This window comes from Hymenobacter sp. 102, from assembly GCF_049949205.1.
Taxonomy (GTDB): Bacteria; Bacteroidota; Bacteroidia; order Cytophagales; family Hymenobacteraceae; genus Hymenobacter.
Window position 1 is genome coordinate 1,206,956 of sequence record NZ_CP188172.1, and the last position, 57,671, is coordinate 1,264,626.

The 57,671-nt window shown below is 61.5% G+C and carries 47 protein-coding genes, 1 tRNA gene and 2 pseudogenes (2 of these 50 running past the window's edge); 31 read left to right on the forward strand and 19 right to left on the reverse strand.

Annotation, left to right across the window (positions count from 1 at the left end):
* From ACN19L_RS05285 to ACN19L_RS05315, 7 genes are all read left to right on the forward strand, one after another.
* On the forward strand, positions 1-1,051 hold the final stretch of the coding sequence (locus ACN19L_RS05285) for a GEVED domain-containing protein (RefSeq protein ID WP_426492486.1). Its footprint begins 1,196 nt before the window's first position; the window shows 1,051 of its 2,247 coding nt (coding positions 1,197-2,247); its start codon lies beyond the left edge, outside the window; it ends in the stop codon at positions 1,049-1,051.
* Positions 1,052-1,103: 52 nt separating this feature from the next.
* On the forward strand, positions 1,104-5,708 hold the full coding sequence (locus ACN19L_RS05290; RefSeq protein WP_426492487.1) for a gliding motility-associated C-terminal domain-containing protein: 4,605 nt from the start codon (positions 1,104-1,106) through the stop codon (positions 5,706-5,708).
* A 76-nt stretch (positions 5,709-5,784) separates the two neighbouring features.
* Positions 5,785-8,115 (forward strand): erythromycin esterase family protein, encoded by a 2,331-nt coding sequence (locus ACN19L_RS05295; RefSeq protein ID WP_426492488.1) that lies wholly within the window; start codon positions 5,785-5,787, stop codon positions 8,113-8,115.
* Between the two features lie 66 nt (positions 8,116-8,181).
* Positions 8,182-9,597: a 23S rRNA (uracil(1939)-C(5))-methyltransferase RlmD gene (gene rlmD, locus ACN19L_RS05300; RefSeq protein WP_426492489.1), complete on the forward strand. Its 1,416-nt coding sequence runs from the start codon at positions 8,182-8,184 to the stop codon at positions 9,595-9,597.
* 8 nt (positions 9,598-9,605) lie between these two features.
* Positions 9,606-9,983, forward strand: a complete 378-nt coding sequence (locus tag ACN19L_RS05305) for a hypothetical protein (RefSeq protein WP_426492490.1) — start codon at positions 9,606-9,608, stop codon at positions 9,981-9,983.
* 12 nt (positions 9,984-9,995) lie between these two features.
* The gene (locus ACN19L_RS05310; RefSeq protein ID WP_426492491.1) at positions 9,996-10,370 is read left to right on the forward strand and encodes a hypothetical protein; all 375 of its coding nucleotides are present in this window, start codon (positions 9,996-9,998) and stop codon (positions 10,368-10,370) included.
* Between the two features lie 276 nt (positions 10,371-10,646).
* Positions 10,647-11,216: a transposase gene (locus tag ACN19L_RS05315; protein WP_426492492.1), complete on the forward strand. Its 570-nt coding sequence runs from the start codon at positions 10,647-10,649 to the stop codon at positions 11,214-11,216.
* 145 nt (positions 11,217-11,361) lie between these two features.
* On the opposite strand, the gene thiL is transcribed toward ACN19L_RS05315, so the two are convergent.
* On the reverse strand, positions 11,362-12,384 hold the full coding sequence (gene thiL, locus ACN19L_RS05320; protein WP_426492493.1) for a thiamine-phosphate kinase: 1,023 nt from the start codon (positions 12,382-12,384) through the stop codon (positions 11,362-11,364).
* A 433-nt stretch (positions 12,385-12,817) separates the two neighbouring features.
* Between thiL and ACN19L_RS05325 the strand changes: the two genes are divergently transcribed.
* Both ACN19L_RS05325 and ACN19L_RS05330 read left to right on the forward strand, forming a co-directional pair.
* Positions 12,818-13,378 carry a hypothetical protein gene (locus ACN19L_RS05325; protein WP_426492494.1) on the forward strand — a complete coding sequence of 187 codons (561 nt, stop codon included), beginning with the start codon at positions 12,818-12,820 and terminating at the stop codon, positions 13,376-13,378.
* A gap of 184 nt (positions 13,379-13,562) precedes the next feature.
* Positions 13,563-18,068, forward strand: a complete 4,506-nt coding sequence (locus tag ACN19L_RS05330; RefSeq protein ID WP_426492495.1) for a DUF7619 domain-containing protein — start codon at positions 13,563-13,565, stop codon at positions 18,066-18,068.
* A 389-nt stretch (positions 18,069-18,457) separates the two neighbouring features.
* Here the strand turns inward: ACN19L_RS05330 and ACN19L_RS05335 are convergent, their stop codons facing one another.
* The 8 genes from ACN19L_RS05335 to ACN19L_RS05370 all read right to left on the reverse strand — a co-directional run bounded on the left by ACN19L_RS05335 (position 18,458) and on the right by ACN19L_RS05370 (position 27,888).
* Positions 18,458-21,679: an efflux RND transporter permease subunit gene (locus ACN19L_RS05335; protein WP_426492496.1), complete on the reverse strand. Its 3,222-nt coding sequence runs from the start codon at positions 21,677-21,679 to the stop codon at positions 18,458-18,460.
* A 2-nt stretch (positions 21,680-21,681) separates the two neighbouring features.
* Complete coding sequence (locus tag ACN19L_RS05340; protein WP_426492497.1) at positions 21,682-22,827, reverse strand: efflux RND transporter periplasmic adaptor subunit; 1,146 nt, start codon at positions 22,825-22,827, stop codon at positions 21,682-21,684.
* Positions 22,811-23,422 carry a hypothetical protein gene (locus ACN19L_RS05345; protein WP_426492498.1) on the reverse strand — a complete coding sequence of 204 codons (612 nt, stop codon included), beginning with the start codon at positions 23,420-23,422 and terminating at the stop codon, positions 22,811-22,813. The genes ACN19L_RS05340 and ACN19L_RS05345 overlap by 17 nt, the downstream gene beginning before the upstream one ends.
* Before the next feature lies 1 nt (position 23,423).
* A complete protein-coding gene (locus tag ACN19L_RS05350; protein ID WP_426492499.1) occupies positions 23,424-24,665 on the reverse strand; it encodes a TolC family protein in 1,242 nt (413 codons plus the stop codon).
* Positions 24,666-24,767: 102 nt separating this feature from the next.
* Positions 24,768-25,325 carry a heavy metal-binding domain-containing protein gene (locus ACN19L_RS05355; protein ID WP_426492500.1) on the reverse strand — a complete coding sequence of 186 codons (558 nt, stop codon included), beginning with the start codon at positions 25,323-25,325 and terminating at the stop codon, positions 24,768-24,770.
* 51 nt (positions 25,326-25,376) lie between these two features.
* Complete coding sequence (locus ACN19L_RS05360; RefSeq protein ID WP_426492501.1) at positions 25,377-26,102, reverse strand: DUF305 domain-containing protein; 726 nt, start codon at positions 26,100-26,102, stop codon at positions 25,377-25,379.
* Positions 26,103-26,138: 36 nt separating this feature from the next.
* Positions 26,139-27,086 carry a heavy metal-binding domain-containing protein gene (locus tag ACN19L_RS05365; protein WP_426492502.1) on the reverse strand — a complete coding sequence of 316 codons (948 nt, stop codon included), beginning with the start codon at positions 27,084-27,086 and terminating at the stop codon, positions 26,139-26,141.
* Positions 27,087-27,405: 319 nt separating this feature from the next.
* On the reverse strand, positions 27,406-27,888 hold the full coding sequence (locus tag ACN19L_RS05370) for a hypothetical protein (RefSeq protein WP_426492503.1): 483 nt from the start codon (positions 27,886-27,888) through the stop codon (positions 27,406-27,408).
* A 378-nt stretch (positions 27,889-28,266) separates the two neighbouring features.
* On the opposite strand from ACN19L_RS05370, the gene ACN19L_RS05375 reads away from it, so the two are divergent.
* Both ACN19L_RS05375 and ACN19L_RS05380 read left to right on the forward strand, forming a co-directional pair.
* Entirely contained in the window at positions 28,267-30,540 is a 2,274-nt protein-coding gene (locus ACN19L_RS05375; RefSeq protein WP_426492504.1) for a heavy metal translocating P-type ATPase, read from the forward strand.
* A gap of 5 nt (positions 30,541-30,545) precedes the next feature.
* Complete coding sequence (locus tag ACN19L_RS05380) at positions 30,546-30,923, forward strand: cupredoxin domain-containing protein (protein WP_426492505.1); 378 nt, start codon at positions 30,546-30,548, stop codon at positions 30,921-30,923.
* Positions 30,924-31,041: 118 nt separating this feature from the next.
* Here the strand turns inward: ACN19L_RS05380 and ACN19L_RS05385 are convergent, their stop codons facing one another.
* Positions 31,042-31,254 (reverse strand): integrase core domain-containing protein, encoded by a 213-nt coding sequence (locus ACN19L_RS05385; RefSeq protein WP_426493564.1) that lies wholly within the window; start codon positions 31,252-31,254, stop codon positions 31,042-31,044.
* A 63-nt stretch (positions 31,255-31,317) separates the two neighbouring features.
* Positions 31,318-31,605, reverse strand: a complete 288-nt coding sequence (locus ACN19L_RS05390; protein ID WP_426492506.1) for a DDE-type integrase/transposase/recombinase — start codon at positions 31,603-31,605, stop codon at positions 31,318-31,320.
* A gap of 26 nt (positions 31,606-31,631) precedes the next feature.
* On the opposite strand from ACN19L_RS05390, the gene ACN19L_RS05395 reads away from it, so the two are divergent.
* Positions 31,632-31,805: a hypothetical protein gene (locus tag ACN19L_RS05395; RefSeq protein ID WP_426492507.1), complete on the forward strand. Its 174-nt coding sequence runs from the start codon at positions 31,632-31,634 to the stop codon at positions 31,803-31,805.
* Positions 31,806-31,917: 112 nt separating this feature from the next.
* On the opposite strand, the pseudogene ACN19L_RS05400 reads toward ACN19L_RS05395, so the two are convergent.
* The 3 genes and pseudogenes from ACN19L_RS05400 to ACN19L_RS05410 all read right to left on the reverse strand — a co-directional run.
* A pseudogene (locus ACN19L_RS05400) lies at positions 31,918-32,151 on the reverse strand (transposase); the annotation flags it as partial.
* A gap of 103 nt (positions 32,152-32,254) precedes the next feature.
* Positions 32,255-32,584, reverse strand: a pseudogene (locus ACN19L_RS05405) (DEAD/DEAH box helicase family protein); the annotation flags it as partial.
* Positions 32,585-32,971: 387 nt separating this feature from the next.
* Positions 32,972-33,045: transfer RNA gene (locus ACN19L_RS05410), tRNA-Ile, on the reverse strand.
* A gap of 128 nt (positions 33,046-33,173) precedes the next feature.
* Here ACN19L_RS05410 and ACN19L_RS05415 point away from each other — a divergent pair.
* From ACN19L_RS05415 to ACN19L_RS05425, 3 genes are read left to right on the forward strand one after another with little or no spacing between them, the layout of a single operon-like run.
* Complete coding sequence (locus tag ACN19L_RS05415) at positions 33,174-33,839, forward strand: HAD family hydrolase (RefSeq protein ID WP_426492508.1); 666 nt, start codon at positions 33,174-33,176, stop codon at positions 33,837-33,839.
* On the forward strand, positions 33,796-35,052 hold the full coding sequence (locus ACN19L_RS05420) for a site-2 protease family protein (protein WP_426492509.1): 1,257 nt from the start codon (positions 33,796-33,798) through the stop codon (positions 35,050-35,052). Before ACN19L_RS05415 ends, ACN19L_RS05420 begins: the two co-directional genes overlap by 44 nt.
* Before the next feature lie 46 nt (positions 35,053-35,098).
* A complete protein-coding gene (locus ACN19L_RS05425) occupies positions 35,099-35,749 on the forward strand; it encodes a hypothetical protein (RefSeq protein WP_426492510.1) in 651 nt (216 codons plus the stop codon).
* Between the two features lie 206 nt (positions 35,750-35,955).
* Here ACN19L_RS05425 and ACN19L_RS05430 read toward each other — a convergent pair whose 3' ends face one another.
* Entirely contained in the window at positions 35,956-37,140 is a 1,185-nt protein-coding gene (locus ACN19L_RS05430) for a phosphoglycerate kinase (protein ID WP_426492511.1), read from the reverse strand.
* A gap of 320 nt (positions 37,141-37,460) precedes the next feature.
* Between ACN19L_RS05430 and ACN19L_RS05435 the strand changes: the two genes are divergently transcribed.
* From ACN19L_RS05435 to ACN19L_RS05495, 13 genes are all read left to right on the forward strand, one after another.
* Positions 37,461-40,190 (forward strand): D-alanine--D-alanine ligase family protein, encoded by a 2,730-nt coding sequence (locus ACN19L_RS05435; RefSeq protein WP_426492512.1) that lies wholly within the window; start codon positions 37,461-37,463, stop codon positions 40,188-40,190.
* A gap of 152 nt (positions 40,191-40,342) precedes the next feature.
* Positions 40,343-41,128 (forward strand): PASTA domain-containing protein, encoded by a 786-nt coding sequence (locus ACN19L_RS05440; RefSeq protein WP_426492513.1) that lies wholly within the window; start codon positions 40,343-40,345, stop codon positions 41,126-41,128.
* Positions 41,129-41,250: 122 nt separating this feature from the next.
* The gene (locus ACN19L_RS05445) at positions 41,251-43,113 is read left to right on the forward strand and encodes a T9SS type A sorting domain-containing protein (protein WP_426492514.1); all 1,863 of its coding nucleotides are present in this window, start codon (positions 41,251-41,253) and stop codon (positions 43,111-43,113) included.
* 87 nt (positions 43,114-43,200) lie between these two features.
* Positions 43,201-43,500: a rhodanese-like domain-containing protein gene (locus ACN19L_RS05450; RefSeq protein ID WP_426492515.1), complete on the forward strand. Its 300-nt coding sequence runs from the start codon at positions 43,201-43,203 to the stop codon at positions 43,498-43,500.
* A gap of 212 nt (positions 43,501-43,712) precedes the next feature.
* Positions 43,713-44,168: a MarR family winged helix-turn-helix transcriptional regulator gene (locus ACN19L_RS05455; RefSeq protein WP_426492516.1), complete on the forward strand. Its 456-nt coding sequence runs from the start codon at positions 43,713-43,715 to the stop codon at positions 44,166-44,168.
* 42 nt (positions 44,169-44,210) lie between these two features.
* Positions 44,211-44,648 carry an organic hydroperoxide resistance protein gene (locus ACN19L_RS05460; protein WP_426492517.1) on the forward strand — a complete coding sequence of 146 codons (438 nt, stop codon included), beginning with the start codon at positions 44,211-44,213 and terminating at the stop codon, positions 44,646-44,648.
* 194 nt (positions 44,649-44,842) lie between these two features.
* Complete coding sequence (locus ACN19L_RS05465) at positions 44,843-45,838, forward strand: NADP-dependent oxidoreductase (protein WP_426492518.1); 996 nt, start codon at positions 44,843-44,845, stop codon at positions 45,836-45,838.
* Between the two features lie 41 nt (positions 45,839-45,879).
* Positions 45,880-46,188, forward strand: coding sequence for a putative quinol monooxygenase (locus tag ACN19L_RS05470; protein WP_426492519.1), 309 nt, complete (start codon positions 45,880-45,882; stop codon positions 46,186-46,188).
* Between the two features lie 41 nt (positions 46,189-46,229).
* A complete protein-coding gene (locus ACN19L_RS05475) occupies positions 46,230-46,910 on the forward strand; it encodes a type 1 glutamine amidotransferase domain-containing protein (protein WP_426492520.1) in 681 nt (226 codons plus the stop codon).
* Between the two features lie 164 nt (positions 46,911-47,074).
* On the forward strand, positions 47,075-47,308 hold the full coding sequence (locus ACN19L_RS05480) for a hypothetical protein (protein ID WP_426492521.1): 234 nt from the start codon (positions 47,075-47,077) through the stop codon (positions 47,306-47,308).
* A gap of 97 nt (positions 47,309-47,405) precedes the next feature.
* Complete coding sequence (locus ACN19L_RS05485) at positions 47,406-48,944, forward strand: hypothetical protein (RefSeq protein WP_426492522.1); 1,539 nt, start codon at positions 47,406-47,408, stop codon at positions 48,942-48,944.
* A 198-nt stretch (positions 48,945-49,142) separates the two neighbouring features.
* A complete protein-coding gene (locus ACN19L_RS05490; RefSeq protein ID WP_426492523.1) occupies positions 49,143-51,071 on the forward strand; it encodes an ABC-F family ATP-binding cassette domain-containing protein in 1,929 nt (642 codons plus the stop codon).
* Positions 51,072-51,172: 101 nt separating this feature from the next.
* Entirely contained in the window at positions 51,173-51,697 is a 525-nt protein-coding gene (locus ACN19L_RS05495) for a DUF2911 domain-containing protein (protein ID WP_426492524.1), read from the forward strand.
* A 57-nt stretch (positions 51,698-51,754) separates the two neighbouring features.
* Here ACN19L_RS05495 and ACN19L_RS05500 read toward each other — a convergent pair whose 3' ends face one another.
* The 3 genes from ACN19L_RS05500 to ACN19L_RS05510 all read right to left on the reverse strand — a co-directional run bounded on the left by ACN19L_RS05500 (position 51,755) and on the right by ACN19L_RS05510 (position 53,524).
* Entirely contained in the window at positions 51,755-52,546 is a 792-nt protein-coding gene (locus tag ACN19L_RS05500; protein WP_426492525.1) for a hypothetical protein, read from the reverse strand.
* Positions 52,547-52,672: 126 nt separating this feature from the next.
* Positions 52,673-53,020, reverse strand: coding sequence for a DUF952 domain-containing protein (locus tag ACN19L_RS05505; RefSeq protein WP_426492526.1), 348 nt, complete (start codon positions 53,018-53,020; stop codon positions 52,673-52,675).
* A gap of 117 nt (positions 53,021-53,137) precedes the next feature.
* Complete coding sequence (locus ACN19L_RS05510; protein ID WP_125430793.1) at positions 53,138-53,524, reverse strand: hypothetical protein; 387 nt, start codon at positions 53,522-53,524, stop codon at positions 53,138-53,140.
* Between the two features lie 201 nt (positions 53,525-53,725).
* Between ACN19L_RS05510 and hppD the strand changes: the two genes are divergently transcribed.
* The 3 genes from hppD (at position 53,726) to ACN19L_RS05525 (ending at position 57,457) form a co-directional block, all read left to right on the forward strand.
* Complete coding sequence (hppD, locus tag ACN19L_RS05515) at positions 53,726-54,859, forward strand: 4-hydroxyphenylpyruvate dioxygenase (RefSeq protein ID WP_226269489.1); 1,134 nt, start codon at positions 53,726-53,728, stop codon at positions 54,857-54,859.
* A gap of 237 nt (positions 54,860-55,096) precedes the next feature.
* Positions 55,097-56,833 (forward strand): phospho-sugar mutase, encoded by a 1,737-nt coding sequence (locus tag ACN19L_RS05520; protein WP_426492527.1) that lies wholly within the window; start codon positions 55,097-55,099, stop codon positions 56,831-56,833.
* Positions 56,834-57,040: 207 nt separating this feature from the next.
* The gene (locus tag ACN19L_RS05525; RefSeq protein WP_426492528.1) at positions 57,041-57,457 is read left to right on the forward strand and encodes a hypothetical protein; all 417 of its coding nucleotides are present in this window, start codon (positions 57,041-57,043) and stop codon (positions 57,455-57,457) included.
* Here ACN19L_RS05525 and ACN19L_RS05530 read toward each other — a convergent pair.
* Positions 57,450-57,671, reverse strand: the final stretch of a protein-coding gene (locus ACN19L_RS05530; protein ID WP_426492529.1) for a hypothetical protein. It continues 885 nt past the right edge of the window; 222 of the gene's 1,107 nt are visible here — the last part of the coding sequence; the start codon falls outside the window, past its right edge; its stop codon occupies positions 57,450-57,452. The two genes, ACN19L_RS05525 and ACN19L_RS05530, sit on opposite strands and share 8 nt — an antisense overlap.

Genomic DNA, 57,671 nt, shown 5'->3' on the forward strand with positions numbered 1-57,671 from the left:
CACGGCCTGCGGAGGCATTCAGTACGGTCAGGCGGAAGATTACACGGTTATCCTGCGCCCGAACGTGCAGCCCCCGGTGGCCGATTTCACCTCTAATTACGTGCCCGGTACCTGCCAGAGCACCATTCAGTTTATGGATGCCAGCCAGAACAGCCCTACCAGCTGGCTCTGGAATTTTGGCGACGGCACAACCAGCACCTTGCAAAACCCCAGCCACCGCTACACCTCCACTGGCAATTTCACCGTATCGCTCACGGCCCGCAATAGCTTTGGGGCCACCACTGTATCGCGCAGCAATGCGGTGGTGGTGGCCATTCCGTGCCTGCAGTACTGCACCGCCTTCGGGGGCAACACCTCTTTCTGGATTACGGGTGTTACCCTCCAGACCCCGCAGACCAGCCAGTTCACCAACTCTTCGGCCGCCGACCCCAACGGGTACGGCAATTACATCGGGCAGGTCATGACCCTCAAGCTGGGCCAAACCTCTTCCCTGAGCATCACCTGCAACGCCAACTTTCAGCGGGTAACCACCGTGTGGCTGGATTGGAACCGGGACGGGCAGTTCAGCAACTCGGAGCTGGTGGCCAACCAAATTACTTATAACCCAGCCCTGATAGCCGTAACGGTACCCAGCCAGCCGAACCTGGCCGGCTTTACCCGGATGCGCATTATTGCCCGGCTCAACAACAACACGGCGTACTCCTGCACTGGCACCACCGTTCAGCCCAACACCGAAATTGAGGACTATACGGTGCAGATCATTCCGACTACGGCCACCCGGGAAGCGGCTACGCTCCCGGCCCTTACCGTATCGCCCAACCCAACTGCTACCGGGCTGGTGGCTTTGCGCCTGACCGATGGTAGCGCCGCCGGCCCCTACGCACTGGAGGTTACCAACGCGGTGGGTACCTGCGTGTACCGCTCAGCGGTGCGCCTGAGTTCCTCGGCCGAAACCACGCTTAACCTCAGCCAGTTGCCCCGGGGGCTATATCTACTCCGGCTGCGTGACTCACGGGGCCAGATAGCAACCCGCCGCCTGCTGCGGGAATAGCGGCTCCTTAGTCCTTACCAGGCCGGCACTTTTTTACTTCTCTTCCTATTCTATGCGCACACCTTTACTGCGTACCTGTCTGCTTCTGCTGGTATGCTGGCTGGCAGCTCTGCACCCGGCTGCCGCCACCCACCTGCTGGGCGGCGAAATGAACTATAAGTATCTGGATGCCAATGGGCCCGTTGGTGCTCCGTTCCGCTACCAGGTAACACTGACGGTATATCTGAACAAGGAAACCGGCTCGGCCGCCCCCGATGGGCGCGCTTCCGTGGACATTACGTTCTACAACAAGTCGCAGGCCGGGGCCCGTATTCAGGCGGTAACAATTCCCCGCACCAGCTTCGTGGAAATCACGCCCCCTTCGCCGGGCGGCTGTACCCAGACCGGCAGCCAGCCGCCGCGGGTTACGCTGGCCAAATACGTGACCATCGTGAACCTGCCGCTCTCGTTTGATGGGTACTACGCCGTGTACACGGACATAGCCCGCAACGTGGACGTAACCAACCTGCAGAACCCGGGAGCTACCAACCTGACGCTGTACATGGATATGGCCCCGCCCCTGCTGCCCAACTCGTCACCGGTTTTTTCGGATACGGCCGTGGCCGTCATCTGCCAGGGCGACACCAGCATACTGCTCAACAACGCCTACGACCCCGACGGGGACCGGCTGATCTACTCATTTGGCACTCCTTATCAGGGTCAGGCCCCGTTTGCCAGCTTCACCCCGCCCCCACCCTCGGTTACCTATGCGCCCACCTATAGCGTGACGCGGCCCTTTGGGCCAAACGGCTACGCGGCCCTGAACGCCAGCACCGGCCTGAGCTACTACGCAACGCCCAACCTGGGCAAGTACGCAGTGGCCGTAGATGTGAAGGAGTACCGCACCATCAACGGGCGGGAAGTGCTGGTGGGCACCACCCGGCGCGATATTCAGCTGGTTTCCAGGCCGTGTCAGGCTAATCAGGCTCCCGTGTTTACCCCGCCTTCGGTGGCGGTGAAGGAATTTACCGTAGAGGAAGGGCGCATTCTAAGCTTTGCCATTACCTCTACTGACCCGGAAGGCAAGCCGCTCACGATGCGAGTCAGCAGCGTGCTGCTGGATGGCGGCGGCCCACTGGACTTCAGCGTGAATGGCAACCAGGGAACAGTATCCGGGGGCAGCCCCGTGGGCAGCGCATCCATTTCCGGCACGGCCGCGGTTACGGGCAACTTCGCCTTCAATACCCGCTGCGGCGATGCCCGGGCCACGCCCTACGACGTGGTAGTGTCCGTGAGCGACAACACCTGTGGCAGCAAGACGATTTCAGAAGTGTACCGCATTACCGTAACCCGGGCCGCCGGGCCCAACCGGATTCTGGGGGATACCGTGGTGTGCGACCGGACGCAGCCGCTGCTCTACGTGGCAGGCGGCCCCACAGCCGGCTCTTACCGCTGGACGGTGCGGGGCGGCACCATTCAAGGAACCAGCACGGGCAGCACGGTGCGGGTGCTCTGGAATGCGGCTGGCACCGGTACGCTCACCCTGCGGGGTGTCTCCGGCCTGGGCTGCCCCACCGATTCGGTGCAGCGCACGGTGGATATCCGCACCCTTATTCCACTAGCCGTCAGCCCGAACACCAGCATCTGCCCGGGGGGCTCCGCCACGCTCACGGCCAGTGGCGGGCAGGCATATTCCTGGACCAGCAGCACCGGCCAGACGTTTGCCGGCAGTACCATCACGGTAGCCCCCGCTCAGACCACCACCTACACCGTATCGACTACGGATGGGGTGTGCACGGCCACCCGGCAGGTAACCGTGACGGTGAACCCGGCGGCCGTGGCCAATGTCGGCTCCGCCCAGACTACCTGCTCGGGCACGCCGGTTACGCTGGGCAGCCCGGCCCAGGCGGGCTATTCCTACCAGTGGAGCCCCGCTACCGGCCTGAGCAGTGCCACGGTAGCCCAGCCGGTTTTCACCCTGGCTAATACAACTTCCGCCGCGCAACTTTACACCTACACGCTCACGGCTACTACGGCTCAGGGGTGTTCGGCTACCAGCACGGTTACCATCACGCTGAACCCGGCCGCCGTAGCCAATGCCGGCATTGATCAGGCCGTATGTTCGGGCACGCCAGTTGCGCTGGGCAGCCCGGTCCAGGCGGGCTATTCCTACCAGTGGAGCCCCGCTACCGGCCTGAGCAGTGCCACAGTAGCCCAACCAACCCTGACGCTTGGCAATACAACCAGCACCGTACAGGTGTACACGTATGTGGTAACGGCCACTACGGCCCAGGGCTGCCTGGCCCGCGACACGGTGCGCATCACCATCAATCCGGCCGCCGTGGCCAATGCCGGCAGCAACCGCACCGTGTGCTCCGCCGAGGCTACCCTACTGGGCAGCCCGGCCCAGGCGGGCTATTCCTACCAGTGGAGCCCCGCCACCGGCCTGAGCGGCGCAACCCTGGCCCAGCCAACCTTTAGCCTGCCCAACAGCGGAGTCAGCCCCCAGACCTACACGTATACGCTCACGGCCACTACGGCCCAAGGCTGCGTAGCGACCAGCACGGTTACCATCACCGTAAATCCCGCAGCGGTTGCCAACGCCGGGCCTGACCAGGCCTTGTGCGACAAAAAACAGGTGACTATTGGCACGGCGGCGCTGGCCGGCTACACCTACCAGTGGAGCCCGGCTGCCAACCTGAGCAGTGCTACCACGGCCCGGCCCATATTCACGGCCCGCAATACCACCCAGTCGCCGCTGGTGCTTACCTACGTGGTAACGGCTACTACCGGCCTGGGCTGTTCCGCCCGCGACACGGTGCGCGTTACGGTGAACCCACGGCCGCTGCCCGACAGCATTCAGGGCTCGGCCTCGGTGTGCCCCACGGTGCAGGGTGTGCAGTACAGTATCCGCAATCCGCGCAACACGGCGTATCAGTGGCTGGTAGCGGGCGGCACCATTGCCAGCGGCCAGGGCACGGCCAGCATCATCGTTAACTGGGGTAGTGCTACCGGTTCGGCCTCCGTTAAGGCTTTTCAGCTCAATTCGTTCGGCTGCTCCTCGGATACCGTAACGCTGCCGGTGCGCGTAAACCAGCAATTGGCTACCCCGCGGCCTACGGGTCCGTTGCAGGTGTGCCTGGCCGATGGACCTTTCACCTACCAGACGCAGTACACCACCGGCTCCGTGTATGGCTGGCAGATTGTGGGCGGTACGCAGGTCAGCACCACCCTAGCCTCAGTGCAGGTGCGGTTTACCCGCGTAGGTCTGGCTAAACTGGTGGTAACGGAATCAAGCAACCCGGCCGGAGGCATCTGCCGGGGCCTGAGTGATACGCTATACGTGAACGTGCTGCCCTCACCGGCCAGTAACCTGGCCATCAGCGGCCCCGCCCGGGTGTGCGCGGGCTCCGGCAACGTGGTGTTCTCACTGCCCGGCGGAGTGGGTTCTACCTACGCCTTCACCCTGAACGCGGCTCCTGTAACCGGCTCCGGCAATACGCTCACGCTGCCCGTACCCGCCGCCAGCGCCACACCCTACACCGTTACCATCCAGGAAACCAACGCCAGCGGGTGCGTGGGCCAGCCTTACACCAAAACCTTCCTGGTAGTGCCGCCGCTGGCCATAACCGGCCCGGCCAGCTACTGCCCCGAAGCCCGTACGGGCCTTACCTACTCCGCCACCACCCTGCCCGGCGGCCAGTACCAGTGGACGATTACCGGCGGCACCCTCACCAGCGGGCAGGGCAGCGGCACGGTAACGGTGGATATACCGGCCGGCTCAGCCACGGCTACGCTCAGCGTAACCGAAACCACCAGCCAGAGCTGCGCGGCCACCTTCACCATCCGGCCCGATAACGCCGCCGTGCAGCTGGCCTCGGCCTCGGTGGAGGCCGCCGCCCAGGACCGTAGCATCACGCTGGCGCTACAGGTGCCCAGCAACACCGGCAACACCAACCGGGTGCAGATTCGGCGCCGCGACGCGGGCAGCACCGGGCCCTACACTACCGTGGGTACCGTGGCCAACACGGCCACCTCGTTTACCGATACGGGCGTGGATGCCGACAGTAAAGCCTACCAGTACCAGCTGAACCTGACCAACGCCTGCGGCACGGTGCTCAGCAGCCAGGAGCACACCACTATCCTCGCCAAAGCCACGGCCACCCAGAGCACCGGGGGCCGCAACGTGGGCCAGGCGCAGGTGACGTGGACGGCCTACCAGGGCTTTGCGGTGAAGGAATACCGCGTGAGCCGGGTGGCCGACAACGGCACCGCTGAGCTGGTGGCCACCGTGAGCGGCTCTACCCTGCGCCTGGAGCTGCCCAGCAGCACGGCCGGATTCAGCCAGTGCTTCCGGGTGCAGGCCATCAGCACCGATGCCACCCCGCGCACTTCCGCTTCCAACGATGCCTGCGTGAGCTTCGACAACAAGCTGGGCTTCTACAACATCATTACACCCAACGGCGACGGCAAGAACGACGTGCTCTGGATTGATAACGTGCAGCTCTACCCGCGCAACACGCTCACCATCTTCAACCGCTGGGGCAAGCAGGTGTACGAAACCCGCAACTACACCAACACTTACGACGGCCGGGAGCAGGCGCAGGGCATGTACTACTACTTCTTCAAGCTGGAAGATGGCACCAGCTACAAAGGCTGGTTTGAGATTGTGCGGTAGCACACACTAACCACCCACGAAAGGCCGTTCGGAATGCATCCGGGCGGTCTTTTTATGTATCATCAGCGCATTATTGATGCGGCACCTGTATCTGCTTATATCACTGGTCTGGGTACCACTCAGCGGCTCCGCGCAGGCCCGGCTCAACCTCAATTTTGAGCCCGAAGTCAACCGCCATCAGCCCCTGCTGCTCTGGACCTCCCGCCTGGCCCCGGCCGTGCCGGTGCGGCTGCAGGCCGATACGCTGACGCCCGCCGCCAGCGGCCGGGGCAGCCTGCTGGTGGACGCCAGCGCGGCCCAGGAGCCCGAGGGCGGGGCCGTGTACACCAGCCTGGCCCCCCTTGATTCGCTGCGCGGCCGCGTGGTAACCATCAGCGCGCAGCTGCGCACCCGGCAGTTCAGCGGCAAAGCGTTTCTGTACGCGCACGCCCAGGCCAGCACGGCCGGCGAAAATCTGGCCAGCCACGACGACTTCAACTCCCCGGCCCTGCCCCTCAACTCGGAGTGGCACCGCGTGCAGATTCAGCTGCCGGTGCCGGCCGCCGCCACCTCATTGCTGCTGGGGATGCGGTTTTACGGGCAGGGCCGGGTGTGGCTGGATGACGTGCGGGTGGAGTGGGGCCCCGGCCGGCGCTACCCCGACGCCCCGCTGCCGGGCACCGAGCCGCTGCTGCTGAGCGCCACCGCCCGTCAGGCCAACTGGGACTTTGAGCGCCCCCCAGCCGGCCCGGTCTCGCCCCACTACCGCCTGGAGCCCGACGCCGCCACGCCCGCCCACGGCCGCTTCAGCTGGCGGCTGCAGCCCACCCCGCCCGATTCGCGGCCCTTCGCCTACCTCGGTCAGGTCCCGCTCGACTCCAACCTGCGGGGCAAAACCCTTGTGGTGCAGGGCCAGCTCCGGTACGCCGCCCCCACCCCGCCGCCCACGCTCTACTACACCCTGCTGGCCGAAGCCAACGGCGCGGGCAGCCGCCACGGCGCGCGGGGTCCGCTGCAGGAAGTACCGCTGCCCCTCGGCCCGGCCACGGCGGGGGGCTGGCAGCCGTTTCGGGTAGAAGTGCCCACCAGCTGGAATGCCTACTATACCAACCTCACGCTGGGCCTGCACCTACCAGGCCCCGGTCCGGTGGGGGTAGATAACGTGCAGCTGCTGGTGAACGGCAAGCCCTACGCGCCCCCGCCCGACCCCGCCGCCCCGCCCGTGCCCACCGCTGCCGAACTGGCCTGGCTGCGGCAGGCGGCCACCCCGCTGCGTACCACCCAACCCGACGGCGGCGACGCCCGCGACCTGGCCGCCCTGGGGGCACTGGTGAGCCCGGCCCGCGTGGTGGGGCTGGGCGAGGCCTCGCCCGGCTCCCGGGAAACCGCCCAGCTCCGTGCCCGCCTCTGCCGCTACCTGGTGGAGCAGAAAGGCCTGCGAACCGTGGCCCTGGAGGCCGATGCCGCAGCCTGCCTTGCCCTCAACCATTACCTGCAAACCGGCGAAGGCAACCCGCAGCCGTTGGTGCAGGCCCTGGGTTCGTACAATTCCGCCGAAACCCTGGCTTTGGTGCAGTGGCTGCGCGCCTACAACGCCCGCTCCACCGCCCCGGTGCAGGTATGGGGGCTGGAGTGCCGGCAGCCGGCCGGCCTCACGGCCTGGCTGCAGGAGCTGCTGCCGGAGCGCGCCACCGCCCTTCGCACCCAGTTGCAGGCGCTGGGCCAGCTGCTGCAGCAGCTGCCCGCCGCCGGCATCCGCCTCAACCCCTTCACCGACCCCGCCGCCACCGATGTCCGCCTGACCGCCGCCCGCACGGCCCTGCAGCAGCTGCGCACGGCCCTCGGCGAGCAGAACCGCCTGCACACCGACCTCACCCTACCCGACGAAGCTGCGCAACGCTACGCCCTGCAGCTGCTGGAGCAGTTCGTGGGCCTCACCACCCTCGATGCGGAACTGGCGGGCGGGTACCGCGCCAACCTGCTGGCCGAAAACGTGTACTGGGTGCAGCAGCAGGCGGCTGGCCAGCGCCTGCTGCTGCTGGCCCACAACGCCGCACTGGCGGCCACCACCGGTACCGGCCAGCGCCTGCGGGCGGCTTACGGTCCGGCGTACGTGGCCGTGGCTACTACCTTCGGGGCGGGCCGCATCCGCGCCGAGGCTCCCGGGGCGGGCGCCACCGTTGCGGCGGCCCCGCCCGCACCGGGCAGCTACGAGGCCTTTTTTCAGGCGGGCAACATGCCCGGCAGCTTCCTGAACCTGCGCACGGTTACGCTGGGGGCGGGTACCCAGTGGCTGCACCAGAACCTGCTGCTGCGCGATGCCGCCTGGCCCCTGCCGCCCACCCAGTTTCTGCGCCACGACCTCCGGCGGGAATTTGATGCGGTCCTGTACCTGCCAGCCACTACCCCGGCCGCAGCCTTGCCATAGTGCCGCCGGCACGAATCTGCGCTGTCTGCGGCTTCATCTGCAGCATCTGTGCTTACCTTTGCCGCTGTGAACAAAGCAGCTAAAAAACTTCCGGCGGAGGCGCTCCGCAATATTGAGATTCAGGACATGGTGGCCGAGGGCAAGTGCATCGTCCGCCACGACAACCTGGTAATTTTTGTGACCCAGGTAGCCCCCGGCGACGTGGTGGACCTGCGCATCACCCGCAGCAAAAAGAACTTCCTGGAAGCCGTGCCCACGCACTTCCACAAGTACTCCGAGCTGCGCGTGCAGCCCTTCTGCGAGCATTTTGGCGTGTGCGGGGGCTGCAAGTGGCAGCACATCGGCTACGACACCCAGCTCAAGTTCAAGCAGCAGCAGGTGGAAGACACTTTGCAGCGTATCGGCAAAGTAGAAATTCCGGCGGTGGCTCCCATCATGCCCTCCCCGGCCCAGACGTATTACCGCAATAAGCTGGAATACACCTTCAGCTTCATGGGTTGGCTGACGGAAGACCAGATCAAGGACGATACCACGCAGTACGACCGGCGGGTGTTGGGTTTCCACACGCCTGCCCGCTTCGATAAAATCATCGACGTAAACCACTGCTGGTTACAGCCCGACCCCAGCAACCAGATTCGGCTAGCCATCCGGGACTATGCCCGGGAGCATGAGCTGCGCTTTGGTAACATCATCAAGCAGACGGGCCTGTTGCGCAACCTCATCATCCGCACGGCCGCCAGCACCGGCGAGCTGATGGTGATTCTGCAGTGCTACCGCCAGCACCAGGCCATCGAGCCGCTACTCGACTACCTCTACGAGCGGTTCCCGCAGATTACCTCGCTCAACTACGTGCTCAACGACAAGGGCAACGAGACCTTCCACGACCTGGAAGTGGTTTGCTACAAGGGTAAGCCCTACATCGAGGAGGAAATGGAAGGCCTGCGCTTCCGCGTGGGGCCCAAGTCGTTCTACCAGACCAACTCCGAAGGGGCCTACAACCTCTACAAAATCACCCGCGACTTCGCCCAGCTGACGGGCACCGAGCTGGTGTACGACCTCTACACCGGGGCTGGCACTATTGCCAACTTCGTATCAAGGCAGGCGCGCCATGTGGTGGGCGTGGAGTACGTGGAGCAGGCCGTGGCCGATGCCCGCGTGAACTCCGACATCAACGGCACCACCAACACCGAGTTCTACGCCGGTGATATGAAGGATGTGCTCAACGCCGAGTTCATTGAAAAGCACGGCCGCCCCGACGTAGTAATTACCGACCCGCCCCGCGCCGGCATGCACGAGGACGTGGTGCAGCGCCTCCTGGAAATGCGCGCCCCCCGCATCGTGTACGTGAGCTGCAACCCCGCCACCCAGGCCCGCGACCTGGAGCTGCTGGATGAGGCGTATAAAGTGGTGAACGTGCAGCCCGTAGACATGTTCCCCCACACCCACCACGTGGAGAATGTGGTGTTGCTGGAGCTGCGGTAATGCCGGGCGTGGCTGCTCATTATCTGATTTCTATTATTTGGCAGAACCAAGAAATTGGCGTTCTGCAGAACGTGGTGCCGGATATGTGGTATCTGGAAGGCACTTGGACCGGCAACAACAGTCCGGCGTCAAATTCATTCGAAGCAACAGCAAGAGCGTTGAACGCGAAGGCCGTTTACAAAAACTTAAAAAATGGAATTGAAGTGTGGTTACAGGATGATGAGGGCGAACAAACACGCGCCATTGTTCTTTCTCTGACTGAACCAAACATCCTATTTCTGCGAAGAATAACTAGCAGTCTGCATGACATACCGGCTAAGCCAACTGCGAATATTTTCCGTTTGATTCTTCGAAAAATAACTGCTTTGCTAACCCAATTGCGGTAAAAAGCTGACCACATGGACTACACCAAAGACCCTGAACTGAACGGCAAATACCTGGGCACCATTACCAAGGATTTTGCTACGGTTTCCGATACGCTGAGCGAGGCTTCCTCGCAGATTCGGAAGCGGGATATCTCCAAGTACCCCATTTTCGTGTTTGCCCGCCAGGAAGTACCGCTGGGCGGCCTGCTCATCAACGCCGACGAGTTGAACCTGGAGTGGCATGTGTTCGCCAGTTACCTGGAGCTGTTCGTGCAGCAGGGCATCATCAACGAGAATGGCATTGAAGCCTTCCAGCAAACCTACCGCGACGCCGACGAGTACTGCTGCCTGTTCGTGCTGGACGAGGAGTTCACCAACTTCGTGTACGTGCCCTATCCGGAGGACTAACCAGCACGTTGTGGTCCTACGACATCCGCGCAGCGGGTCGTAGGACCACTCTCGTTGCTGAGGTTGCAGAAGTTGCTGAAGTTACTGACGCCCGGCCAGACACTTTGGGGGTATTATTCAACGAGGAGGGTTCTACGACCGAAATGCGCTTTACCACATCGGCCGCATCCCGGCCGGTATTGTTCAACGAAAGAGGTCCTACGACCCGCTGCGCGGATGTCGTAGGACCTCTCAGTTCTTATCTCTACCTTATTGCATTCTTATGTGTATGCTGTTATGCCAAGCCTTACTCTTCAGCCCGGCAAACTTTACCACGTATACAACCGGGGCAATAATCGGGAGCTGCTTTTCTACAAGCCCGAGAATTACCGCTACTTCCTGGTGAAGATGCGACAGTATGTGTCACCACACGTACGCATTCTGGCCTGGTGCCTGATGCCCAACCATTTTCACTTGCTGCTGGCCACCCCGGATGATTTCAACTCGCCGGCATATAGTCAGGCACTCCGGACGTGGTTATCCTCCTACACGCGCGCCATTCAGCGCCAGGAATGCCGCACTGGTTCCCTGTTTCAGCAGCACACCCGCGCCAAGGAACTGGACACCGAGCAGTACGCCAGCATATGTTTCTGCTACATCCACCAGAACCCGCTACGGGCAGGACTGGCCCGCAATGCCCAGCAGTGGGTGTGGTCGTCGTACCCGGATTATGCTGGCCTGCGGGCCGGCACCTTGTGTGATTTCGCCGCCGCCCGGGAATTGCTGAATTTGCCTGACGAGCCGGCAGAAATAGGCAGATTCATCCTGCAAACACTGCCCGATGACGTGGCAACAGATCTGTTCTAGGTTCGGCAGGATGTGGTCCTACGAGTTGCCGCAGGCCTCGAAAGACCACTTTCGTTGAACAAGAATGAGCAGCATATCCTGAGCAACCTCAGCAACGAGAGTGGTCCTACGAGGCCTGCGGCAACTCGTAGGACCTCACCATGGCCTACTCGAAATGCTGAAAGCCTTGGGCGCGCAGCGGGATGGGCTGGCCGGTTTTGGTGATGAGGTTGGCCCCTTCGCTCTTATCCACCATGTGGCCGATGATGGTGATATCGGGGTGGTTTTTGATTTTGGCGTGGTCGGCGAGGGGCACGGTGAAGAGTAGCTCGTAGTCTTCGCCGCCGTTGAGCATGCACATGATGGGGTCGAGGTTGAACTCGTTGGCCACTTCCAGGCTGGGGTTGGCAATGGGCAGGTTTTCGGTGAACACGCGGGCCCCGGTGCCGCTGGCCTGGCAGAGGTGCAGCACCTCGGAGGCCAGCCCGTCGGAAATGTCAATCATGCTGGTGGGCACCACGCCCAGGTCGCGCAGCTCGTGCACCACGTCCATGCGGGCCTCGGGGCGGAGCTGGCGCTGCAATACGTAGGGGTATTTATCCAGTTCGGGCTGGGTTTCGGGGTCGGCTTGCCAGGCTTGCTTTTCGCGCTCCAGCACTTGCAAACCCAGGTAAGCCCCGCCCAGGTCGCCGGTTACGCAGAGCAGGTCGTTGGCCCCGGCCCCGCTACGGCGCACGGCTTTGCCGGCTTCGGCCAGGCCCAGGGCCGTAATGCTGATGGTAAGGCCCGCGCGGCTGCCGGTGGTGTCGCCGCCTACCAAATCCACGTTGTAGGCCTCGCAGGCCAGTCGGATACCCTGGTACAGCTCTTCCACGGCCTCCACCGAGAACCGGGCGGGCACGCTCACGGCCACTACCAGCTGGGAAGGCGTAGCGTTCATGGCGGCCACGTCCGATACGTTGACGGCCACGGCTTTGTAGCCCAGGTGCTTGAGCGGGCAGAACGTGAGGTCGAAATGCACGCCTTCCACCAGCAAATCGGTGCTGACAACCACTTCCTGCCCGGCCGGCGGGGCCAGAATGGCGGCGTCGTCGCCGATACCCAGCACAGTGCTGGGCTGGGTGAGCTGCACGGTTTCCTGAATCCGGCGAATCAGGCCGAACTCCCCTACTTTATCCAAAGGTGTCATAGTAACTACAAATTGAGCGGATGTGAGCCGAATGGTGATGCAGAAACCACTATACGGTGTTGCCGAGGCGCAAAGGTACAAAACCGGTAGAGTGGGATGCGGGGGCAGCCCGCAAACAAAAACCGCCACCCCCCACCCCGGAGCGCTAATTGCAGCATATTCTGCAAATCACCTTGGAAAAAACGCTTTATTATCAACCCCTTACATTCCTCCACGAACCAGCCCGGGAGGTGCACTGCACGGCGTACCGCCCGGGCATCTGCCCCGCGCTCAGCACGCCCGAACAGTGGAGGCTGCTTTACCGGCCGGAAAAATTACCGGCTTCAGCGGCAGTCGTATTCTCCTTTTGATTGTTTTTCGCCTGATTTGCGTTGGACGCCTATACTCACTCTCGATTCGTCAGTTAAGCATGCTTCGTCTTCCCGTTCTGACTATGTTGCTGGCTGCGTTGCTGGCTGCCGGCTGTAACCGTACGCCCAAACCATTGGACCCGGCCTCGGCCCAGGCCGTGAAAGTGCAGTTGGATATTCTGCAGGATAGCGTGGACGCCCGCTGGAATGAGATGCAGGCCTCCGACGATGCCAAACAGCGCACTACCCGCCAACTGCTGCGGGAGCTGACTGCCCAGCCTGCCGCCAACCGCCCCCAACTGGCCCGGCTGCAATACGCCAACGACCGGCTCCCACGCCTGCGCTACTCCCGCCAGACGATGGCCGAATCGGCCCGGATTGATGCCTACGACGCGGCCCAGGACTCGTTGCTGCGGGTGGTGTATGCCTTAGTACCTACCCAAACTGAGTCCGGCTCGGTGGTAGCCCAACTCACGGCCCAGATACAGACCGCCGATACCGACCTGGTAAGCTACCGGGTGCGCTACGATGAGGCGGCCACCCGCTTCAACAACTACCTGCAGGTGCACGCTTCCGAGCTGCAGCAGCTGGGCGGCCGGTACGCGAAGCTTACCCCTCTGCCACTGTTCACCCTGCAGAACTGACCGGCGGGGCGGCCCCGCACCTTTACGCTAAGCCACTGATTGCCAGTTGCAGCACCATCCGGCTGCAGCTGGCAATTTGTGGATTGTGCCGGAGCCAATTGTTCCGGTACATTTGCTCCCGAGAAACTATTTCCGGGCCGGCGCACACCGCTTGCCTGGCCTTATTCCTTCCATCCGGTACTCTATGGAAAAACAGCTACTACTATTCTGTTTCCTGCTACTCCACACCTGTACCTTCGCCCAGCTGCCTGGCTTCCGGTTAGAGCGGATGCTGGGGGCACCGATAGATTTCCCGCAGGATATTCAGGTTGGGCCCGATGGAACCATGCACGTGCTGGACCGTACGGGCCTTATTCAGCTGGATGCGGCGGGCCGCTTTCTGCGCACCATTCCGCTCCGTTCCCGCACTCGCGCCCCCGACTACCGCTCCCTGACCCTGGACCACCGCCGCCACATTTTTGTGCTGAACCGGGAACAGGGATTCGTGCGCCAGTACGGTGCCACCGGCGACTCGCTCGCGCAGTTTGGTCAGACGGGCACCGCTCCGGGGCAGTTCCGCCAGCCCGAGGGCATAGCCGCGGATGCCGACGGCAACCTGTACGTGGCCGATACTGACAACAACCGCCTGCAAAAGCTGAGCCCTACCGGACAGGTGCAGTGGGTGTACGCGCCCACCGGCGCCCAGGCCCTGGTGCAGCCCGCCGATGTGCAGCTCGCTCCCGATGGCAGCGTGTACGTACTCAATAAAAACTATACAGCCGTTCGGCTGAGTCCCGCGGGCCAGTTGCTGGAAACCCTCTCACTGCGGCTACCTGGCAACCCAACCTACGATACCACCATTGGCCTGGAAATTGACGCGGCGGGCAGCCTGTACGTGGTCAGCTCGCGTTTGGCTGCTATCCAGCGCTACTCCGCCAAGGGAGTGCACCTGGGGGCCTTCGGGGCCGGCAGCGGCAGCTACGGCGGCGTGCACATGGCCCTGGGTCTGGATGCCGCCGGCAACGTGTACGCCCTCGACGCCTACGACCGGGAGCCGAGCAACAGCTACAGCTCTATTCGCAAGCTTAGCCCGGGAGGCGATGTGCTGGGCAGGTGGGGCAATGCCGGCGTATTTGGCAACCGCATGCGGCAGGACGAGGCTGGCAACATCTACTACCTTGCCTACAATCAGCCGCGTATCGTTAAGATGAGTCCCGCCGGTCAGCAGCTGGCCGTTACTGATGGCGTGGGCCAGGGCAGCGGCCCCTTTACCGGCGTACTGACCAGCTTTGCAGTGGATAGGTACGGCAGCGTGTACGTGCTGGAGGGGCTGAACTCTGTGCCCTGCGTGCAGAAATTTGACGCGCAGGGCCGATTTACCGGCAAAATCTCCCTGCCCAATCCTCAAACCAACCCCAACGGCTACATGCCCTCCGATGTGGCCGTGGATGCGGGCGGCAACCTGTACGTGCTGGACTACTACAGCGGGGTCCGGAAATACTCCGCGCAGGGGCAGTTTCTCCAGATGATTGGGGCCGGAGGCAGCGGCAGCGGGCCCGGTCCGGGTCAGTTTTACGCTCCCCGCGGCCTGGTGCTGGATTACCGGGGCAACGTGTACGTTTCGGACGGTGCGGGCCACCGGGTGCAGAAATTCAGCTCCTCGGGGCAACTGCTCCGCGAGTTCCTGTCAAAGTTTCCGCCCTCTTTTCAGGGCTCTCCATATCTCTCCCCGGGCGATGCGGGCCTGGCCGTGGACGGTGCCGGCAACGTGTACGCCAGCATCGGCCGCAACGATTACATTACCATGTTTGAGGGCAATAGCAACCGGCAGGTAAAACTTGATATCGGAGCCAGCCCTTCGCTTATCACCATCAACCAGAGCGGAACCTGGCTTACCTGCGCCCGCTGGGGCCACGATGTGCTGCGCTTTTATACACCCACCACCCTACCCTTCCAGAATTATATTACGGGCAAGGTATTTCAGGATCTGAATAACGACTGCCTGCAGCAGCTCAACGAGCCGGCCCTGCCCTATATGCTGGTAACGGCCGAGCCGGGCGGCGCGTACGGGCTCACCGATGAAAACGGCGTGTACACCCTGGCCGTGGATACCGGCACCTACACTGTACGTCAGCTGCTGCCACCGCCGCAGCCCGGCAAGGTGGTGCAGCAGCTTTGCGCCGGCCCCGCTACGGTGGCCTTCCACGCCTACGGCCGCACGGAAACCGGGCCTGACTTCGGCAATCAGATCAGCACCAGCCCTTTCCTGACGGTTAACGTATCCTCCGACCGGCGGCGGCGCTGCTTCCGTAGCACCACGGCCGTGAGCTACGCCAACACCGGCTTCGCCCCCAGCTCCGACGCAACGGTAACTGTGGCCCTGCCCGCGGAAGTAGCCTTTATCAAAGCCGATATTCCCTATACCCGCAACGCGGCGGGTCACTACGTATTTCAGGTGGGCCCACTGCAGCCCAACCAGTCCGGCACCATTCATATTCAGGATTCCGTGAGCTGCGGCAATCCGGCCGTGCGGGGCCTCACCGTATGCACCCGCGCCTGGATTCAGCCAGTGAGCTCCTACCCGGCCCCGTTGGGCTGGAATGGCGCGTCGATGGCCGTTACGGGCCATGTGGTGGCCGGAAATCAGGTGCGCTTTGTAGTGCGCAACCAGGGCTCCGGCCCCACTACCGATAGTCTGGGCCTGCGCATCTACCAGGATGCCGAACTGGCTTTGCTGCGCCGCATTTCCCTGGCCGCCGGCGATAGTCTGGTGCTGCGCTGGAGCGCCACCCGGCCCGTGGTGCGGGTAGAGGCCGATCAGCCGGCTAACCACCCGCACGGCCGGCTGGCCAGTGCTACCGTGGAAATAGCCGCGCTACGAACCGGCAACCAACCCAGCCCCGCTATGCGGGCCATGCCCCCGGATGCGCTGCCGCCCGAAGCGGCGGCGGACTGCCAGCCCATTCTCGACTCCTTTGACCCCAACGACAAACAGGTAGTACCTGAGGGCGTAACGGCTCAGCGCTACACCCCCACGGCCGAAGCCCTGCGCTACAAGATCCGGTTTCAGAATACGGGCACTGATGTAGCCTATCGCGTGGTAGTGGTGGATACGCTGGCCGCCGGGCTGGATATCAGTACGCTGCAGGTCGGTGCGGTATCTCATCCGTACCGCCTCACGGTAACGGGCCGGCCGCGGCCGGTGCTCACCTTCACGTTCGAGGGAATTATGCTGCCGGACAGCGCCCGGAATCAGGCGGGCAGCAACGGATTCGTGCAGTTCAGCCTCCGGCCCAAAGCCGGCCTGCCGCCCCGCACCCGCATTGATAATGCCGCCGATATTTTCTTCGACTACAATGAGCCCGTCCGCACCAACACCACTACCAACCGCATCTACGACGTTCCCCTGCGCGTGGAGCCAACGGTGGCACTGTCGTATCCGGGCGTGCTGGCAGCACCCGCTATTACGGCCGTAGTGCCGGTTCAGGGCCGCGCTGGTACGCTGGTAACGCTCACGGGATATAATTTTGCGGCCGATGCCACCACCAACCGCGTCTGGTTTAACGGCTTTGCCACTCCCGTACTCAGCACCACTGGCGGCAGCCTTACGGTGCGGGTACCGGCCGGGGCTACCTCTGGGCCACTAACGCTCACAACGGCCGATGGCACTACCCGCACCGCAGCCAGCTTTATCGTATTTCAGCCCCCAACGCTTGTCAGCGTTGTGCCCCATGAGGGCCGCCCAGGCACCCTGGTTACTGTAACGGGCACCCACTTTTCAGCCCTAGCCGCGCAGGATACGGTTACCTTTAATGGCGTTCCGGCCCGGATTCTGCAGGCCAGCAGCGGCAGTCTGCAGGTGGAAGTACCCACCGGCACTACCTCCGGCAGCATCAGCGTACGGACGTTGGGCGGGCAGATAAGCAGCGCCCAGCCGTTCATCATCTGGCTTCCGCCTACCATCAGCGGCACAGTGCCGGGTCGGGCCCGCACCGGGGCTTCCGTTCTTCTCACCGGCACCAACTTTGCCGAAAGCCCCACGCGCAATACCGTTCTGTTTGGGGGAAATCAGCCGGCCACTGTGCTGCAGGCCTCCACAACGCGCCTGCTCGTGCGGGTGCCCGCGCAGGCGCAAGCTGGTGCCATCCGGGTAGAAACGCCGGGTGGCCAAACGCATACGCCAACGGCTTTCAGCCTGATACCGGCTCCCGTCATCACCGGATTCAGCCCCATCCAAGGTCCGGTTGGCACCACCATCACGCTCTCGGGGCGCAACTTCCTGGAGGAAAACAGGCCGGATACCATCCTGCTTGCTGGCCGGGTAGCCCGCATTGTGCGCGCCACGGCTACCACCGCGGAAGTACTGGTACCGCGTGGAGCCAGCACGGGTACGCTGACAGTCGCCGGGGCCGGGGGGCGGGGTCAGTCAGCCGGGGCATTCAGCGTGCAGGCATTGCCGCTGGCGGAGGCTGTTACACTGTACCCCAATCCGGCTGCCACTCAGGTAACCGTCAGCTGGCAACACGCCGATTTTATTGTGGAGCGGGTGCGCGTGTACGATGCTCTGGGCCGACTGGCCGCTACGGCGGTTGTTTCATCGGCGGTGGCTTCCGAGCTGACTGTTTCCCTGGCGCACTGCCAGGCCGGCCTGTACACTGTTCTTATCGACACTCCCGCCGGGCGGGTTGTCAAGCGCCTGGCCCGGCTGTAGCCACCAGCGCAATGTGCTGCCGACGTAGAATCTGAAATTCCGGCTTACCCGACGCCAGGCTCCCCCGTGGTAGCTGCCCGGCATGGCCGGAAAACCTGGCGAACAGATAGTGGGATGGTGAAACTGTTAACAGCAAATAAAAACCCGCTCTACTAAGTTGTAGAGCGGGTTTTGGCAGACCCGAATATGGGAAGCCCCCGGTGATTCCTGCTTGGCTGGCCGGTAGTACTCCTCAACGATAAGCTGCAAGCGGACCTACTACTGCGTAGGTGAGGATCTACCACCGCTCAACAGCGTTCCGTTGAATTATGACGGCGCAAAAGTCAGCGTCGCGGGCCATGCTAACCGTAGCTTCCGGTCGGATTCCTTCAGCAACAGCAGCACCTAGCTTATCCGACCGGAAGCACGGGATTCCTGTCCGACGGTGGGGTCAACGGCTGCGCATCCAGTTCCTGCGGGTGGTCTCCCAGGCCGGCTTCCCGGTGAGAGGCGAAATACTGCGCCAACGCTTTCTCGCCCACCAGCCAGAACACCACCGGCGTGACGATAATATCGAGGAAGGTGGAGCTCAGCAGTCCTCCCAGAATCACGGTGGCCACGGGGTAGAGAATCTCTTTGCCCGGGGCATCCTTGGCCAGCGTGAGCGGCACCAGCGCCAGCGCAGCGACCAAGGCGGTCATCAGCACGGGCACGAGGCGCTCCAGCGAGCCGCGGATGATCATGTCCTTGCCGAACTTCTCGCCCTCATGCTCTACCAAGTGGATGTAGTGCGAAATCATCATAATGCCGTTGCGGGAGGCAATGCCGGTGAGGGTGATGAAACCCACGAGCGAGGCAATGCTGAACGTACCGCCCGTGAGCAGCACGGCCACCACCGAGCCGATCAGGGCCAGCGGAATGTTGAGCATGATCTGCCCCACCATGTAGCTGGACTTGAAGTGGGAGAACAACACCAGAAAGATGCCGGCCAGCGAGAACAAGCTCAGCCAGAGAATCTTCTGCGAAGCTGATTGCTGACTCTCAAACTGCCCCCCGTACGTAAGGTAGTAACCCGCCGGCAGCTTCACCTGCTGGCTGACTTTCTGCTGAATCTCCTGCACGGTGGAGCCCAGGTCGCGCTCGGCCACGTTCAGCGAAATGGTAATCCGCCGCTGGGTGTTCTCGTGGTTGACGGTATTGGGACCCGGCTCGTAGCTGATGGTGGCAACCTGGCTGACGGGAATCAGGGCTCCGGAAGGCGTTTCGATGCGCGTCTGCGAAATGGCGGCAATGTCGTTGCGCTGCGCTTCCGGGAGCTTCACCACCAGATCGAAGCGCTTCTGCCCGTCGAGCATCTGCGAAACCACCGCGCCCTGAAACAGCGTTTCCAGGTCTTGCACCACTTCGCCGCGCTCCATCCCATAGGCTCGCAGCGCCTCGTCGCGGGGCCGGATCAGCAGCTGCGGAATCTGCACCTGCTTTTCTACCTGCAGGTCCACCACCCCCGGTACCGTGCTGGCTACGCTCCTGATTTCGTTGGCGTAGCGCCGCAGTTCCAGCAGATCGTTGCCGAATACCTTGATGGCTACCTGGGCGCGCACGCCTGACAGCAGGTGGTCCAGCCGGTGCGAGATGGGCTGGCCGATGTTGACGTTGACGCCGGTAATCAAACTCAGGCGCTGGCGCATGTCGGCCAGGATTTCGTCGCGGCTGCGCATCTGCTTGCCTTCCTTCTCCAGTTCCTCCTCCGTCTTAAAGGCCACCTCAATTTCCGAGTTATTCACCGACTCGGCGTGCTCATCAAGCTCGGCCCGGCCCGTGCGACGGGCCGTGTAGGCCACTTCCGGAATTTTGAGCATCTGCTCCTCCCCCAGGGTACCCAGCCTGTTGGACTCGGTGAGCGAAGTGCCGGCCGGCGCCGAGAAGTTAACCGTCAGCGAGCCTTCGTTGAAGGGGGGCAGAAACTCCGTGCCGAAGAACGGTACCATGGCCGTGGCCATGATGAACAGCAGGCCCGTGGTGGTGAGCACCAGCTTAGGATGCGTCAGTCCCCATTCCAGCAGGCGCGTATCCTTTTTCTTCAACCAGCGCACCAGCGCCCCATCCGTTTCGGCGTGCTCCATCTGCTTCATCTTCGGCAGCAGGTAGTAGCACAGCACCGGGGTAACGGTGAGCGACACAAACAGCGAGGCCACGATGCTGGTGATGTAGGCAATGCCCAACGGCGCGAAAATGCGGCCTTCCATGCCTTCCAGCGCAAACAAAGGCAGAAATACGAGGACCACGATGATGGTGGCGTACACGATGGAATTGCGCACTTCGGAGGAGGCGGCGTAGATGACCTGCAGCACCGGGCGGGGCTGGGGCAGTTGCCGGTTTTCGCGCAGGCGCCGGTACACGTTTTCCACGTCCACAATGGCGTCGTCCACCAGCTCACCAATGGCAATGGCCAGGCCGCCCAGCGTCATGGTATTGATGCTGATGCCCGCCAGCCGGAAAACCAGGGCCGTCACCAGCAAGGACAAGGGAATGGCAACCAGCGAGATAAATGTGGTGCGCACGTTCAGCAGGAAGGCAAACAGCACGATAACCACCAAGATGGCCCCGTCGCGCAGCGCCTCTTCCACGTTGGTGATGGACGACTCAATGAATTCCGACTGCTTGAACAGGCGGGTATTTACCTGCACATCCTTGGGCAAGGAGGGCTTCAGCTCCAGCAAGGCTTTCTCCACGGCCTGCGTTAAGCCGGCCGTGGCCGCACCCGGCTGCTTCTCAATACTCAGGATGACGGCCGGCTTGCCGTTCACGCTGCCGTCGCCGCGCTTGAAACGAGCGCCGAACTCCACCTTGGCAATGTCGGCCACCCGCACCGGGGACTGGTCCCGGTAGCCCACGATGATGTTCTCAATGTCCTGCACTGAGCGTAGCCGGCCCAGGTTGCGGATGAGCACCTCGGAGCCGTTGCGGTCAAAGAAGTTGCCCGTGGTGTTCAGGTTGGATTTGCGCAGTGCTTCCTCTACCTGGTTGACCGTAATGCTGGTGGCGTTCAGGCGGGGCATGTCCAGCAGCACCTGGTACTGCAGGTTGTCGCCGCCGATGGGAATAACCTGGGCAACCCCGGGAATGCTGAGCAGCCGCTGCCGGACGGTGTAGTTGGCCAGGGTGCGCAGGTCGGCGGCATTGGTCTGCTGTCCGCCCGTGAGGCCCACGAGCATGATCTGGCCCATCACCGAGGAGATGGGACCGAGCACCGGCGTAATGCCGGTGGGCAGCTGCTCCCCGGTGGTTTGCAGCTTTTCACTTACAATCTGGCGGGCCGTGAAAATGTCGGTGCCGTAGTCGAACTCCACGAACACCATGCCCAGGCCAATGGCCGAGTTGGAGCGCACGGCCGACACGCCGGTGGCCCCGTTCAGGGCCGTTTCCACCGGCAGCGTTACCAGGGCTTCTACCTCCTCCGGGGCCATGCCCGGGGCTTCCAGAAACACCGTCACGCGGGGGCGGTCCAGGTCGGGCAGCACGTCCACCGGCAGCTGACGCGTGGTGTAGCTGCCGGCAATGAGCAGGCCCAGCGCAAAGGCCAGCATGAGCAGGCGGTTCTGCAGGGCAAAGCGAATTATCTGGTCGAGCATCCTTACTGATTGAGGTAGATGGACTTCAGCTGGTAGGTACCCTGGGTCACGACCCGGTCGTTTTCGTTGACCTCTCCCTGCAGCAGGACTGTCTGCTCCCCGCTGATGCTGCCGGGCTGCACGTAGCGAATCTTGAAGCGTTCCGGCTCGGTATGCACGAACACAACCGGCTTCCCGTTCAGGTCCGTCACCGCCGAAGTAGGCACTACCAGTTGCTGGGCCCCCTGGCCATCCTGCCCCACAACCTGCACATTCACGGCCTGGCCGGGACGGTAGGCGCTACCCTGGGCCGCATCAAGCTCAAGGATGAGCTGCCGGGCCTGGTTGACGGGGTTGACCACATTACTGAACACCACCAGGCGGGCGGGCACCCCCGCCTGGCCCTGCAGACCCTCGACCCGAAACCGGGCACCGGGCGTAATCTTGGCCAGGTCCTGGGCGAAAACCTGCGCTTCCACGCGCAGCTTGCCGGGGTTTATCACGCGAAACAGCTCGTCACCCTGATTTACCTGCTGCCCCACCGCCAGGTTGAACACATCCACGGTGCCGCTCACGGGGGAAGTAATGCTCACGCGCCGCTGCTGGGCCTGGCCGTTGAGGATGGCTGCGTTCTGGCGGGCCTGGCGCAGGCGCAGCTCGGCGGCCACCACATCTTTGCGGGCGGCAATGTCGGCGATACTCTGCAGCCGGGCGTAGTCCTGCTGGGCCGCCCGCAGTTCGGCCTGGGCGTTGGCCCGCTCCGTGCTGAGCCCGATTTGCTGGGTGGCATCCAGCGTTTGCTCCAGAACGGCAAGCGTCTGCCCGGCCCGCACTACCTGCCCCACCTGGGCGGTCAGGCCCACGATACGTCCGGTCTGCGGCACCACAATGCGGCCCTCCCCACCCGCCGCGGCCGAGACGGTGCCATACAGCGTGGCCCGGCTATAGGTGGCGGAGTAGGAAGCCAGGCTGGTGCGCACCTCAAACAGGAACTGGCTTTCCTTGGGCAGCAGTACCTCATCGGTGAGGGCTACCCCGGTGCTGGCTTTTGCCTCTCCTCCGTGGTCTTCCCCCCCGTGGGCGAGCACCGGGGCGGGGGGCGGCAGCAGCACCGTCAGCAGCAAGCCGGCCGTAGCCGTGGCGGCGAGGAATTTATGCGTGGTTTTCATAAACGGCAGCAGGTGGAGTGGATACTGGGGCGAGCGAGCGACGCCGACGCATGAGAAAAATCGTCAGGGCAATGCCCAGCACAAAGGCCCCGATCAGGGCCAGGATGGTTTTCCAGGACGAAAACAGGGATGGTGCCGTGGTGGGTGCGGCCACCGCCGCCGGTAGCTTTTCGCCGACCTTGATGCCTTCGAGCAGCAGCAGATCTGCCTGTTGGCCAGCTACAATGTTGAGGGCGAAGCTATACGCCTTATTGGCCGGAAACTCGCCCTCCACCAGGTACATGCCGGGCTCCTGCTCCGTCACGGCCCACTTCAGCGTGGCGTCTTCCGGGTTGGTCAGCGTCAGCTTCGCGCCCTTCACGGGGGCGTTGGTGGCATAATCGGAGAGGAACAGGCGCAGGTCGGCGGGCTTACCGCCTTCCAGGGGCTCGTAGCGGAGCAACACCTCGAACTGTTCGGAAAGGGCCGCCACGGAAAAAGAAGTAGCGCCGGCCGGGGTGGAGGCCTTGGCGCCGTCGCTGTGGTCTTCCCCCCCGTGGGCATAGGCTGCGCCGGCCAGGAGCAGGCTCAGCAGCAAAATCAGGAGTTGTTTCATATTATTCACCCCGCAGGTACGTGAGTTCCACCAAGGCCTGCCGATAGTCGCGGATGGTGGCCAGGTAAGTATTCTGAATGGTAAAGGCCTGGTTCAGACTCTGAATTAGAACCAGGTAGCTGATTTCGCCCGCCTGAAACAGACGCTGCGACTGGCTGATGATGGCCCGCGACTGGGGCAGGCCGGTTTGCTCGTAGTAGGCCAGCGAAGCCGAGAACTTGCGGGTGTCGGCCAGGGCCTGCTGGTATTGGGTACTTAACTCCAGGCGCTGGGTTTGCAGCTGGTAGCTGGCCGCCTCGGAGCGGGCCGTGGCCGCTTGCAGCTGCGAGCGGTACGTCCAGAACCAAACAGGTACTGACACCCCAAACTGAAAGCGGTACCTGATGGATGAGTTCTCAAAGGCCTGATTCTGGTAGCCCACGGTCAGGGCAGGAGTACGGCGGGCGCGTACCAGGCTGATGCCGGACTGACTCAGGGCCACGTTTTGGGTGGCCGCGGCCAGGGCGGGGCTGCGCACCAATGCGGCGCTGTCTTCGGCGGGCAGGCTTCCTAACAAAGCCGTGCCCGTCTGCGCCAACTCCTGGCCGGTCCGCCGCAAATCGGTACTGGTGACCAGTGCGTCCGTTGGCCGCCCCAGCAGCAAGCCCAGCCGGCGCTGAGCCGCCCGTCGGTCGTCGGTGGCCTGCTGCAGCTGCACCGCAACCTGCCGGGCTTCGGCGTCCGTGCTGATGCGCTGCAGGGAAGTAACCTCTCCGGCGGCAAACAGCCGCTCGGTAGCCACGCGCAGGGCCTGGTACAGGCTATCCTGATAGGTGAGCTGCCGCACCTGGGCTTCGGCAAACTGCAACGCGAGATACGCCGAGCGGGTGTCGCGCAGGACGGTAGCGCGGCTGACTTCCCGATTGCGCTCCGCCAGAGTGATGCCAGCCTGGGCTACTTGCCGTTGCCGCCGGTACACGTTGGGCAAGTCAATGGTCTGCACCACGCCCGGGGCCCACATCTCCCCGGTAGGTGCCGAAAACAGAAAGTCCGGGTTAGCCGGGGCGAAGGAACCGCGCTTAAGCGCCCGTTGCTCGGCAATTTCCTGTTCGGCCTGCCGCAGCCGGGGATGTCGGCGCAGACTCTGCACTTCCGCGCTGTCGAGGCTGATGGGGGTCGTCTGGGCACGCGCGGAGCCGGCCCCCACCAGGAGCGTAAAGAGCCCAACCCAGCCCGGTAGCGCATGTATTCCAAGGTACTTCATACAATCAGATTAAACGCGTTCCGGTAAGCCGCCCGCTGTTGCAGCAGCGAGCGGCCGACGTGGAACAGGAGCGGGTGAGAAACACGCCGCCGCCGCACTCGCCTATGATTTTTTCACCAGGGCCATCCCGCACGTGGGGCAACTGCCCGGCTTGGTGCTGGCACTACCGGCGCATTCCATCGGGCAGATGTAGGCCGCTGAAACGGCCTTGCCTGTTTTAACGGCGGCGGCGTCCAGCTTCTCGAAGCGGGCCGATAAGGACTTGCCCTTCGCCTTGAGACTCACGATGGCCGTGCGCACCTTGGTGCCGGCTGGCACGGCCACAACGAAATGGTCCCCGCTCGGGGTGAGCGTACCTGTGCTGGTTTTACCGGCAGTGGTCAGGAGCATAACGGTACCAGTGGTGCCGGCTGTGGCCACGGTGGCTTCTTTGGCGTCAAGCAGATACACGTGCAGCTGCGTGGGCTGCGGCACCAGCTCAATGTGGTAGGTGCCGGCCGTGCGCACAATGCCGCCGTGGGGAGAAGTGTGCGCGTGCGTCTCGCCTACCGCCTGGTGGCCGTGCGCCGCCGTCCCGGGTTTATGACTGTGCTGGGCCAGTAGCGAAGCGGGGGCAACCAGCCAGCAGGCCGCGAGGGGAAGCAAATGCTGAAGTTTCATGGAGCAATCAGGAAAAATGAGAAATGGGTAAAAGCAGAGCAGTAGGCCCGGCTACATTTTGTCGGCATTTTGGTTGTGCCAGTCCTTGAACTGCTGGATTTCCTTCTGCTGCGCGTCAATCATCTGCTGGGCCATTTCCTTGAGCTTCGTGTCGCGGCCGTGCGCCAGCTCGGCTTTGGCCATGTCCACGGCGCTCTGGTGGTGCACCGTCATGAGCATATTGAAGTTCATATCGGGATTCGCAACGGGCTGGGGCATGTTTTTCATCATGCCGTCCATGGAGGCTTTCATCTGGCTGGTGAAGGGGTCCGTGGGGTCCTGGGGCTTGTAGTTGGTGGGCACATTGTCCAGGCGCGTAGCCACGGCTTCGAGCTCCGCAATTTCCTGTTGCTGGTCGGCTTTGATCTTCTCGGCCATCTGGCGCATGGTGGCGTCTTTACCATCGCGCAGTTCAATATCGGCCATGGCCACGGCGCCCTTGTGATGCTCCAGCATCATGTGGGCAAAGTCGTGGTCGGTGTTGCCCTTGGGCTGCATGGCGTCCATCTTTTGCATCATCTCGTTCATGGAAACCATCAGCGGCGATGCGCTTCCGGCCGTGGCCGCCCCATGGTTCATCGTGGAGTGGTCCATGCCCGCCATATCCCCGGAGGCGGAAGCGTCCGCTCCGGTTGTTTCCGTGGTGGCCGCCGAATCAGCGGCTTTATCGTTGTTGCAGCTGGCAACCAGCAAAGAGCCCGAGCACAGGGCGGCGAGCAGAAAGGCAGACTTTTTCATGGGAGGGGGTTGGGTTAGTGTGGAAAGTAAAATGAGCTAGCTTTTTACGTTGATCGTGAAGTCACCGGTATGAATCTTCCCGCCGTGGTTGAACTGCAGGAATACGCGGTACAGGCCGGGCTTTTCGAAGTTGGTATTGAAGCCAATGTTCGGACCCTTATCCGCCTGGTCGTTCGGGTGCACGTGCAGGTACTGCTCCGTGTCCTCGCTGATGACCACCACGTGGCCCAGAGCCCCGAGGTAGTTGGCCAGGTCCGTCACGGGCTGGCCGTCCTTGCTGATGTTGATCTTCATGCCCAGCAGCTGGCCCACCTTCAGGTCTTTGTCGAAGGCCAGCGTGGCCTGGTAGCCATCCTGGCTCCACTGCATGTCATCGTTTTTGAACTTGACCGGCGTGTAGGCAGCGCCCTTCACGGTCAGGGGTTGCCGGCCAAGCTGATGGCCTGATCCGGTCGGCGTGTAGTCCTGGAACAGCACGTACTCGCCCCCTTTCGGGAAGGTGTACTTAACCTTGTAGTCGCCGGCAGCGGTGTATTCGGGATGCTCATGGTAGAACTGGCCCAAGTCCTTGCTCACGATAATCAGGTGAATTTTCTTTTCGTGCACTACGGCCAGGGGCACGGGGGCTGACTCGTTGCCGGTTTCACGGGGCGTGAAAGCCAGGGTGGTGGGCTGGCCGGCAGTCACCTCCATGGGGGTGGGCACAAGCTTCATCTCGTAGGTTTTGCCGTTGCTGACCTGGTCGTTGTGCTCCAGGTTCATGCCGCACTTGGGGCACTTTTCACCCTCCTTGGTGCTGGTTACTTCCGGGTGCATGGGGCAGGCATAGGTGTGGCCCCCACTGTGCTGGGCGGTTCCTTCCGCCGGGCCATTGGTAGGCGTGGTCACAGTATTGGTGGCGCTGCTGGATTCCGATTCGGACGAGCAGCCGGTTGTGATGAGCATACTGGCCGTAGCCAGCAGGGCGAGCGGTAAACGGTACATAAGAAAGAAATGAAAGGTGAACACGGGGCGGCTTCCTAGGCAAGCAGCCTGGGGCTCTGGTGTGAGGCTCTACCCGCCACGGCTACCAGAGAAGGAAGGCCCCCGCGGGATTGGGCAAGTAGGAAAGCCGACGGGGAACCGGCCCTTGGGGGGCAGGTACACCTGCATCCTGGCAACAACGCTGAGTTGTTGGGCGGGAAAACCAGCAAGAGTTCAGTGGAGGGGATGCCAGGCAGGCATCGGGCAGACACGCAAAGCCGAAGGCTCGCCCCGGACATAGCATAGCCATGCCAGGACGAGCCTTCGGCGCGTCAAAGTATCAGACCGTCAGAGACTGAATGAAAATCCGGATGTCAGGTATTTTGGGAGGCAAATGCTCCCGGAGTACGAGGATGACCGCACGCGTGCGGTTCCACTGGCCGGCGGCAGGCCGGAAGAAAAAGGCATTGTCAGCCGGCAGCAGGGCGGGCGCAGGCGTCAGCAGATGCTTCGCATCCGGGGCAGTGAGTGCCTTGAGGATGGTGGCCGAATCGTCCTTGCAGCAGCCGTGCTCACCCGACGCCTTGGTGGCAGCCGCGGAGTTGTGCCCCGCCGCCCTCTTGCCTTTGGTGGCAGCCTGTGCTGCGTGCCCGTGGCAGCCCGGGTGCGTGGGCTTTGTTACGGGAGCTGCTGGCTTGGCAGCAGGCGCGGCCAGTACGGGGTTAACCGTTGCGCACCAGCACTGCCCCACGAACACGTTGACGAAGACGAGCAGGAAGCTCGTCGCCAACAGGCGTCGTAAGGGGAAGAGGGTGCGGAGCATATTAGGATGCGAGTACTTGCAAAACTAGTGCACAGCGCAGAAAGTACACGATTCGTGTAGTACTATATTTTCCCCTGAAGAGTTCCGAAGCACTAAATACCCGACCAGTTATCAGCGGCAGAAAACAGCCTCTCTTGAGCGTAAACACTGTTTTTACGTAAAAGCAACTTCTCACCTCAACCGTTGATGCGCAAAATTATGCAAGTCGGCGACGGAATCATGTAAATCCCGTCCATAGCAGCTCCGTGCAAATTATGCAAGTTTTCGTACGGATTCCGTACCAACTCCGTCCTCTCCGGCCCGTTCCTTTGTAAGCAAACATACCGTCTGTGGCCGTCCTGGCCCTGCGCCCACTGGAACTCACTCTACCTCCTTATTATGGAGCCGACCATCAAAACCGAAACCCTTGACATTGAAGGCATGACGTGCGCTTCCTGCGCCTCCTTCGTCGAGAAATCCTTATCCCGCACGCCCGGCGTGCAACGAGCCGTGGTCAACTTCGCCACCGAGAAAGCCACCGTTGACTACCTGCCAACCCAGGCGAGCCCTACCACCCTGAAACAGGCTGTGGTGCAGGCCGGCTACGGCGTTGCGGAACGTGCCCCCGATACCAGCGCGGCCGACCGGCAGGCCGAAATCGACCGGCAAAAGGCGCGGGCTTACCAGCAGCTTAAGCGCCGCTTCTGGGTAGCGGCGGGACTGGCCGCGCTGATTATGCCCCTGAGCATGCTCATGCTCTGGCCCGCCCTGATGCAGCACGTGAATATGCAGGGGCTCAACTACGGGCTGCTGGCCCTGACCCTGCCCGTGCTGCTGTACAGCGGCCGGGAGTTTTACGTATCGGCCTGGAACGGCTTCCGGCATCGGGCCGCCAATATGGATACGCTGATTGCCGTGGGTACCGGGGCGGCCTTCCTGTACAGTCTGGCCGCCACCGTGGTACCGGGCTTTTTTACCAGCCGCGGACTCATGCCGGAGGTGTACTATGATACGACGGCCACTATCATTGCGCTGATTCTGTTGGGCAAAGTGCTGGAGCTGCGCGCCAAAACCCAGACCTCGGCGGCCATCCGCGCACTGATGGGGCTACAGGCCAAAACGGCCCGCGTAGTACGGCCCGGTGGCCAGGAGGTAGATGTGCCCATCGAACAGGTGCAGCTCGGCGACCTGGTGGTGGTACGCCCCGGCGAAAAGGTGGCCACCGACGGAGTTATTGAGGAAGGCCACTCGGCCGTGGATGAAGCCATGCTGACGGGGGAAAGCCTGCCGGTCGAGAAAAAGGCGGGCGACCCGGTGTTCGGGGCCACACTTAATAAAACCGGTTCTTTCCGCTTTCGGGTAACCAAGGTGGGGGCCGACACCATGCTGGCGCAGATTGTCAAGCTGGTGGAGGATGCGCAGGGTTCACGCGCCCCCATTCAGCGCCTGGCTGATAAAGTCAGCGCCATCTTTGTGCCCACGGTGGTGGTTATTGCCATCCTCACCTTCGTGCTCTGGTTTGACCTGGCCCCGGTGGAAGCCCGGCTGCCGCTGGCTCTGGTCAACTTTGTGGCCGTGCTGATCATTGCCTGCCCCTGCGCGCTGGGATTGGCCACGCCCACGGCCATCATGGTGAGTACCGGCAAGGGAGCCGAGCACGGGGTGCTCATCCGCAACGCCGAGGCCCTGGAAAAAGCTCACCAGGTAAACACCGTGCTGCTGGATAAAACCGGCACCATTACCCGCGGTGAGCCCGCCGTAACCGACTTTGTTGCGGCCGAAGGGCAGCCTGTTGAACAGCTGCTGCCACTGGTGGCGGCAGTTGAGCGGCAGTCGGAGCACCCGCTGGCGGAAGCCGTCGTGCGCTACGCCGAGGCCAAGCAGGTGCCCGTGCTGCCGGTTACCGGCTTTCGCGCCATCGAAGGCAAAGGGGCTACGGCTACGGTCAAGGGGCAAGTCGTGTTAATTGGTAACCTCCGGTTGCTCGAGGAAGCGGGCGTCAGCCTGCCGCCCGCGGTACGCAGCGCAGCCGACCACTTGCTTGCCCAAGCGAAGACGGTGCTGTACGTGGCCGTGGCTGGGCAGGCGGCCGGCGTACTCGGGGTGGCCGACACCATTCGGGAAACGTCGGCGGCCGCCATTCAGCAACTGCAGCAGCTGGGTATTGAGGTGGTAATGATGACGGGTGACAACCCGCAAACGGCTGCCCAGGTAGCCGGGCAGGTGGGCATCACGCGGTTTTTTGCCGAAGTGCTGCCCCAGGACAAAGCCGGCAAGGTGAAGGAGTTGCAGGCCGAAGGCCGCACGGTAGCTATGGTGGGAGATGGTATCAACGACGCTCCTGCCCTGGCCCAGGCCGACATCGGGCTGGCCATGGGCGGCGGCACCGATGTAGCTATGGAAGCAGCCGGCATTACGCTCATGCGCTCCGATTTAGGCGGGGTAGTAACGGCCATTGCGCTCAGCCAGCAGACGATTCGCACTATCAAACAGAACCTGTTCTTCGCCTTCATTTACAACACGCTCGGCATTCCGGTGGCGGCCGGGCTGCTGTATCCCGTGTTCGGGCTGCTGCTCTCGCCCATGCTCGCGGCCGGGGCTATGGCCCTGAGCTCGGTATCAGTGCTTACCAACTCGCTGCGCCTGCGCGGCTTCACTCCCCTTCACTCCTAACCTGCATGGATACCGCAGAAATCATCGTAACGGTAGGCGGCCTGGCCTTGGCGGCCTTTGTGGTGTGGTACTTTTTTTTCTCCGCGTGGCAAACCGCCAGTGCCGTCTCTTCTTCCAGCGGCGTGCAGGAAGTAGATATTACCGTAAAGGGTGGCTACTCCCCCGACGTCATTGAGGTGGAGCGTGGCAAGCCCGTGCAGCTGAGCTTCTACCGCGACGAGGAAAACAGCTGCTCCGAGGAGCTGCTTATGCCTGATTTCCACATTCGCCGCGAGCTGCCCGCCTTCCAGACCACGCTCGTGGAGTTGCTGCCCGATACGCCCGGCCGCTTTGAGTTTACCTGCGGCATGGGTATGCTTCGGGGTAGCCTGATTGTGAAATAAACACCGCCGCGCTATGCCTCACGCCGTAAGCCCCGGTCATGCCTTCTGGTATCAGGAGCCGATGGACTCCTGATACCAGAAGGCATGACCTGAGATGGTCTAACCAAACCGGACAGAGCTAGGATGTTGTTTGAAGCTGGGTTTCGAAGCGGTTAGGTGAGTAGTAGTACAGGGCGGAGTACCGCCGCTCGGCGGCGTAATCGGCGATGTGGTGGCTGATTTCAAGCTTCGCCAAGCCGAGGAAGTGGCCGCCGTCGAGCAGCTCGGCTTTGAAGCGGCTCCAAAACGATTCGGCGTGTGCGTTATCGTAGCAGTTGCCGCGCCGGCTCATGCTTTGCACGGCCCCGTAGCGAGCCAGTAAGTCCTTGAAGCGGTTGGCCGTGTACTGGCTGCCCTAGCCGGAGAAGACGACGCGGCCGGCCGGCCGGCGGCGCATGACGAGCGCCCGGCGCAAGGCCTCGCTGACTAGGTTCGCCGGCGTGGCGTCGCGCACGTCCCAGCCCACGATTTTGCGCGAGTAGTGGTCGAGCCAAACGGCTAGGTAGACCCACCTGCCGCCCTGACGTGGCAAGCAGTTGATGTTGCCCACCCACACCCGGTTCGGGGCTGTGGAGGCCGGCTGCCCGAGCAAGCGGTTGGGCGCGGCCCATGCGCCCGGATCGGAATCGGTGGTGAGCGGCACGAACTGGGCTGCTGCGCCGGAAAGTCGTGCGCACGAAGCACGCGGCGGATGCGCCCGCGGCCCACTGCATGGCCCTGGGCCTGGCCTTCGACCCGCAGTCAGCACGAGCCATAGCACTGGCCGTGGTCGGCAAACGCTTCACGCATGGCCACTTGCTAAGCGAGTTCGGCGGGGGCTGTCGGCGGCGCCCTCAGGCGTAGTAGGCGGCCGGGGTTACGCCGGTACGTGGCAGGGCTGGCGTACGGGTGCCTGATTGGTGCGCTGGGCAAGGTAGCGGTACGTGCTCATGGGGTCGGCTAGCTGAGCCTGCGCTTATAGCAGGCAACTGACCAAGGCTTTTTTTAAGATGTCCCGCTCGCGTTGCACCCGCTCCTGCTCGGCGCGCAGGGCCCGCACTTCCGGGTCGCGGCCCAACTCAGCGGCGGCTTGTTGCTGCTGCCAGCGGTATAGCCGTTTCGGGCTGATGCCCAACTGCCGGGCCGCGGCTCGCGTGCTACGGCTCTCACTGGCCAAACACAGGGACTCAGCCTTGAATGCGTCGTCGTATTTGCGCCGCTTATCCGGTGCTTACCTGTAGAGTCGTTGCCATGACCGGAGGAAAATACGCCCCAATTCCATCTGGCCCAAGGCCTCCAAGCAGATAAGCCCATCAATGCTGTTGTCGCGCCCGCCTTGGTTCAGGATAGCAGTGTCGCTGGTGGAGGACTGAGTAGTTGTTACCATTACCTGCGGCGCGGGGTTGGTCACAACATCCCGCATCTTGTTCAGCTGCTTGGAATCGGAGGCAAACACCCCGCCGGAACCCGTAGCGGGCGGCCAATTGCTCGCCGAAATTCTCCATCGTACCAATTACTCCAGCCCGAATAGCTACGGAAGGAACGATTATGATAAACTTGGAGAAGCCGTGTTCACGGTATAGCTCGTAGAGCGTTTGCAGGTACACCAGCGTTTTACCGGTACCCGTTTCCATGTCAATGCGGAAGTCGCGGCGGGTAGCCGGCGTTTAGGCCGTATCTAAGTGGCCGGATTTAACTGGGTCGAGGCCGCTGGCCAGCATTATCCGCTTGGCATTTTTTGCGCAATTCTTTCGGCGGAAGGTCGCACCGATTGATTTAGGCAGTATGCAGGAAGAGGAGGTAGCAAAGCTGTTGCGCGGCTGGCCTTCAAACCAATCAGACACGGCATCAATAGCGTGCTGTTAGTATGATAAGGTCTTAAGCTTGAGAATCATAGCACAAGGTATAACGGTATCTGATTCCGAGGAAGGCAATCTTAGGCGACGCGCTTTCAAGGTCCCGGCAGCTTTCCCATGAAAAATTTAAGCTTTACAAGCTATTGAATATCAATATCTTGTAAAGCTTAAACGTGGGCCCAGCTGGAATCGAACCAGCGACCTACTGATTATGAGTCAGTTGCTCTAACCGATTGAGCTATAGGCCCTAAGCAAAACTTCCCGCACTGCGGTTGGTTTCAGCTGTGCAAACTTCGACTTTTGCGGCCGTATTTGCAATTCGCCTGCTTCGGAAAGTTTACTGACGCGCCCGGGCAGGCCGTTTGATTTAACTTATATGACTCGAAAACTGCCGAACCTGCTCTTCGATTTTGGGGGCGTACTCATCAATATTGACTACGGTCTGACGGTAGAAGCTATGCGAGGGCACGGCAGCGCCATTGAGTTTACTCAGGCGGCTCAGGCCGAACTGTTCGACCAGATGGAAACCGGCCAGCTCACCCCTGAGCAGTTCCGGGTGGGGCTGCGGCAGCACTATGGGCTTACGGCCACCGATGCTGAGCTGGATGCGGCTTGGAACGCTATGCTGCTGGACGTACCTGCCGAGCGGCTGGCTCTGCTGGCCGAGCTGCGCGCCCAGGGCTACCAGACGGCGTTGCTTTCCAACACCAACCAGATTCACATCGAGGAAATCAACCGGCGGCTGAAGACGCAGTACGGCCTGGAGCACGGTATTGCCGACTGCCTCGACCGGGTATTTTACTCCCAGCAGGTAGGGCTGCGCAAGCCGGGTGAGGAAATTTTTCACCACGCGCTGCGGGAGATGAACTGGAAGGCCGAAGAAACGTTGTTTATTGAGGATAGTCCCCAGCACATTGCCACGGCCCAGCGCCTGGGGCTGCACACGCTCTTCCTGACTCCGCCGCTCACGCTGCTCGACGCTTTGCCCGCTGCCCTCCGTGCCTTCCCCAACCGAGAATCCACCGCTTCTGCCGTTTCCTGACACCCCGGTTCCGGCCTCCGATACCGCCGCCATTCTTGATGCCCGTCGGGCCTTCCGGCGCTACGAGCGGCACCCTTGGCCCCGCCCTTTATGCTACGCTCTGCACGTAGGACTGTTTTTGCTCACGGCCCTCACCACTACGCTGGCAGGAGTGCAGCTGGCGCGTAACCAGTTCCTGGCGGAGTTGGGACTGCCATTTGACCTGCTGCTGCTGCCGGGAGAGCAGGCCTGGGCAGCGCTGAAAGCCGGTTTGTGGTATTCAGTGCCGTTTCTGGGTATGCTCACGGTGCATGAGTTCGGGCACTACTTCACGGCCCGTTACTACCGTATCCGGGCCACGCTCCCCTACTTTATTCCGCTGCCCTTGGGCATTGGCACCTTCGGGGCCGTGATTCGCATCCGGGACCGGATTTTCTCCCGGCGGGAGTTTTTCGATGTGGGTCTGGCTGGTCCGCTGGCGGGATTTGTGGTAGCCGTGGCTGTGTTGGCGTACGGCCTTACCCATCTGCCGCCGCTGGAGTACCTGTATGGTTTCCACCCCGAATACCGCCCGTACGGGAACGAATATGCCCGATACGTATATCAGCAGCTGGAACCCGGCAGCAACTTGGTGCTCGCTCAACCCTTGCTCTTCAAATGGATGGCGGCGGGACTGGCCGACCCCGCCCGGATGCCGCACCCCAACGAGCTGGTACATTATCCGGTGTTGGTGGCAGGGGTGTTGGCCCTGTTTTTCACGGCCCTGAACCTACTCCCGATTGGACAGCTGGATGGGGGCCACATCGTGTACGGGCTGCTGGGGCCGCGCCGGGCCGCACGGGTGTCGGTAGTGCTGTTTACGGGCTTTATTTTTTATGCCGGGCTGGGGCTCTTCACTCTGCACTCGGACGCTGATACGTGGTTGTATGGCGCGGTACCTTACGGGCTTTATCTGTGGCTGGTGTTCCGGCGGGTAATGCCTACGACCTATCGGGCCCTATTACTGGCCGGGGCCGTGTGGCTGGGGCAGGTGGCACTGGCCTCGGCTGTGCCGGGCCTCATGGGTATGCCAGGCTGGCTGCTGTTTGGGTTGCTGCTGGCCCGCGTTACGGGCATCTTTCATCCCCCCGCCCCACAGGAGCACCCCCTATCAGTGGGCCGCCGACTACTGGGGTGGCTGATGCTGCTTATTTTTGCGCTGTGCTTCACGCCCTCCCCTATCCTTCTATCCTGATGATTTCCGCCGACTCGTGGGATTTCTCCGCGGCTGGCATTTGTGCATGACGGTTCCTCACTTCACTCAACACCACTTCCTGCGGGGCACTACGCGGCTGGTGCTCGGCCCCAACGGACTCTACGTGAGCCAGGGTCCGCGCCGGGGAGCAGCCCGGCTGGAAATCGAAATTCCCTACGAGGAGCTGCTGCCAGTAACCTTGGAATACCAAAAGCCCGACCCGCTGCGCGTTCCGCCGGCGGGCCTGTGGGTGGCAGTGTGGTTGCTCGTACAGGGAATCAGTCGGTTTCTCAATGATAAGGCTCCCTTTCCGGCAGAGTTGTGGGTAGCCGCTGGTGGATTTTTGTTGGGCTTGGCGGCAGTTGTGCTGGTGCGCCGCTACCGGGGCCGCCGCGTGCTCCTCACGACCAACCGCATCCACCTGGCTTTTCACGACGCCCCCCGGCACCGCGCTGCCCTCACCACTTTCGTGGACGCCATGCAGTTGCGGGCTCACGCCTACCTGCGCGAGGAATACGCCACCGTAAATCCGCTCGGCCACATTGAGTTGCAGCTGCACCGCCTGCATTGGCTGCGGCAGCTCAAGGTGCTCTCGGAGCAGGAGTACCGCATCCTCAGCACCCGCCTTACCGGCCGCCTCTCCCTCGACCCGGTAAAGCTCATGGGCCAGGATCTGGAAACGCCTTATGTGAATTAGTGAAGTGGTGGTGTAGCGGGTTGATGAGTTGTCATTGCGAGTGGAGCGAAGCAATCCGTCCTTTCCACGGCACCACCACTGATCAACGCAGAAAGCCCCTGACGTCCGTGCTGGCGTCAGGGGCTTTCTGCGTTTTTAGGGCTTAGTATACTGATAAGGACGGATTGCTTCGCTCTGCTCGCAATGACAGAACAATCAACTCTCCGCTACCCCAGCGCCGCTACGCCGGGCAGTTCTTTGCCTTCCATGTACTCCAGCAAAGCGCCGCCGCCGGTGCTGATGTAGCTTACCTGCTCGGAGAAGCCGAGCTGGTTGACGGCCGCGGCCGAGTCGCCGCCGCCGATGAGGCTGAAGGCGCCCTGCTGGGTGGCATCGGCAATGGCCTGGGCGACGGTTTCGGTGCCTTTGGCGAAGTTGCTCATTTCGAACACGCCCATGGGGCCGTTCCAGAGGATGGTTTTGGAGTTGCGCACCACTTCGCTGAACACCTTAATGGACTCGGGGCCCAGGTCGAGGCCCATCCAGCCTTCCGGAATCTGATTGTTGGGCGCTACCTGGGTGGCGGCGTCGTTAGCGAACTTATCGGCAATGAGGCTGTCGGTGGGCAGCACCAGGTTCACGCCTTTGGCTTTGGCTTTCTCGATGAGCTCCAGGGCCAGGTCCATTTTGTCGGCTTCCAGCAAAGAGTTGCCGATTTCGCCGCCCTGGGCTTTGGCAAACGTGTAGGCCATGCCGCCGCCGATGAGCAGGTTATCCACCTTGTCGAGCAGCTTCTCGATGATGAGGATTTTGTCGGAAATCTTAGCCCCACCCATGATGGCGGTGAAGGGACGCTCGGCTTGTTCCAGCACTTTCTTGGCGTTGTCCAGCTCACCCTGCAGCAGATAGCCGCCCACGCGGTCCTCGGGCGCGAAGGAATCGGCAATAACGGCGGTGGAAGCGTGCTTGCGGTGGGCCGCACCGAAGGCGTCGTTCACGTACACGTCGCCGAGTTTGGCCAGTTTGGCGGCAAATTCGGCGTTACCTTTTTCTTCCTCGGCGTAGAAGCGCACGTTTTCTACCAGCAGAATCTGGCCGGGCTGCAAAGCCTGGGCTTTGTCCTCGGCCTGCAGGGCATCGTCGGCGAACTGTACTTCCTGGCCGTACTCCTGGCCCAGGCGGGCTACAATGTGTTTGAGCGAGTATTTGTCCTCGGGGCCGCCTTTGGGCCGGCCCAGGTGAGAGAGCAGCACCACGGAGCCGCCATCCTGCAGGATTTTCCGGATAGTGGGCGTGGCGGCCCGGATGCGGGTATCGTCGGTAATGGCGAAGCTTTTATCCAGTGGCACGTTGAAATCAACGCGCACCACGGCACGCTTGCCGGCGAAGTTGTACTGATCGAGGGTTTGCATGGAATAAGGAAATGGGTTTGGCTGGGGCGAAGGTAAAAACATCTGTCATTGCGAGGCAGCCGGCCGAAGCAATCTGTCCTTGTCAGGGCATATCTTCTCGGGCAAAGACAAGCCCTGGTTGCTTGTAGAGACGCGACACTTCGCGTCTCCCGCCAGAACAACTTCTGACGTTACCGTCCAACACCGAGGCTCGTGGAGACGCGTCTCTCCAGCCGTTCAGCGTCAGGGTTGCGAACAGGTAAGGGCTTTTTGCTTTGATAAGGAAGGATTGCTTCGGCGTACCGCCTCGCAATGACAGATGTTTTACCTTTGCCCCCGATATGAAAATTGGCATCTTCTTCGGTGGCCCGTCGCGCGAGCGGGAAATCAGCTTCGCGGGCGGCCGCACCGTGTACGATAATCTGGATAAGTCCCTGTTTGAGGCCGTGCCCGTGTTTGTGGACAGCCGCGGCAACTTCATCCTGCTCAACTGGGAATACATTTACAAAGGCACCATCCGGGACTTTTACCCGCCCGTATCGGCGCTGCCGCGCACGGAGCGCCCCTGGCAGGTGTACCTGGAAAGTCTGGGCGAATTGAGCCTGGCCGAACAGGACCGCACCATAGCAGAAGTGGGCCGTCGCCTGGAACCCCGGGAGTTGCGGGAGCTGATGGATTTCGCGTTTCTGGCGCTGCACGGCCCCAGCGGCGAGGACGGAGCCATTCAGGGCCTGCTGGAATGGTACGGCATACCCTACTCGGGCTCCGGCATTTTGCCCTCGGCGTTTGGTATCGATAAAATTGCCCAGAAAAAGCTGCTTCAAGCCTTGCATCTGCCCACGCCTGCGTTTCGGGTGCTGGAAGAATCGTGGGCCCTCAACGCGACGCATCCGAAATACCTGCGCGGATTGGTAGAGGAACTGGGGCTGCCGCTGGTTATCAAGGCTCCGCGTCAGGGCAGTAGCCTGGGCATCAGCATTTTGAGAGAGGAAGACCCGGCAGCTTTTGCGAAAGCCATTGAGCGGGCCTTATTCCAACAAACTATCACGCGGGAGGAATGGACCGCGCTGGACGAGCCGGCCCGCCTGGCCTGGGTGCGGCAGGTGGCCGATATCCGGGAAGGCATCGGGCTGCCCGTCACGGCTTTTGCGGCGCACGCCGGCTTCGGGGCCATTGCAGCCGATTACATCCCGCCGATGCTGGAGCATCCGGAGGCCCTGCTGAATTTCCTGAACGAGCAATTTCCGGCCGCCGACAGCGTGCACCTGCGCAGCACCAGTGGCGAAACGCAGGTGCTGGTAGAGCAATTCGTGGCCGGCCGCGAGTTCAGCTGCATTGTGGTAGAAAACGAGCGGGGCGAGCCGCTGGCCTTGCCGCCCACAGAGATTGTGAAGGGCGAGGAAATGTTCGACTACCGCTCGAAGTATCTGCCCGGCCTGGCCCGGAAGGTTACGCCCATCGACTTGCCCGAAGCCGACATCCAGCGCATCCGGGAACAAGCCCAAACCATGTTTAGCACGTTCGGTTTCCAGGTGTACGCCCGCCTGGATGGCTTTATTCAGGCCGACGGCACCATCTTCCTAAACGACCCCAATACGACCTCCGGCATGCTGCCGGCTTCGTTCTTCTTCCACCAAGCCGCCGAAATTGGCCTGAACCCGAGTCAGTTCCTCACCTATATCATTCACACTTCCCTGGCCGCGCGGCGGCGCGGTGGGTTGGCCCCAACCCGGCTGGCGGGCCTGCTGGCCCGGCTGGATGCGGCCGTGGCGGCCCGGGCTTCCGAAGAGCGCACCCGCACCAAAGTGGCCGTGATTATGGGCGGCTACTCCTCAGAGCGGCACATTTCGGTGGAGAGTGGGCGGAATATCTACGAGAAGCTCAGCTCCAGCGTCAAATATGAGCCCGTGCCCGTGTTCCTGACCGGCAACAGCCAGGAATTCCGCCTCTACGTGCTGCCCATCAACGTGATGCTGAAGGACAACGCCGACGACATCCGGGAGAAAGTGGAGCACCTGGAAGCCGGCCACGGCCTGCACCCCATTCTGGAGCGCATCCGCCGCGAGGCCCAGAGTATCACCAGCACCTTTGCCGGCCAGCCCACGGCCCAGCCGCGCCGGGTGAGCTTCGAGGAACTGGCGGGCATGGTGGATGAAGTGTTTATTGCCCTGCACGGCCGCCCCGGCGAGGATGGCGCGCTGCAACGGGAGCTGGAGAAATTCGGGCTGCCCTACAACGGCTCGGGCGTGGAAAGCTCCAGCATCACCATTAACAAGTTCGAAACCAATAAGCGCCTGCGCGAAGCCGGCCTGCGCGTGGCCGAGCACCGCATGGCCAACCGCCTGGAGTGGGACGCCGATGCGGAACGCTTCTACCGCAGCCTCGAAACCCAGTTTCCCTACCCCTTCATTGCCAAGCCCGCCGACGACGGCTGCTCCTCGGCCGTGAAGAAAATCAAGAACCGGGCAGAGCTGGAGGCCTTTACCCGCCTGATTTTCCGCGGGCAGGAAGACCTCGACGAAACCGACGCCACCACCCTCAGCCTGGGCTTCAAGGAGGAATTCCCGCAGAAGGACGCCTTCCTGGTGGAAACCCTCATCAGCCGCGACGGGGCCGCCCACTTCCTGGAAGTAACCGGCGGTCTGCTCACGCACTGGGACGCCAACGGGCAGCTGCAGATTGAGGTATTTGAGGCCTCGGAGGCCCTGGCTACCGGCGAGGTGCTGAGCCTGGAGGAGAAGTTTCTGGCCGGCGAAGGCCAGAACATCACCCCGGCCCGCTACGCCCCCGAGGCCCAGGAGCGCCAGCGCGTGTCGGAGGAAGTGAAAAAGGAGCTGCGCCGGGTGGCCGAAATCCTGAATATTCAGGGCTACGCCCGCATCGACGCGTTTGTGCGAGTACGCCAGAACGGGGCCGTGGAGGTGCTCATCATCGAGGTGAACTCCCTGCCCGGCATGACGCCCGCCACCTGCATCTTCCACCAGACGGCCCTGGCCGGCTACACCCCCTACGACTTCATCGACCGGATTCTGGAGTTCGGCAAGCAGCGCACGGAAAAGCAGCTGGGCTAACCGGAAACCGTGGCGTAAGCTTTAGCTTGCGCCGGGCGTTACTTGGGCAGCCAGCTTACGGCGCAGGCTAAAGCTTACGCCACCCGTTTATTTCTTCACCCCTTCCGGCCCTCGTTCAGGGGCCGATTACGCAAGCTAAAGCTTACGCTACTATGTCCTTTTTCCGTTCCGACACGCCGGCCGACCTGCTCAAGCACGTGCTCATCATTGTGGTGGCCACGGCGGCCCTGGTGTTCGGGTTTTTCTTTGTGTATCTGCCCATCACCACCAACCACGGCGAAACCATTGTGGTACCGAAAGTAACCGGCATGAATCAGGCCGACCTGGAGGATTACCTCGACGAGCGGGACCTGGCCTACTTCGTGGACGATAGCACCTACGACGCCAGCATCCGGCCCGGCACGGTGCTCACCCAAGAGCCCAAGGCCGGCGAAAAAGTGAAGGAAGGGCGGAAGATTTACGTGTCGGTTTCGATGAAGAACCCGCCCGTTATCAAGATGCCCAAGCTCACGGATGGCTCGGTGAAAAACGCCCAGATGATTCTGAAAAGCTACGACCTGGTAGTGGGTCAGCTGAAATTTGTGCCCAACATTCAGAAGGATGCGGTGCTGAAGCAGCTGGTAAATGGTAAGGAAATTTCCCCCGGCGCTTCCATTACCAAAGGCACCCGCGTGGACCTGGAAGTGGGCGACGGCCTGGGCAACCAGGAATTCCCGGTGCCTAACCTGGTGAACATGCCCGCCGATGAGGCCACCACCCTGCTGGTCGGTCAGGGTCTGCAAGTAGGCGAAATCTTCTATCAGGAGCCCGAAGACGGTCAAACCGAGGGCACGGTGGTAAAACAGCGGCCCGCCTCGGCTCCCGGCACAACTATTCGTATGGGTCAGTTGGTTGATTTGTGGGTGGCGGGCAAGGAGCCGGTAAAGGCCCTTGACTAAAAACCCACTTGAAATAGAAGCAGCAAAAGGTTCGTTGACGTACAACGAACCTTTTGTGCTGTTCGGGCGTGAGGGAAGTCGGCACGGCCGACCCGCGCCCCGCTAATTCTTTACTTTGCCGTATGACTTTTTCACTACGCTCTTTGCTGGGTTTCACAGCGTTGCTTGGGCTGGCACCGGCCGCGGGGCTGGCCCAGGTGGTGCAGCCGTTGGGAGCCGAGCCCCCGCACGCCCTGGTAGCCCCGGTAGCTGCCCAGCGGCCGACGGCCCTGGCGTTGCCATTCTTCGATGATTTCTCCCGGCAGAAGGAAGGCACGCCCGATGGGCAGCGCTGGGAAACAGCCGGCGGTACGCTGGTGAACAACCGGTTTCCGCGCCGGCCCATCAGCCGCAACGTGGCCACGCTGGATGGGCTTGATGCGCAGGGCAACCCGCGGGGCAGCGTGTCGCAGCTCGGCGACGCCGACGTGCTCACGTCGCAGCCCATTGACCTGAGCGGCCAGACGACGGCCAGCAACCTGTTCCTGAGCTTCTTCTGGCAGGCTGGCACCATTACGGGCCCGCCGGCGGCCAGCGGCACCCGGCCCGTGGCCCTGTATGTCGATTTCAAGGACGTAAACAAACAGTGGCAGCAGGTGTGGCAGCTGCGTAGCCCCGCCGATACCACCAATTTCCGCTTCAAGGCCCTGCCCGTGAATCAGGCAGCTTTTCTGCACTCTGACTTCCAGTTCCGGTTTCGGGTGAGCGGCTACCTGTATAACAACCGCGACGCCTGGAGCGTGGACTACGTGCGCCTCGACCGGAACCGCACCGCCACCGACTCCGCCTTCCGCGACATTACCCTCAGCAAGCCTCTACCCAGCGCCCTGAAGCGGTTTTCGGCCATGCCTGTGGCGCAGTTCAACCAGAACGCCGCCCAGGATCTGAATGACCGCACCGCCACCAGCATGAATAACCTGGACGCCGGCCCGGCCCCCACGCCTATTTCCTGGGAAGGCTACCTGGAGGTAGTGGGTGGTGGCAGCAGCCGTTTTCTGCAGGGCAACCGCTCCCTTGATGCCGGCCTGCGCCAGCAGCCCATTATTGGCAACCCGCGCCTGGCCACGGTGCCTACCACGCCGGCCGCCAAGCAGCTGCGCCAGCGCGTGGTACTGCTCAGCAACGAAACCAACCCGCTCACCCTGCCCAACGACACCCTCACCCGGCTAACTGACCTGACGGATTACTACGCTTACGACGATGGCACAGCCGAAGCAACCGTAAGCCTGCCGCCGGCCGCCACCGGCCCGGCCAGCTACCTGGCTCTGCGCTTCGACCTCAACCGCCCCGACCAGATTCGGGCCATCCGGCTGGCTCCGGCGCTGGTTACGGCAGCGGGCCGGTTGATTACCGTGAATATCTGGGACGACAACGGCAGCGGGCAACCGGCCGCCACGCCCAAGGCAACCAAAAGCTACACGATTCCGGCTACGCTTCCGGCGGGTCAGACGTTTATCGAAATTCCGTTTGATAGCCCGGTACCGGTGAGCAGCCGGTTCTATGCGGGCTACGGACACGCACCGACCCCTCAGTTCGTCCAGTTTCAGGTTGATTTAAACAATCCGGTACCCGCCAATACTTTTTTTCTCGGTGAGTTTGGAACTTGGAGCCCGGCTTCCACAGCCTCCAACTACAGCCCCTCCGGGTCCCTGATGCTGCGGCCGGTAACCACCGGCGTTATCACGGCTACCGCCGCACCGGCTGAGGTGGCTGCCCAATACCAGCTTTATCCCAACCCTACCCCCAACGGCCAAGTGCAAGTACAGGGCCGCTACGCCCGGGCCAGCGTGCTGGATGCCGTAGGCCGTGTGGTGTGGGAGCAGCCGGCCGCTGAGGCTGGCCGGCCCACGCTGCACCTGCCATTGTCGGCGGGTCTGTACCTGGTGCGCCTTACCCTGGCCGATGGGCAAACGGTTACCAAACGACTGGCCGTAGCTCAACCCTAGCGCCCGTAGTTTGGTGGTTTCTTAGTAACGTTACACCTCCGGCCGACTCAGGCCACTTTGCCACCCCCTCATCTGCACCTGACTCTTATGAACGACATCACCTCCGCCGAGCTGAAAGAGCGCCAAGCCAATGGTACCGCTCCCATTATTATTGATGTGCGCGAAACCTGGGAAAACGAAGAAAGCCGGATTGATGGCAGCCGTAATATTCCCCTCGGCGAGCTGCCCACTAAGCTCGACGAGCTGGAAGACCTCAAGCACCAGGAAATTGTGGTGCACTGCAAAGGCGGTGGCCGCTCGGCCTCGGCCAAGGCGTTTCTGGTGCAGCACGGTTTCGACCAGGTTCGTAACCTCATCGGCGGCATGCAGGGATACCAGCAGGCGTAGCCTGCCCACCTATACCACCAAAAAGCCGTGCCGCTACCCGCAGCACGGCTTTTTGATTTCCAGCCATCCAGACAACAGCCAGCCGAAGTGCCCTCTTTTGCGCGCGTGCTGACAACCTAAGTCAGCACGCATTGGGTAAGCTACCACAAAACACAGCAATTAAATTGCACACAATTGAATTTTATTCAATTAAATATACTTCCTTTGTCCATATGAAAGCGCCATCAGCGTCCGCACCATCTGCGAATCCGATTCAGCAACTGGAAAACCAGCTGTGTTTTCCGCTGTACGCCGCCTCACGCATGATTACCAAGGCCTATCAGCCCCTGCTGGATGAGTTCGACCTCACGTATCCGCAATACTTGGTGCTGCTGCTGCTGTGGGAGTATCAGGAGCGCACCGTGAAGGAACTCGGTGACCATCTCGCCCTCGATTCCGGCACGCTTACTCCCCTGCTCAAGCGCCTAGAGCAGCGCCAGCTCATCAGCCGCCGCCGCGACCCGCGCGACGAGCGGTCCGTCATCATCGGGCTGCTACCGGCGGGGGCAGCGCTGCAGCAACCAGCCTGTAAAATTCCGGCGCAGCTTTTCGAAAAAATGGGCATGCCCCAGGCCGAGTTCGAAGCTCTGCGCGACCAGCTTACCCAATTGCTTACCCGGCTGAGATAATCAGTCTTTCTACTTCAGTTTCATTCTTTCTTCTCCCTTCTCATGAAAATCGAGAAAGTATTTACCGCCCAGGCCAAAGCCAAGGGTGGCCGCGACGGCGCCATTAGCACCAACAACGACGTGCTGAACCTCACCCTGAGCACCCCCAAGGAAATGGGCGGCCCCGGCAAAGCCGGCGCTACCAACCCCGAGCAGCTGTTTGCCGCCGGCTACGCTGCCTGTTTTGAAGGTGCGCTGGGCGTAGCCGCCCGCCAGGCCGGCGTGAAGCTGCAGGACGTAACGGTGGAGGCTCTCATTGGCTTCGGTAAAGCGGAGGACGGCGGCTACGGCATTTCGGCCGACCTGCACGTGAATATTCCGGGTGTAGAGCAAGGCCAGGCCGAGCAGCTGGTGGAAGCCGCTCACGGCATCTGCCCCTACTCACGCGCTACCCGCGGCAACATTGAGGTAAACCTGACCACTACTACCAACGCCGCCTAGTTGGGTAAACTTCTCGTTGAGGGCTGAATACGGGTTGCTGCGGGGTACCGCGCTGCAACCCGTATTCAGCCCTCAATCCTTTTTACTGCTGAGCTGTTAGCGTGTATGCAGATTTCCGAACTGAGTGGGTTACAGCCGAACGAAAAAAGCTGATAGCCATCAGCTAATAGCTAACAGCTCAAAAACCCCTTTCCATGAAAACCAACTCCATTCTATTGGCCAGCCGGCCCCAGGGCCTGCCTACGGCCGCTCAGTTTCAGTTTGAAACCCGGGAGCTGCCCGCCCTGCAGCCTGGCGAAGTGCTGCTCAAAACCCGTTACGTAAGCGTGGACCCCTACATGCGGGGCCGCATGAGCGCCGCAAAATCGTACGTGGCCCCGTTTGAGGTGGGCCAGCCCATTGCCGGCGGTGTGGTGGCCGAGGTTGCGGAAAGCCAGGCCGAAAACCTGCCGGTGGGCAGCGTGGTGGTGGGCAATCTGCCCTGGCAGGAATACAGCGTGGCCCCCGCCGCCAGCCTCAACCGCGTGCCCGCTGATAAGGCTCCCATCAGCTATTTTCTGGGGCTGTTGGGCATGCCCGGTCTCACGGCTTACTTCGGTCTCCTGGACATCTGCCAGCCCCAGCCGGGCGAAACGGTGGTCGTGTCGGGGGCGGCCGGGGCCGTGGGTATGGTGGTGGGCCAGCTGGCCAAAATTGTGGGTGCCCGCGTGGTTGGCACGGCCGGCTCCGATGAGAAGGTAGCTTACCTGAAGCAGCTGGGCTTTGATGAGGCCATTAACTACAAAACTGCCGACGTTCCGGCAGCCCTGGCCGCCGCCGCACCCAACGGCGTGGACTGCTACTTTGACAACGTGGGCGGCCCCATTACCGATGCCGTGTACGACCTGCTCAATAAGCACGCCCGCATTGCCCTCTGCGGCCAGATTTCGACCTACAACGAAACCGAGGCCCCTGTGGGCCCGCGTCCCGAGGGTAAGCTACTCAAAACCAGCACCAAGCTCCAGGGCTTTATCGTGAGTGACTACCTGCCCCGCTGGCCCGAAGGTGTGCAACAGCTCACGGAATGGTACAGCCAGGGCAAGCTGCAGTTCGAGGAAACCATTACCGAGGGGTTCGAGCAGATTCCGGCCGCCTTCCTGGGCCTGTTCCGGGGCGACAATACCGGCAAAGCCATTGTAAAAGTGGCCTAGTGTTTTTCGGCGCTCCGGCGCGAAACTCAACCTTCTGCCTTATGTCAACAACCGCTGAAATCATCTGCGTGGCCGCCGAGTGGCGCACCCGTCCCGAGCATGTGGATACCATCTGCCGCCTGATGCAGGAAGCCGCCGCTGCCGTGCGTGCCCTTGAACCGGGCAATCTGCAGTACGTGGCTCATCAGGACCCCAAAGACCCCACGCACTTTCTGTTCTACGAGCAGTACGCCAACCAGGCCGCGCTGGACGCCCACGTTGCCTCCACTCATTACAAAGAACTGATAGGTACCCAGGTTGTGCCGTTACTTTCGGAGCGCAACGTTACGCTTTACAAGCTGCTGGCCTAGCAGACGGCCGCTTTCTTTTTTCTCCTCTAAATTTCCTTCCGATGAAAATTCTGATGGTGCTCACCTCGCACGACCAACTGGGCAATACGGGCCACAAAACCGGTTTCTGGCTGGAAGAATTTGCCGCACCCTATTACGTGTTCCAAGATGCTGGTGCCGAGCTGACCTTGGCCTCGCCCCAGGGCGGCCAGCCTCCCCTGGACCCCAAGAGCGACGACCCCAGCGCCCAGACCGACGCCACCAGGCGCTTCAAAGCCGACCCTGCTGCCCAGCAGGCATTAGCCAATACCGTAACCCTCGACTCCGTGTCGGCCGCTGATTACGACGCCGTGTTTTACCCTGGTGGCCACGGCCCGCTGTGGGATTTGGCCGAGGACAAAAAGTCAATCGAGCTGATTGAAACCTTCCACGCCGCCGGCAAGCCCGTGGCTGCCGTGTGCCACGCCCCCGGCGTGCTGCGCCACGTGAAAGCCGCCAACGGCGAGCCGCTGGTGAAGGATAAGTCGGTAACGGGCTTCACCAACACCGAGGAAGAGGCCGTGCAGCTGACCAACGTGGTGCCCTTCCTGGTGGAGAATATGCTGAAGCAGAACGGCGGCGACTACTCGAAAGGCGCCGACTGGGCCCCCTACGTCACCCAAACCGGTAACCTGATTACGGGTCAGAACCCGGCTTCCTCGGAGCCGGCCGCCGAGGCGCTGCTGAAGCTGCTGCGTAAGTAAGCTGTAGCATTTAGCCCACTTTCCGCCAGCCCCGGCTGCACCCGTTCGCGGCGTGGCTGGGGCTGATGCGTTGGGGCTGCGCCGGGTGTAGCTCGGGCGAGTGGAGCCAACTCCAAACATATTTCTATATTTCCGGCCCCTGACCTCGTTCTAGCACACGCCCTATGAGTAAGATTCTGGAAGAAATTGACCAGGCCCTGGCCACCTTCAACTCCAGCCACGGCCGCCCGGTTGCCATCGAGCTCGGCGAGCGAAAATATACCCAGCTTATCCTCGACGTAGCTCACCTGCACGCCGATGGCGGCGACCTCACGCACAACACCGGCCGCCCCCTGGCCTACCGCGGCCTCGAAATTCTGCGCGACGACACCAACCGGGACCGGGTGCGGGTGATTTAAACACTCCTGACCGTTGCCCGGAGCCGACGTTACGGGTTTCTTTCTCCACCGCTTACCATCCGGCTTCTGATAGTGGTGGGCAGCTCGCGAGCGTAGCATGTTATCTATCCCCCTCGTTGCCCGGTATCTGGTCCATACTCGCTGGATCTGGCCGGGTTTGCCGCTCATCCTGATTCTGCTGGGACGGTTGAATGCCCTCACCGCTGGTGGGGCGCTGGCTTTTCCGGATGAGGACCGGCACCTGCAATCGGTAAAAGCGGTGGAGGCGCTGTTGGATGGCCAAGTACGGCAGGCCTGCTTGCACCTGGCAGACACACAGGGCCGCCCGGCCGATGCGCTGCTGCGGCTACCTGTAGCTGCCCTGCAAGTAGCAGGGCAGCACTGGGCCCAGCTACCGGCTGAGTCGCCGGCATCTCTGCTGCTGGTTCAGTTGCAAAACTGGCTGGTGCTGGCGCTTAATATGCTTCTGTTCTGGCACCTGGCCCGAAGATGGCTGCCTGTTGCCACTGCCGATACGGCACTTGTAGTGTACTCGGCGCTGGCCAGTACCCAACTTTATCTACGGCATTTGCTACCCTATGATATGGCTCTGGGCATCACTTTGGCAGCCCTGGTGCTGGTATCAGCACCTGCCATAACCCACCGTCGGCCGGGTTGGGCCGGGTTTATAGCGGGTGGCCTGGGCACCCTGGCTTTTACAGTATATCCTGGGTATTATTTCGCGCCCCTCCTGCCCACAGCCTTGCTTCTGTTTCGCCCAGCCAGGCAGTGGATGGCAGCAGCGGGGAGAGGGCTGCTCGGCAGCGGACTCATTCTACTGCCCCTGGAGGCGCTGACCCGAATCGGGCACATTTCCTATCTCAGATCCTTGCAGAACCTGTCGGGTACTATCAATCAAGGTGATTTTGCCGAAGGCTTCTCTTTTGCGTTGCGGTATTTGTGGGAGGTGGAAGGAATTATTGGTCTTGGCCTGCTGCTGCTGGCGTTAGGCGGTTTGGTTGCCCTATTCCAGCGGCCTTATCCGCCAATTGCGCGGGTTGTGGCCTTGGTACCAATGGGGGCCTGGCTCCTGCACGCCAGCCTTGCTTACTGGGGCCACCAGTTTGTATTCTATGGCCGGACCGTCCATTTTTTTATTCCATTTCTGGTGCTCACGGCTGCTACTGCCGTACAGGCCCTACCCGTGCGTTGGAGGCGCGTTGTAGCCGCCGCTGGAAGTGCCCTCGCGCTGCTGACCCTGGTACGGTTTGGGAGCATTTTCTGCGCCCTGGCCTATCCACGCGATGTGCTGGCAGCGTACCGGGTTGCTCCCGCCCATCCACAGCGCCACACCAATGAAGCAGGAGTTCTGCACGCCCTCGATTATACTCCCCCACCACTGCCCTGGCTCTCTTCAACTGGCCCAGGCAGAGCGGCCCCCGATTCGCTGCTGCTTATCAATTTCACGTTTTTGTACCCGTTACTCCGTCCGGTCTGTCAGCCAGTTGCCCCCCCACCGGCAGGCGCACGATTACTTTACACGGCGCCACACTTCCTGACCCTGCCAGCATACGGCTTCGAAGGTTTCACCCCGGACAAACGCGCCCAACTACTCCGGTGTCGTTTTCAATGCCGCCTATACCAGCTAAGTCGTTAAGAAATGTAAACCAAAGCAGCCAACTCTCCCTGCCCGAACTTCCGGTCTTGTTTTTAGCAGGGAAAGCCGCACAATGATGGCTGCTATCCGTAATTATGGGTGGCTGCTACCCCCTAATAACCAACTTTATACGCTCCGGTGCCGAAGCAGCGGCACTTACGTGGCTAATCTCATTTGCCGGAAGGCTACCTTTGCGGCATGAATCTGCTATCTGCCGAGAACCTCGGAAAAAATTACGCCGACCGTTGGCTGTTTAAGGACCTGAACTTTGGCTTGCAACAGGGCCAGCGCGTGGCCTTTGTGGGCATCAATGGCACCGGTAAAACTACCCTGATGAAGGTGCTGGCCGGCATTGAGCCGCCCGATACCGGCGAGGTGAGCGTGCGCAAGGGCATCCGGGTAACGTACCTGGGCCAGAACCCCGACTTTGATGAAACGCTGACGGTGGAGGAAACCATCTTCGCCAGCCAGAACGATACGCTCAAAGCCATCAAGGAATACGAGCACGTAGTAAACGACCCCAACCACGACCCCGACGACCTGCAGCGCGTGATGGAGCGCATGGACGCCCTCAGCGCCTGGGACTACGAGGCGCAGGTGCAGCAGATTCTGGGCCGGCTGGGTATTCTGGGCGAGCTGCTGAACCGCAACATCCGCATGCTCTCGGGCGGGCAGCGCAAGCGCGTGGCCCTGGCCCGCGTGCTCATTGAGGAGCCCGACGTGCTGCTGCTGGACGAACCCACCAACCACCTGGACCTGGCCACCATTGAGTGGCTGGAGAACCGCCTGTCGTCGCCGAACCTGACGCTGCTCATGGTAACCCACGACCGGTACTTCCTGGACAAGGTGGCCAACGAAATTGTGGAGCTGGATAAGGGCCAGATGTACCGCTACCAGGGCAACTACGCCTACTTTGTGGAGAAGAAGGCCGACCGGGAGATGCGCGAAGCCACCGAGGTGGAGAAGGCCCGCCAGCTGTTCAAGAAGGAGCTGGAGTGGATGCGCCGCATGCCCCAGGCCCGCGGCACCAAGCAAAAGGCCCGCATCGACGCCTTCTACGTGACCAAGGAAAAGGCCAGCACCAACCTGAGCAAGCAGCAGGTGGAGCTGAGCGTGAAAACCACCCGCCAGGGCGGCAAAATCATCGAAGCCAGTCACCTCAATAAGCGCTTCGGCGACAACGTGGTGCTGGACGACTTCAGCTACGTATTCAAAAAGAAGGACCGCATCGGGCTGGTGGGCCCCAACGGCGCGGGCAAAAGCACGCTACTAAACATGCTCACCGGCAAACTCCAGCCCGACTCGGGCACCGTGGACGTGGGCCAGACCACCGTGTTCGGCTACTACACCCAGACGGAGCTGGAATTCGACCCCTCGCAGCGCGTAATTGACATTGTGAAGGAAGTGGCCGAAGTGGTTGAGCTGGCCAACGGCGACGTGCTTACGGCCAGCCAGTTTCTGAGCCTGTTCCTGTTTCCGCCGGCCCAGCAGTACACGCTGGTCAGCAAGCTGAGCGGGGGCGAGAAGCGCCGGTTGCAGCTGCTGCGGGTGCTTATCAAGAACCCCAACTTCCTGATTCTCGACGAGCCGACCAATGACCTGGACATCGGTACGCTGAATATCCTGGAGGACTTCCTGCTGCACTTCTTGGGCTGCCTGCTCATCGTCAGCCACGACCGGTACTTCCTCGACCAGCTGGCCGAGCACCTGTTTGTGCTGGAGCCCGGCGGGCAGGTGCTCAACTTCCCCGGCAACTACACCGACTACCGCGAGTACCTGGCCGAGCGGGAAACCGAAGCCGCCCTGGAAGCGGCCGAGAAGGAAGCCAAAGCCGCCCGCGCCGCCGCCAAGGCCGTAGCCGCCACGCCGGCTCCGGCCCCGGTAGCTGCCCCTGTGGCGGCGGCCCCGCCCAAGCGCAAAGCCACCTTCGCCGAGAAAAAAGAGTACGAAACCCTGGAAAAGGAAATCGGGCAGCTGGAAGCTCGCAAAGAAGAGCTGATTGAGAAGCTCAACTCCGGCACCGGCTCCCACCAGGAGCTGGCCGACTGGGCCGCTGAGCTGAAACGCACCGAAACTGCCCTCGACGACAAGGGCCTGCGCTGGCTGGAGCTGGCCGACTTCGTGTAGCCGCTGGTGGGCCACTAAAACCAATTGGTGCCGACTTTGTAATTTACCCAGCCTCTGCCAAGGGGCTGGGTATTTTTTTCACCACTCTCCTTCCCACACCAATGAAAAATCTTCGTCTTTTCCGCGTGCTGCTGCTGTTGCTGGTTGGTATTCTTTGGGCCGGCCACAGTCAGGCCCAGGATGCCCCCAAAGAAAAGCCCAGCCCGGCCGCTACGGCCACCGGCAAAATCGGCAAAGCCACCGTAACAGTAGCCTACAGCAGCCCCGCCGTGAAGGGCCGCGCCATTTGGGGCGGGCTGGTTCCGTACGGCCAGGTGTGGCGGGCCGGGGCCAACGAAGCCACCACCTTCACCACCGACCAACCCCTGATGGTAGAAGGCAAAGCCCTGCCCGCCGGTACCTACGCGCTGTTTGTCATCCCAACGGAGAAAAAATGGACGGTAATCTTCAACAAAACGGCCAAGCAGTGGGGCGCCTTCAAGTACGATGAAAAGCAGGATGCTCTACGCGTAACGACCACCCCGCGCAAAGCCCCCAGCATGGCCGAGCGGCTGGTGTATGAGGTAACGCCCCAGGGCCTGATTCTGCGCTGGGAAAACCAGGAAGTGCTGGTTGCGCTGAAATAGCACTTGCACTTTACTTCCAGAAAAAGCCAGCGGATGCTTCCGCTGGCTTTTTCTGTGTCAACGAGGTTCTGTTTGCGCTACAGCGGCGGGAGCAGGCTGGTATTGCCGGGTGCTCCGCAATGCTTGGGTGAAGGTAAACTGCACCGGCCGCTCATCGAAGAACACTACTAGGCGTAGCTTCCGCGCCACATCCAGGCGCGGAAAGAACACCTGCCCGCGCAGGCCCTGACCGGGAGCCAGCGTGTTCTTGCGTAGCACTACGGCTTCCAGCGCCGTGGTCTGCGAGTACAGCTGCTGTGCCTGTTCGGCGTGGTCGAGGCGTAGGTTATCGAAAAAGGCCTGGTTATCCTGGTGGCGGGCTTCGCGCTCCGCAACTTGCTGGTCGGTTTCCTTTTTCTTGATGCTGGACACGTCCTCGGCTAAGTCGGTCACGGTGGTCAGGATTTCAAACCAGCTCACGTTAGTGGCTTTGCGCTCCTGCTCCTTCAATCTGGCCTGTAGCTGAACCAGCCGCACTTCTGGGTCGGCGGCCAGGCGGCGGGCTTCGAAGAACTGGGCCGGCACGCGGGTGCTGTCGGCCAGGGTATCGGGCACAGCCATGTAGTAGAACGTTTCGGGCGCAATGAGAATGGGCTTATCAGAGTAGTTCAGGTAGGCCACTTCAAATACCAGTTCGTTGTCGTCGGCCCGCAGGAAGCCTGCGCGCACATACACACTATCGGGGTGGCTAACTACGCTGGTGGGGTGCCCGTTTACCCAGGGACCATTGGAATTAGCTGGCTCCACGGCCAGGAAGGTGCTGGCCCCGCAGGCGGATAAGAGCAGGGCCAGCCCTCCGGCTGATAGCATAGAAAACAGACGGGTAGCAGTAAGCATCGGCGTTGAATAAAAGAATCAGACGATAACAAAAAACGGCCGGACCAGCAGGTGGTCCGGCCGCTGATAGCGCCGTTGCAAGAATAGTTCCAGTTTTGTCTAATTTATTTCAACGGGCAGGTGGGCTGCACCATCGTGGGCCACCGGAAACGGCCAGGAGCGCCGCACCGCCGCCAGCGGAATGCGCCCGAATACGTGCGGGAAATACGCCTGACGTCGCTCGGCCCACTCCCGCTCCACCCGAATGCCTGCCGCTTCGAGCGCGGCTTCATCCACTTCCAGCAGTACTGCACCAGGGCTGGCCCGGTAGTACAGTCGGGCCGTTTCCAGCACCTGCCCTGGCTCGGAAGCATGAATGAAGCCCTCGGCCGCTAAATCGGCGCTTTCAAAAAAGCCGGTTTCCTGCGCCCGATGCCAGTCGGCGGGCTGTGCAATGCGGTAGAGCATGGAGAGTTGAGTGTTGAATGATGAGTTATGAATGATGAATTAGCCGTTCAGACAGCCTACCAGCTTATGTAAGCTGAAAATTCATCATTCATAATTCAACACTCAGCTTTCAAAAATTTAGGCTTTCCACACTTCCTGCTGCACCGTTTTGCCTACCGTGATGAGTAGGCGCGTGGGGTTGGGCACCAGCGTGAGGCGGGCCTCTTTGCCCGAGTACTTTTCGGAGTCAATCCAGACGCCTTCCTTGGGCGTGGGCGTACCGCTGGTGTTGGCCGGCAGGTAGGCCGTGGGCAGCAGCACGTCGGTGTCGGAGCCCAGGTCGTTGTGTACTTTTTCCAGGGCAGCTTCCAGAAAAGCGCCGTATTCGTCGTTGAAATCGTCCTCGAGGTCGTGTAGCTCTTCCTCTACGTCGTCGTAGCGGGCATCGTCATAGGTGAGCTTGTGCAGCTCGGCTTTCTTCTCGATGAGGGCCACCAGGGCGCGGTTCAGCTCTTCCGAATTCATACTAGGTAAGGTAGTAGGTGAAGGTGCAAAGGTGGGGAGGAATCAGCAGTTTCCCGCGCTTCCGGCCCCGGCCTACATACGTTTCCGCGCGGGTTTAGGCTTGCCTTTCCTGAATCGTTGACCTTCAACGGGAATCATTTAGACCAAACCAGTATTTTTACCCCAACCAACACTTCCACCCGCCACCCAAGCTGTTTCTCTATGGAAACCATGACCTCACCGGCCGTGCAGGCCCACCCCGCCCACGACTTTCTGCCCCTCAACGGCACTGATTATCTGGAGTTTTACGTGGGCAACGCCAAGCAGTCGGCCTACTTTTATCAGGCCGCCTTTGGCTTTGAGCTGGTGGCCTATGCCGGCCCCGAAACCGGCCAGCGCGACCGGGCCAGCTACGTGCTGCAGCAGAACAAAATCCGGCTGGTGCTCACCACTTCCCTCCTGCCCGACTCCGACATCACCCGCCACGTGGCCCAGCACGGCGACGGCGTGAAGGTAATGGCCCTGTGGGTGGACGACGCCCGCAAATCCTTCGAGGAAACCACCAAGCGCGGTGCCAGGCCCGCCTTTGAGCCCTACACCGTATCGGATGAGCACGGCGAGGTGACTATGGCCGGCATTTACACCTACGGCGAAACCATCCACACTTTCGTGGAGCGCAGCAAGTACAACGGGCCTTTCCTGCCCGGCTTCGTGGCTAAAACCAGCGGCATTCCGCAGGGCGCCCCCGTGGGCCTGCAGTACGTGGACCACTGCGTGGGTAACGTAGGCTGGGGCGAAATGAACCAGTGGGTGAAGTTTTACGAGGACGTAATGGGCTTCAAGCTGCTCATCACCTTCGACGACGACGACATCAGCACCGAGTATTCGGCCCTAATGAGCAAAGTAGTCAGCAACGGCAACGGCTACGTAAAATTCCCCATCAACGAGCCCGCCGAAGGCAAGAAAAAAAGCCAGATTGAGGAGTACCTCGACTTCTACCACGGGGCCGGCGTACAGCACATGGCCCTGCTCACCCACGACATCCGGGCAACCGTAACGGAGCTGCGCCGCCGCGGCGTGGAGTTCCTGCAGGTGCCCAATACCTACTATGAGGACCTGCTGGACCGCGTAGGCCACATCGACGAGGACCTGGACAGCATCCGTGACCTGAACCTGCTGGTGGACCGGGACGAGGAAGGCTACCTGCTGCAAATCTTCACCAAGCCCGTGGAGGACCGCCCCACCGTGTTTTACGAAATCATCCAGCGCAAAGGAGCCAAGTCGTTCGGCAAAGGCAACTTCAAGGCTCTGTTCGAAGCCATTGAGCGGGAGCAGGCCCTGCGCGGCAACCTGTAACCCACCGTCATTGCGAGGATGCAGGACGAAGCAATCCTTCTTTCACGCAGTCAGAAGTTCTGACCTAATGAAAAGCCCCTGACGCCAGCACGGCTGTCAGGGGCTTTTCATTTTTCGGGGCTTCGGGCACTGAAAAGGACGGATTGCTTTGTCCTGCGTCCTCGCAATGACGGGAAAACCTCTTTTCTTTACTCCCGTTCTCTGAACTCCTCTTTATCCCCCCAAAAGCACTTTCGTATGGCCCTCACGCCCGAAATCCACGCCAAAATCAACAACTGGCTCACGCCCAGCTACGACCATCAAACGCAAGCCGAAATCCGCGAGCTGCTGGCCGCTAATCAGGATGATTTCCTGTCGGATGCGTTTTACCGGAATCTGGAATTTGGCACGGGTGGGCTGCGCGGCATCATGGGGGCGGGCTCCAACCGGATGAACCGCTACACCCTGGGTATGGCGGCCCAGGGCCTGAGCAACTACCTGGTGCAGTCGTTCCCGGGTCAGGAAATTAAGGTAGCCGTGGCCCACGACTCGCGCAACAACAGCCGGCTGTTTGCCGAGCTGGTGTCGGCTATTTTCTCGGCCAACGGCATTACGGTGTACTTGTTTGAAGCCCTGCGGCCCACGCCCGAGCTGTCGTTTGCCATCCGCCACCTGGGCTGCCAGAGCGGCTGCGTGGTGACGGCGTCGCACAACCCCAAGGAGTACAACGGCTTCAAAGTGTACTGGAACGACGGGGCCCAGGTGGTGGCCCCCCACGACAAGAACATCATCCGGGAAGTAGAGGCCATTCAGTCGGTGGCCGACGTGCGGTTTGAGGCCGACAACTCACGCATTCACCTGATTGGCGAGGAGCTGGATGCCGCCTACCTGGCTCAAGTGAAGGCGCTAAGTATCAACCCCGCCGCCATTCAGCGCCAGCACGACCTGAAAATTGTGTACACCCCGCTGCACGGCACCGGCATTACCATGGTGCCCCGGGCGCTGGCGCAGCTAGGCTTTACCAATGTGCACATCGTGGAGGCCCAGGCCACGCCCGACGGCAACTTCCCCACGGTACAGTCGCCCAATCCCGAGGAGAAAGTAGCCATGCAGATGGCCCTCGACCAGGCCAAAGCCCTCGACGCCGACTTGGTGCTGGCCACTGACCCCGACTCGGACCGCGTAGGCATTGCCGTGAAAAACAACCACGGCGAGTGGGTGCTGGTAAACGGCAACCAAACCGCTGCCCTGCTCACGCACTACCTGCTCTCGGCCCGCAGCCAGGCCGGCAAAACCACCGATCAGGACTTCATCGTGTACACCATCGTCACCAGTGACGTGCTAGGCGACATTGCCCGCCACCAAGGCGTGAAAGCCTACCAGACGCTGACCGGCTTCAAGTACATTGCCGGCATCATCCGCGACCTGGAAGGCCAGCAGAACTACATCGGGGGCGGCGAGGAAAGCTACGGCTACATGATTGGCGACTTCGTGCGCGACAAGGACGCTATTTCGGCCTGCGCTTTGCTGGCCGAAATGGCCGCCGCCGCCAAAGACCAGGGCCGTACGCTGTACCAGGAAATGGTGCAGATGTACTGCACTTACGGCTTTTATAAGGAACACCTGATTTCGCTCACCAAAAAAGGCCAGCGCGGGGCCGAGGAAATTCAGGAAATGATGGCCGAGCTACGGGCCAACCCGCCCCGCACCATTGCCGGCCTGCCCGTGGTGGAGCTGCGCGACTACAAAACCGGCCGCATCCGTGACCTGCGCACCAACCTGGAAACTGAAACCGGCCTGGAAAGCTCCAACGTGCTCCAGTTCATTCTGGAAGACGGCAGCAAAATCTCGGCTCGCCCCAGCGGCACCGAGCCCAAAATCAAGTTCTACTTCAGCGTGCGGCAACCCCTGAAATCCGCCGTGGACTTTGACCTGGCCGACAAGCTGGCCGGTGAGAAAATCCAGCGCATCATTGATGACATGCAGCTGAACTAGCCAGTCTACACCTGGGCATCTTACAGAAGCCGCAGCATCTCTGCGGCGGCTTCTGTAATTTTAACACTCTGTGCATAGCTCTGAATTTATTAGTGCAAGTTGATGAAGCGTAACCGGGCCATTACTACGCTCACCCTAACGCCCCCAAACTATACTCTGGCTGTTGTTTTCTCCCTACTAACGGCCCTCTGCTTATACCAACGCATAATGGAGCTGGCCGTAATTGGCTCTATGCTCGCGGTGGTTGCTGGTACCGGAGCTAAGAATTTGGCGGTTGACATGAATCGTCGGCGCTACCAGGTGGGCATTCGGCTGCTTGGCTTTACTTCTGGGCCGTGGCAGATGCTGCCCCCTACGCAACGTGTAGTGGTCCGGTATTTTTCTGACTTCGACGTTTCTACCACCGACGGTGGCGGCTTAGAATATGACCAAGCCAGTCGATACACAATTCTATTGTCGGTGCCGAATAGCCAGCAGGCTGATATTGTCACAAGCACTGGCTCATATAGTCATGCCGTCCAAATTGGATGCTTTTTAGGGTCGATGTTAGGAGTAGAAGTGGTCAGCTTTGACAGATACAAACGACAAGAAGTGCTACAGGAAGCAGAATCGCACTTCAATTAAAATTTAAAAAAACAAAGTTGAACGAGGCCTGCCCCAGTAGCCCGCGCAGGTCGCGGCTGCGGCTGTTGAGGGGCACGCAGTAGCTGCCTTTGATATCCAGCAGAATGTGGCGGGTTTTTACCAGCTCCACGCCCAGACCCAAATTCAGGTTGGGGATGAAATCGTTCTTCTTATCATCGTTGCGGTTCAGGATGAAGCCGCCCACCTGGTAGCT

Bases quoted from the DNA above. Each gene is read 5' to 3' on its own strand.
- ACN19L_RS05490 (WP_426492523.1), top strand. From the start codon at position 49,143: ATGAATCTGCTATCTGCCGAGAACCTCGGAAAAAATTACGCCGACCGT.
- ACN19L_RS05445 (WP_426492514.1), top strand. From the start codon at position 41,251: ATGACTTTTTCACTACGCTCTTTGCTGGGTTTCACAGCGTTGCTTGGG.
- ACN19L_RS05340 (WP_426492497.1), bottom strand. From the start codon at position 22,827: ATGAAAACCACGCATAAATTCCTCGCCGCCACGGCTACGGCCGGCTTG.
- ACN19L_RS05450 (WP_426492515.1), top strand. From the start codon at position 43,201: ATGAACGACATCACCTCCGCCGAGCTGAAAGAGCGCCAAGCCAATGGT.
- ACN19L_RS05375 (WP_426492504.1), top strand. From the start codon at position 28,267: ATGGAGCCGACCATCAAAACCGAAACCCTTGACATTGAAGGCATGACG.
- ACN19L_RS05470 (WP_426492519.1), top strand. From the start codon at position 45,880: ATGTCAACAACCGCTGAAATCATCTGCGTGGCCGCCGAGTGGCGCACC.
- ACN19L_RS05310 (WP_426492491.1), top strand. From the start codon at position 9,996: ATGGACTACACCAAAGACCCTGAACTGAACGGCAAATACCTGGGCACC.
- ACN19L_RS05505 (WP_426492526.1), bottom strand. From the start codon at position 53,020: ATGCTCTACCGCATTGCACAGCCCGCCGACTGGCATCGGGCGCAGGAA.
- ACN19L_RS05345 (WP_426492498.1), bottom strand. From the start codon at position 23,422: ATGAAACAACTCCTGATTTTGCTGCTGAGCCTGCTCCTGGCCGGCGCA.
- ACN19L_RS05455 (WP_426492516.1), top strand. From the start codon at position 43,713: ATGAAAGCGCCATCAGCGTCCGCACCATCTGCGAATCCGATTCAGCAA.
- ACN19L_RS05500 (WP_426492525.1), bottom strand. From the start codon at position 52,546: ATGCTATCAGCCGGAGGGCTGGCCCTGCTCTTATCCGCCTGCGGGGCC.
- ACN19L_RS05330 (WP_426492495.1), top strand. From the start codon at position 13,563: ATGGAAAAACAGCTACTACTATTCTGTTTCCTGCTACTCCACACCTGT.
- ACN19L_RS05315 (WP_426492492.1), top strand. From the start codon at position 10,647: ATGCCAAGCCTTACTCTTCAGCCCGGCAAACTTTACCACGTATACAAC.
- ACN19L_RS05360 (WP_426492501.1), bottom strand. From the start codon at position 26,102: ATGAAAAAGTCTGCCTTTCTGCTCGCCGCCCTGTGCTCGGGCTCTTTG.
- ACN19L_RS05335 (WP_426492496.1), bottom strand. From the start codon at position 21,679: ATGCTCGACCAGATAATTCGCTTTGCCCTGCAGAACCGCCTGCTCATG.
- ACN19L_RS05295 (WP_426492488.1), top strand. From the start codon at position 5,785: ATGCGGCACCTGTATCTGCTTATATCACTGGTCTGGGTACCACTCAGC.
- ACN19L_RS05510 (WP_125430793.1), bottom strand. From the start codon at position 53,524: ATGAATTCGGAAGAGCTGAACCGCGCCCTGGTGGCCCTCATCGAGAAG.
- ACN19L_RS05380 (WP_426492505.1), top strand. From the start codon at position 30,546: ATGGATACCGCAGAAATCATCGTAACGGTAGGCGGCCTGGCCTTGGCG.
- ACN19L_RS05385 (WP_426493564.1), bottom strand. From the start codon at position 31,254: ATGAGCCGGCGCGGCAACTGCTACGATAACGCACACGCCGAATCGTTT.
- ACN19L_RS05440 (WP_426492513.1), top strand. From the start codon at position 40,343: ATGTCCTTTTTCCGTTCCGACACGCCGGCCGACCTGCTCAAGCACGTG.
- ACN19L_RS05325 (WP_426492494.1), top strand. From the start codon at position 12,818: ATGTTGCTGGCTGCGTTGCTGGCTGCCGGCTGTAACCGTACGCCCAAA.
- ACN19L_RS05520 (WP_426492527.1), top strand. From the start codon at position 55,097: ATGGCCCTCACGCCCGAAATCCACGCCAAAATCAACAACTGGCTCACG.
- ACN19L_RS05495 (WP_426492524.1), top strand. From the start codon at position 51,173: ATGAAAAATCTTCGTCTTTTCCGCGTGCTGCTGCTGTTGCTGGTTGGT.
- ACN19L_RS05290 (WP_426492487.1), top strand. From the start codon at position 1,104: ATGCGCACACCTTTACTGCGTACCTGTCTGCTTCTGCTGGTATGCTGG.
- ACN19L_RS05355 (WP_426492500.1), bottom strand. From the start codon at position 25,325: ATGAAACTTCAGCATTTGCTTCCCCTCGCGGCCTGCTGGCTGGTTGCC.
- ACN19L_RS05465 (WP_426492518.1), top strand. From the start codon at position 44,843: ATGAAAACCAACTCCATTCTATTGGCCAGCCGGCCCCAGGGCCTGCCT.
- ACN19L_RS05365 (WP_426492502.1), bottom strand. From the start codon at position 27,086: ATGTACCGTTTACCGCTCGCCCTGCTGGCTACGGCCAGTATGCTCATC.
- ACN19L_RS05525 (WP_426492528.1), top strand. From the start codon at position 57,041: ATGGAGCTGGCCGTAATTGGCTCTATGCTCGCGGTGGTTGCTGGTACC.
- ACN19L_RS05430 (WP_426492511.1), bottom strand. From the start codon at position 37,140: ATGCAAACCCTCGATCAGTACAACTTCGCCGGCAAGCGTGCCGTGGTG.
- ACN19L_RS05485 (WP_426492522.1), top strand. From the start codon at position 47,406: ATGTTATCTATCCCCCTCGTTGCCCGGTATCTGGTCCATACTCGCTGG.
- ACN19L_RS05370 (WP_426492503.1), bottom strand. From the start codon at position 27,888: ATGCTCCGCACCCTCTTCCCCTTACGACGCCTGTTGGCGACGAGCTTC.
- ACN19L_RS05480 (WP_426492521.1), top strand. From the start codon at position 47,075: ATGAGTAAGATTCTGGAAGAAATTGACCAGGCCCTGGCCACCTTCAAC.
- ACN19L_RS05460 (WP_426492517.1), top strand. From the start codon at position 44,211: ATGAAAATCGAGAAAGTATTTACCGCCCAGGCCAAAGCCAAGGGTGGC.
- ACN19L_RS05350 (WP_426492499.1), bottom strand. From the start codon at position 24,665: ATGAAGTACCTTGGAATACATGCGCTACCGGGCTGGGTTGGGCTCTTT.
- ACN19L_RS05415 (WP_426492508.1), top strand. From the start codon at position 33,174: ATGACTCGAAAACTGCCGAACCTGCTCTTCGATTTTGGGGGCGTACTC.
- ACN19L_RS05425 (WP_426492510.1), top strand. From the start codon at position 35,099: ATGACGGTTCCTCACTTCACTCAACACCACTTCCTGCGGGGCACTACG.
- ACN19L_RS05435 (WP_426492512.1), top strand. From the start codon at position 37,461: ATGAAAATTGGCATCTTCTTCGGTGGCCCGTCGCGCGAGCGGGAAATC.
- thiL (WP_426492493.1), bottom strand. From the start codon at position 12,384: ATGACACCTTTGGATAAAGTAGGGGAGTTCGGCCTGATTCGCCGGATT.
- hppD (WP_226269489.1), top strand. From the start codon at position 53,726: ATGGAAACCATGACCTCACCGGCCGTGCAGGCCCACCCCGCCCACGAC.
- ACN19L_RS05475 (WP_426492520.1), top strand. From the start codon at position 46,230: ATGAAAATTCTGATGGTGCTCACCTCGCACGACCAACTGGGCAATACG.